Consider the following 54,094-nt stretch of genomic DNA (forward strand, 5'->3'; position numbering starts at 1 on the left):
AACGGCGGATGCCCCAGGTCGTGCGCCAGGCAGGCGGTCTCCACGAGGTCGGGGTCGACCCCCAGGGTGGCGCCCATCTCCCGGCCGACCTGGGCGCACTCCAGCGAATGCGTCAGCCGGGTACGCGGGATGTGCTGGCCGAGGCCCAGCGTCTCACCGGGGCCGACGACCTGGGTCTTGGCCGCGAGCCGGCGCAGGGCGGCGCTGTGGAGCACGCGGGCCCGGTCCCGCCCGAACGGGCTGCGCTCGGGGTTGCCGGGTGGTTCCGGCACCCAGCGCTCCTGGTCATGCTGGTCATAGCGGGACATAAGAACGGTGAGTCTACTCCTGTCCACCCAACCCCTCCTGTGCTGGGAGTACTGCCCCGGTGACCACCTCCCTACGCGTGGGTGAAGCGCCAGGCCGCCCGGCCTGGCGCCTGTGCCGTCAGCGGGTGTCGGAGTCGTTGTGCGTCAGTACGGCCCGGCCGGCCTCCAGGCGGGCGACCGGGATGCGGAAGGGCGAGCAGGAGACGTAGTCGAGCCCGGCCTCGTGGCAGAAGTGGACCGAGTCGGGGTCGCCGCCGTGTTCGCCGCAGATGCCGAGCTTGAGGCCGGGCCGGGTGGCCCTGCCCTCCTCGACGGCGATGCGGACCAGGCGGCCGACGCCGTCGCGGTCGAGGGTCTCGAACGGGGAGACGCCGAAGATGCCGAGCTCCAGGTAGCGGGAGAAGAAGGCGGCTTCGACGTCGTCGCGGGAGAAGCCCCAGGTCATCTGGGTGAGGTCGTTGGTTCCGAAGGAGAAGAACTCGGCGGCCTCGGCGACCTGGCCGGCGGTGAGCGCGGCGCGCGGGGTCTCGATCATGGTGCCGACGAGGGCGTCCACGCCGGTCGCCCGGAGGATCTTGACGGCTTCCTCGCGGACCGCCTCCAGCTCCTGGACGGCGGCCACGAGCGGGATCATGATCTCCGGGCGGGCGCCGGGCACCTCGCGGGCGGCTTCGGCGATGGCCCGGACCTGCATGGCGAACAGGCCGGGGATGACCAGGCCGAGCCGTACCCCTCGCAGACCCAGCATGGGGTTCTGCTCGTGCAGTCTCTTGACGGCGGCCAGCAGCGCGCGGTCCTTGTCCGTGGCCTCGCCCGTGGCGGCCTTGACCGAGAGGGCGACGAGGTCGGGCAGGAACTCGTGCAGGGGCGGGTCGATGAGGCGAATGGTGACAGGAAGACCCTCCATAGCCCGAAAAATGCCGATGAAGTCGGATTTCTGGTGTGGCTCCAACGCGTCCAGCGCCGCCTGCCGTTCCTGCTTGGAGGCGGCGAGGACGAGGTCCTCGACGAGCTGACGGCGCTCGCCCAGAAACATGTGCTCGGTACGGCACAGCCCGATCCCCTGGGCGCCGAAGCGCCGCGCCCTGGCCGAGTCCTCGGCGTTGTCGGCGTTGGCCCGCACTCCGAGCCGGCGTACCGAGTCGGCGTGCGCCATGATCCGGTCCACCGCCTTGACCAGCTCGTCATCGGGTTGGGCGCCCTCGAAGTACTCCACGACCACGGAGTCGACCACCGGCACCTCGCCGAGGAACACCTCACCGGTGCTGCCGTCGATCGAGATGACGTCGCCCTCGCGCACCTCGATCCCGCCCGGGGCGGTGAAGCGCTTCTGCGAGGAGGAGACCTCCAGCTCCTCAGCGCCGCAGACACAGGTCTTGCCCATGCCACGGGCGACCACGGCGGCGTGGGAGGTCTTGCCGCCGCGCGAGGTGAGCACGCCGCGGGCGGCGATCATCCCGGACAGGTCGTCGGGGTTGGTCTCGCGGCGGACGAGGATGACGTCCTCGCCCTGTCCGGCCAGTTCGACCGCGCGCTCGGAGGTGAAGACGACCTTGCCGACAGCGGCGCCGGGCGAGGCGTTCATGCCCTTGGTGATCGTCTTGCGGTCACCCTCCTGGGAGAAGCGGGGGAACATCAGCTGCGCGAGCTGGTCGCCGCTCACCCGGGTAACGGCCTCGTCGAGCGTGATGAGGCCCTGGTCGACGAGCTGGACGGCGATGCGGAAGGCGGCGGCCGCCGTACGCTTGCCGACCCGGGTCTGCAGCATCCACAGCTTGCCGCGCTCGATCGTGAACTCGATGTCGCACAGGTCGCGGTAGTGGGTCTCCAGCGTCTCCATGATCGACAGGAGCTCGTCGTAGGAGCCCTTGTCGATGCGCTCCAGGTCTTGCAGCGGGACCGTGTTGCGGATGCCGGCGACGACGTCCTCGCCCTGGGCGTTCTGAAGGTAGTCGCCGTAGATGCCCTGGCGGCCGGAGCCGGGGTCGCGGGTGAAGGCGACGCCGGTGCCGGAGTCGTCGCCGAGGTTGCCGAAGACCATGGCGACGATGTTCACCGCGGTGCCGAGGTCGGCGGGGATGCGTTCCTGGCGGCGGTAGAGGATGGCTCGGGGCGCGTTCCATGAGTCGAAGACGGCCATGACGGCCAGGCGCAGCTGGTCGCGGGGGTCGGCGGGGAAGTCCTTGCCGGTCTGCTCGCGCACGATGCCCTTGTAGGTCTCGACGAGCCCCTGGAGCTCCTGCGCGGTGAGGTCGGTGTCCTGGCGGCCGTTCTTGAGCTTCTCCAGAGCGTGCTCGAACAGCTCGCCGTCGATGTCCTGGACGGTCTTGCCGAACATCTGGATGAGCCTGCGGTAGGAGTCCCAGGCGAAGCGGTCGTTGCCGCCCGCCTGCTTGGCCAGGCCGTGGACGGACTCGTCGTTGAGTCCGATGTTGAGGACGGTCTCCATCATGCCGGGCATGGAGAACTTGGCGCCCGAGCGCACGCTGACGAGCAGCGGGTCGTCGGCCTGGCCGAGCTTCTTGCCCATGGCGCTCTCAAGCGCGCTCAGGTGGTCGGCGATCTCCCGCTCCAGTCCCTCGGGGACGGAGCCTTCCGCCAGGTAGTGGCGGCACGCCTCGCTGGTGATCGTGAACCCGGGGGGAACCGGCAGCCCGAGGTTGGTCATCTCGGCGAGGTTGGCTCCCTTGCCGCCGAGCAGGTCCTTGAGATCCCTGTTGCCCTCGGTGAAATCGTAAACGAACTTGGCCACCACAGCTCCAATCAACGCCTCTGCCTTGGACTGTACCGGCGAAAAAGATGATGAAACTGCACACGTCGGTTAAGTCGATGTTTTCCCAGGTCAATGGCCTTCATGAGGTCTAATCCAATTAAAACTCTAGTCTCCTGGAAATTGGTTTATACCAATTGGTTTAAACCAATTCTTGAGAAAGCTGTGGGGTAGGAGGAGAATGAGGGGCGACCCCCTGACCGGGAGGCGCCGATGGCCACCCCCACCACCAAGCCGACGCGCCGCGCGCGCCTGACCGCCGGATCGGCGCGGGCGGCGACAGGCAGCGCCCGCTACCTCGACGACCGGCTCGGCACCGGCCGCTGGCTGGCACCCAACCTGCGCAAACTCTTCCCCACCCACTGGTCGTTCCTGCTGGGCGAGTTCGCGCTCTACTCCTTCGTCCTGCTCGTGCTGACCGGCACGTTCCTCACGCTCTTCTACAAGCCGGAGGCGGGCGCGGCGTTCGAGTCGGTGCGCGAGCTCAGCGTGGACGTGCGCGGCGGGCTGCTCATCCGGCAGATGCACCACTGGTCGGCGACGATCTTCGTGCTGGCGATCGTGGCCCACATGTTCCGTGTCTTCTTCACCGGGGCGTTCAGGAAGCCGCGTGAGCTGACGTGGGTGCTGGGGGCGCTGCTGTTCGGGCTCGCGCTGTTCGAGGCGTTCCTCGGGGTGACGCTGCCGGCCAACCAGCTCGGGATGTCGGGGCTGCGCGAGACCCAGGGCCTGCTGCTGTCGATCCCGCTGGCCGGCACGTACCTGTCGTCCTTCGTCTTCGACGGCCCCTTCCCCGGCCAAGTGATCCCGCGCGCGTTCGTCGCCCACGTTCTGCTGGTGCCCGGCCTCCTGCTGGCGCTGGTGCCGCTGCACGCGCTGGTGCTGACCTGGCGGCAGAAGCACACCGAGCACCACGGCGAGGGCCGCCGGGTCACCGGGGTGCCATTCTTCCCCGCCTTCTCCCTCAAGCAGGGCATCACCTCACTGGGCACGTTCACGGTCATCACCGCGCTGGCCACGTTCGTCATCGTCAACCCCGTCTGGACCGCCGCGCAGGCCTACCGGGCCGGCGCCGTGCCGCCGTCGGCGCAGCCGTTCTGGTACTTCGGCGTGCTCGAAGGCATGCTGCGCCTGCTGCCGCCGTGGGAGTTCACGATCGCGGGCTTCACCTTCGCCGCCGGTCTCTGGATCCCGATGCTCGTCCTCGGCGGCTTCTTCACGGCCCTGCTGTTCTGGCCGTTCATCGAACGCCGCTTCACCGGCGACCGCGCCCACCACCAGGTCGTGCAGCGCCCCGCCGCCGCGCCCGTGCGGACCGCGCTGGGTGTCGCGGTCGTCGTCTTCTTCACGGTCATCTGGTCGGCGACCTGGTTCACCACCGACCTCACCGCCGGCCCGCCCCTGCTCGCCGTCCCCGCCGAGCTCTATCCGGCCCTCCTGTACGGCTTACGCGCCGCCGTCATCGTCCTGCCCGGAGTGGCGTACGCGCTCACGTTATGGCTGTGCAAAAGGCGATATCGCGATGTGATCTCCGAATGACACGCTGCCCTGCGTGCGATCCCTGTTAGCCGCCGCGGCACTGCTGGCGGCCACCTCCTGCTCCGCCTCCTCCGGCGCGGCCGCACCCTCGGCGGCACCGTCGGCCACCCCGGAGACCTACCACGCCACCGATCTGCGTCCCGGTGACTGCTTCGACGACATCTCCCCTGACGGCTTCGCGACGCTGGTGACGTGTGAGAAGCCGCACGTCTACGAGTTCGCCGGGATCTGGGTCCTGCCCGATGAGCCGTGGCCGGGTGACGACAAGGTGATCGAGCGGTCCACGAAGGGTTGCGAGGAGAAGGTCAGGATCAAGAAGGCGCTCCGTGACACGGTGACCTGGACGGCCTTCGCGCCGGTGCTGGCCACCTGGCCGAAGCATCGGACCGCCTACTGCGTCGCCCTGTCGGTCGAGGAGGGCGTCAAACTCACCGGCCACGTGCTCGGCTAGGAGAACGGGTTCCCGGCGGGGACCGCGGTGCCCGCGCCGCCCAGCGGCGGGAACCACAGCACGAACGTCGCCCCGGCGCCGAGCCGGGAGAAGACCGCGACCCTGCCCCCGTGCGATTCCACGATCTGCCGGACGATGGCCAGGCCCAGGCCCGTGTGCCGGTCGCGGCGGCTGCTCTCGCCCCGCCAGAACCGGTCGAAGACCCTCGGCTGGTCCTCCTCCGCCAGGCCGGGGCCGTCGTCGGCGACCGCGGTCCAGAGCCAGCCGTCCTCCCGGCCCGCCGCCACCCGGACGCGGCCGTCGGGGGGCGAGAGCCGTACCGCGTTGGACAGGAGGTTGGCCACGGCGCGGCGCAGCGCGTCGTGGTCGCCGCTCATCGCGAGGTCCTGTTCCAGCCGGCGGGTCAGCGTGAGGCCGCGGGCGGCGGCCAGCGCGGCGTACTCCTCGCTGGCCTCCTGCACCACGCGGCCCAGGTCGAGGTCGGCGTCGGCGAAGGCGGCGCCCTGGCGTCTCGCGCTGGCCAGCAGGTCCTCGACCAGGCGGGTCATGCGGGTCGTGGCGCGGTCGACGACGGCGACCGCGCGGGTGCGCTCCTCGTCGCTGGCGTCGGGGGTGGCGAGGACGGCGTCCACGTTGGCCCGGATGATCGTGAGCGGGCTGCGCAGCTCGTGCGAGGCGTCGTCGATGAGCCTTCGCTGGGCGCTGAAGGCGGACTCCAGGCGGTCCAGCATGGTGTCCACGGTGTCGGCCAGGTCGCGCAGTTCGTCGCGCGGGCCGTTCAGCCGGATGCGCCGGGTCAGGTCGGTGGCCTGGATCTCCTCGGTCGTGCGCGTGATGGCCCGCACCGGGCGCAGCACGCGGCCGGACAACACCCAGCCGATGCCGAGGCTGGCCAGGAACAACGCGCCGAGCGTCACCAGCGAGTAGTCGCGCAGCGTGGCCAGGGTCCTGACGTTGATCGCGTTCTCAACCTCCTCCACGAACACGACCTCCTCCTTGCCCACGTACTCGCCGCCACGGTAGGCCTTGGCGTACTCGGTGGTGTAGGGGCGCTGGTCGGTGGTCTTGGAGATGCCCCAGTAGATGCCGCCCAGCACCAGCGCGGCCAGCACGAACAGCAGCCCCGAGTACAGCACCGTCAGCCGGAACCGGATCGTGTGGATCATGCCGGCTCCTTCAGCCGGTAGCCCCTGCTGATGACGGTCTCGATGAGGCCGTCCTCCTGGAGCTTGCGCCGCAGGTTGCCGACCGTGACCCGGACGGTGTTCGTGAACGGGTCGGCGTGCTCGTCCCAGACGTGCTCCAGCAGTTCCTCTGAGGAGACGACGTGCCCGGGTCTGGTCATGAGGTAGTGGAGCACCCCGTACTCCTTCGGGGTGAGCGCGAGCGCGCGGCCGCCCAGCGACACCTCCATCCTGGCTGTGTCGATCCGCAGCTGCCCGACTTCCAGGACGGAGGTGCCGCCGGTGTCTCTGCGCAGGAGCGCGCGCACCCTGGCCAGCAGTTCGGGGAAGGCGAACGGTTTGACCAGGTAGTCGTCGGCGCCTTCGTCGAGCCCGCGGACCCGGTCGTCGAGCCGGTCGCGGGCGGTCACCATGATGACCCGCACGCCCTTGCCGGCCGCCCGGATCTCCCTGCACACCTGGAAGCCGTCGCCGCCGGGCAGGTTCAGGTCGAGCAGCACCAGGTCGTACGTGTTGACCTGGAGCTTCTCGTGCGCGACGGGCGCGTCCAGAGCCACGTCCACGGCATATCCGGCGCGGGCCAGGCCGACGCGCAGCGCGTCGACCAGGTCCTCTTCGTCTTCGACGACCAACAGGCGCATATTTCCTAGTCTCTGATGATTTGTTCGGCTATGGGAGCAGCACGATCGATCGGGATCGCGAAGCCTATGCCGATGTTGCCGCCGCCCCGGCTCGACGCGATCGCCGTGTTCACCCCGACGACCTCGCCACGGGCGTTGACCAGCGGGCCGCCGGAATTGCCGGGATTGATCGAGGCGTCGGTCTGCACCGCGCTGCGGGAGGTGCCGCCCAGCCGTACCCGGCGGTCGAGGGCGCTGACGATGCCCGAGGTCACCGTGCCCGACAGGCCCAGCGGCGAACCGATCGCCAGCACCTGGTCACCGACCGCCAGGTCGGCCGAACGGCCCAAGGTGGCGGGCGCGAGCCCAGTAACGCCCGCCACCTCCAGCACCGCCAGATCCTCATCCTGATCAGCACCCAGGACTCTGGCGGAGAATCTGCGACCGTCGTTCAGCACCACGTTCACCGTGCTCGCCTCGCCGACGACGTGCGCGTTGGTGATGATGTGGCCGGCCCCGTCCACGATGAAGCCGGAACCGCCGCCCCGGCCCACGTCGATCGAGACCACGCTCGGCAGCAGCCGCGCCGCCGTACCGGACAGTCCGGTCGTGTTGGGCGCGGCGGGGGCCGCGCGGGGCAGCGTGACCGGCGCCGGGCCCGTCGCCAGCCCCGCGCCGGCGAACCCGGCCACCGCCCCGGTCAGCCCGGCGACGAGTACCGCGCCGAGCAACAGCGCCCCTCCGCGAGGACCCCGCCCAGCCGGTACGGCTCCCGCCGACTCGGCTCCCGCCCCCTCGGCCGCCGTCTCCCCCGATGTCAGGTGACCCGGCGACGGCGAGACGAAGTCGGGCCCACGCGGCGTCCCCAGCCCTCTGCGCATCCCGGTCATGGCAGCCTCGAGAACCAGATCATGGACCCGACCGCCGCGAGCAGCGCCGCCACCAGGCCCGCTGCCACGAACCACATCCAGATCTCCTGCCGTTCCGTCCGGTAGCCGACCGAGGTGCCGATGTCCTCGTACACGGCCTGCAGTTCGTCGCCGCTGGCCGCCTCGTAGAAGCCGCCGCCCGCGGCCCCCGCCAGCTCACGCAGCGCCGGGCCGTCCACGGGCACCGGTACCCGGCTGCCCTGCAGCTCGACGGTGCCGCCCGGCGTGCCGTACGCGATGGCCGTGACCGGGACGCCGCGCGCCGCGGCCTGCTCGGCGGCCTCGCGGATCCCGCGGCCGGTGGTGTTGGAGCCGTCCGACAGCAGGACGATGTGCGCGGGCGGCGGTTCCGCCTCGCCGTCCACGCCGGCGATGGCCTCCAGCGAGGAGTGGACGGCGTCGCCGATCGCGGTGCCGGAGGAGGTGGTCAGGCGCTCCAGCGCGGTGAAGACGGCCTGCCGGTCCGTGGTCGGCGGCACCGCCACCGACGCCTCCGACGAGAACGTCACCAGCCCGAGGTTGAAGCGCTCCGGCAGCCCGCGCACGAACTGCGTCGCCGCCGCCCGTGCCGCCGTGAACCGGTCGGGGGCGACGTCCGTGGCGCCCATCGAGGCCGACACGTCGAACGCCACCATGATCGTGGCCCGTTCCCTGGGCACCTGCACCTCCGCCGTGGGCCGGGCGAAGCCGACCACGAGCAGCGCGAACATCCCCAGCAGCGCGCCCGCCGGAACGTGCCGCCGCCAGCGCGGGCGCCTCGGGGCCACCTTGTCCAGCAGGTCGAGGTTGGTGAAACGGACCGCGTAGGCACTGCGCCGTACCGACATCAGGACGTAGGCGAGCGCGAGCAGCGCGACCGGCACTAGCAGCCACAGCCAGACCGGAGAGATCAGCGTCATGCGGCGCCGCCCCCTCCCTGCCACGACCCGCGCGCGCCCAGCCGCGCCAGCCGGCGTTGGCGCAGCACGTGCTCCACCAGGTCGCGCACCCAGTCGCCGTCGGTGCGCAGCCGCAGGTGCGCGGCGCGGGCCCGGCGCAGCGCCGTCTCGATCCCGGCCCGCTGCCCGGCGGCGGCCTCGGCGTAGCGGCGGCGCAGCCGGGCGCTGGCCGTCGCGTACTCGCGCCGCCGGCCCGTCTCCGGGTCCATCAGCGTGAGCAGCCCCACGTCGGGCAGCACGAGCTCGCGCGGGTCCAGCACCTCGACCGCGAGCACCTGATGGCGTACGGCCAGCCGCCGCAGCTCCGGCTCCCACGTCTCCGGCGGATCCAGGAAGTCGGAGACCACCACGACCAGCCCGCGGCGCACCACGGTCCGGCCCAGCCGATGCGCCGCCGCGCCCAGGGCGGCGGCCTTCGTCCCCGGCCTGGCCCGCGGCAGCGTGAAGATCTCCTGCAGCAGCGCCATCAGGTGCGGCCGGCCGGTCCTGGCCGGCAGCGCCCTGAGACCGGAGCCGTGCAGGAGGTGGGCGCCGATCCGGTTGCCGGTCCGCTGGGTCAGGAACCCGATCGCGGCCGTCGCGGCCAGGGCCAGGTCCCGCTTCTCCATGGCGGCGGTGCCGAAGTCCATGCTGGCGCTGGCGTCCAGCAGCACCCACAGCTCCAGCTCGCGGTCGGCGACCACGTCGCGTACGTGCGGCTCGGCGGTGCGCGCGGTGACGTTCCAGTCGATCCGCCGCACGTCGTCACCCGCCTGGTACGGCCGCGCCTCGGCGAGCTCACTTCCCGGACCGGGCAGCAGACCGAGATGGTCGCCCTGCAGCAGGCCGTCGAGCCGCCGGGTGATCGTCAGCTCCAGACGGCGCAGCGCGGGCCCGGCCCGCTCGTAACCGTGAAGGTTCATGCCGCCGACTCCCCCAGCCCGACCGCCGCCAGGGCGGTCTGCGGGGCGATCACCGGCGTCGGGACGGCCGCCAGGACGCGGTCGACCAGCTGCCGGGGCGTGACCCCCTCGGCCAGCGCGTCGAACGACAGCACCAGCCGGTGCGCCATCACGTCCTGCGCCACGTCCCTGACGTCCTCCGGCAGGACGTACTCCCTGCCGCGCATCAGGGCCAGCGCGCGACCGGCCGCCAGCAGGCCCAGCGTGGCGCGCGGGCTGGCGCCGAAGGCCAGCATCCGCTCCACGTCGGGTACGGCGTAGCGGGCCGGGGCCCGGGTGGCGTAGACGAGCCGGACCGCGTACTCGGCGACCGCGTGGTGCACGAACACCCGGTCGGCACGCCGCTGCAGCGCGATCACCCGGGCCGGGTCCAGGATCGCCCGCGCCCGCGGCGGGTCCACGCTCATGCGGTAGACGATCGCCAGCTCCTCCGATTCGCTGGGATAGCCCACGTCGATCTTCATGAGGAAGCGGTCCCGCTGCGCCTCGGGCAGGTGGTAGACGCCTTCCGACTCGATGGGGTTCTGGGTGGCCAGCACCAGGAACGGCGCGGGAACCGGGTGCGTGACGCCGCCGATGCTCACCTGCCGCTCGGCCATGATCTCCAGCAGGGCCGACTGCACCTTGGCCGGGGCGCGGTTGATCTCGTCGGCCAGCAGCAGGTTGGCCATGACCGGGCCGAGTTCGATGTCGAAGCTCTCGGTGGAGGGCCGGTAGATCCGGGTGCCGACGATGTCCGACGGGACCAGGTCGGGCGTGAACTGGATCCTGGCGAACGTACCGCCCACCACCCTGGCCATCGTCTCGGCGGCGAGCGTCTTGGCGATGCCGGGGACGCCTTCGAGCAGGCAGTGGCCACGCGCCAGCACCGCCACCAGCAGGCGCTCGACCATGTGGTCCTGGCCGACGATCACCCGCTTGACGGCGAAGAGCGCGCTCTCCAGCAGAGCGGTGTCCTCTCGGGCATCGTCCGGCCCCTGGGTCACGGCTCGACCTTGTCGTCGGGGCAGTCGTTCAGCACGAGCCTGAGCTCGATCGGCTCGGGTGCGGGGGCGGCGGCGTGGGCGGCGCCCGCGGTGGCCAGGACCGCCCCACCGGCCAGCGCCAGCGCCGCCAGGCGTGGCAGGCGTGCCCGCCGGGCCCCGGAACCCTTGGCCGGACGCGATATGCGAAGCGACATGCTGTTCCTTTCGCGGGATGAGCATCAGGACGACTCCCGATGTCATCGCCCATGTCACCAAGCACCCGCGAAAGCTGTCGTAACGCACGCCTTTATACGATTTTTCGCCCGACAGGTCCCATAGGGGCCATGCCACCCGCATCGACCTCGACCCGCTCCACGCACCCTGCTCGGAAAAGGCGGGTCCGTCACCGGACCAGCGGCCTTACCCAAGCGTTGAGGCTTGCCCGAGCCCTGAGGCTTGCCCGAGCTCTGAGGCTTGCCCCCAGGTTTTTGAGCCTTGTCCCGAGCTCGGATGGCTTGCCCGAGTTCGGATGGCTTGCCCGAGCTCGGATGACTTGCCCGAGTTCGGATGGCTTGCTCCGAGCTGGGGAGGCTTGTCCCCAAGCTCTGGGGCTTATCCCGTGCTTTGAGGCTTGTCCCGAGCTTTGAGGGTGCGCGGTGCGGCCTTTATCTGAGCTTTCGGTGGCCCGGCGTACGGTCCGGTCATGATGTCACCCTTCAAGCGGTATCTCGCGGAAGAGGTGGCCCTCGACCACGCCGAGGGACTCATCCCACGCCGCGAGGCCCTGAGGCGGCTGGGCCTGCTCGGGCTCACCCTGCCCGCCGCCGGCGCGCTGCTGACCGCCTGCGGCGCCGACCCGCCCACCGCCACACCGGCCACCGGCATGACCCCGGCTCCGACGAGCGCGCAGCCGAGTCCCTCGGGGACACCCGTCGGCCCTTCTCCCCTGCCGACCGAGGCCATCACGTTCCCCGGCCCGCAGGGCGCGGCGCTCCAGGGTGCCTGGGCCGCGGCCGCGAGCCCCAAGGGCGCGGTCCTGGTCATCCACGAGAACCGCGGCCTCAACGACCACACCCGATCCGTCGCCGGGCGCCTGGCCGCGAGCGGCTACTCCGCGCTCGCCCTCGACCTGCTCTCCCGCGACGGCGGCACCGCCTCCTTCACCGACACCGCGCAGGCCACCGCCAAGCTGGGCGAGATCGCGCCGGAGCGGTTCGTCGCCGACATGAAGGCCGCGCTGGGCGAGCTGCAGAACCGGGCGCAGGGCGCCAAGCTGGGCATGGTCGGCTTCTGCTTCGGCGGCGGCATGACCTGGCTGCTGCTGTCGTCGGCCGAGCCGCGCCTGGCCGCCGCGATCCCGTTCTACGGCCCCCTGCCCGCGGGCGCCGACATGGCCGGCACGAAGGCCGCCGTCCTCGGCGTCTACGCCGAGCAGGACGACCGGGTCAACGCCACCCGCGACGCCGCGCGGGCGGCCCTGGAGAAGGCCGGTCTCACGCACGAGATCGCCACGTTCGAGGGCGCCGGGCACGCGTTCTTCAACGACACCGGCCAGCGTTTCAACCCCGCGGCCGCGGCGCGGGCGTGGGATCGGCTGCTCGACTGGTTCGGCAGCCACCTCAGCTGAGGGAACGTCACCCGGCCCGGTCGAGTAGCCGCCGCCTCCCGCGGCCGGGTGACCCACACCCCGCCACCTCCCGCGTGCCAGGTGACCCACACCCCGCCACCTCCCGCACGCCGGGTGACCCACACCCCGCCACCCCCGCACGCCGGGTGACCAGCACGAAGTCCGAAAACCGCGCCTCATTTCCGCCCTCGCCGGTGTTCTACTCAACATGAGCATCTACACCACCATCGACAGCCCGATCGGCGAGATCGTCCTCACCGGCACCGGCGAGGCGCTGACCTCCGTCAAGGTGGGCATGTCCGCGCCGAGCGGGGCCACCAGGGACGACGCGGCCTTCGCCGAGGCCGTGCGGCAGTTCGCCGAGTACTTCGCCGGCGACCGCACCGCCTTCGACCTCGACCTGCGGCCGTCCGGGACCGCGTTCCAGCACCGCGTCTGGGCGGAGGTCGCGGCCGTGCCGTACGGGAAGACGACCACCTACGGCGAGATCGCCGCGCGCATCGGCGCGCCGCGCGACCGCATCCGCGCGGTCGGCGCGGCGGTGGGGGCCAACCCCCTGCTGATCGTACGGCCGTGCCACCGCGTCATCGGCGCGGGCGGCGCGCTGACCGGCTACGCGGCCGGGATCGAGCGCAAGCGGTTCCTGCTCACCCACGAGGGCGCCCTCCAGCCGGCGCTCATCTGAAGGACGATCATGACCGACATCCAGGACAGAACATACGACGCCGCGATCCGGGACCGGGTCGCGGCGACCGACTGGCCCGCGGTCGCCCGCGAGGTCGACGCCCACGGCTGCGGCCTCACCGGCCCGCTGCTGACGGGGGCGGAATGCCGGGAGATCGCCGGTCTGTACGACGACGTGGCCCGCTTCCGCTCGACGATCGACATGGCGCGCTACCGCTTCGGTTCAGGGCAGTACCGGTACTTCCGGGAGCCGTTCCCCGAGGTGGTGGCGGCGCTGCGGGAGACGCTCTACCCCCGGCTGCTGCCCATCGCCCGCGAGTGGGCGGCCCGGCTCGGATGGGCATCCAGGTGGCCGGACGAGTTCGGCGAGTGGCTGGAACGCTGCCACGCCGCCGGTCAGGTCAAATCCACACCGATCCTGCTCAAGTACGGCGAGGGCGACTGGAACGCCCTGCACCGGGACCTCTACGGCGACCTGGTCTTCCCGCTCCAGGTGGTCGTCGGCCTGGACGTGCCCGGCGCCGACTACACCGGCGGCGAGTTCCTGCTGGTCGAGCAGCGGCCCCGGGCCCAGTCGCGTGGCACGGTCACCATGCTGCCGCAGGGCCACGGCCTGGTGTTCACCACCCGCGACCGCCCGGTGAGATCGGCCCGCGGCTGGTCGGCCGCCCCGGTACGGCACGGCGTGAGCACGGTCCGCTCGGGCCTGCGGCACACCCTGGGCCTGGTCTTCCACGACGCCACATGACAGCGGCCGGGCGCGCGTACGTGCTGACCGGGGCCGACGGCCGCTCGTACCTCGGCATGGCGCCCGGGACGCTCGGCGGCTACCGGCGACGGCGCATCTATGGGCGGCTGGACTGCCCGTCCGCGCTGCGGGCCATCGCCGCGGGCGGGTACGTCCGGCACCGGGTCTTCTTCGCCGACGAGCCGGCCGCGCTGGCGGCGGGCTATCGGCCGTGCGCGGTGTGCCTGCCCGAGAAGTACCGGAAGTGGAGGAAGAGTGGTTGAGCCAGGACGGGTCAGGGACGTGGCGGAGCTCGCCGGGCTGTTGAAGTGGCAGGTTCCCGGGGTGGTACGCGTCACCGTGGGGCATGGCCGCGACCCCGGCTCCGTGGCGGCGGCCGGACGGTTCGTCAAGGAGTGGGAGGCCGGGGGCGGGGTGGTGGGCGAGATCGTGAGCTGGCCGGAGGAGGCGGCCTCGTGGCTGCGGCAGGCCCGCCGGTTCGCCTCGGGTGAGCCGGACGCGTGGGTGGTGATCGCCGGGCCGGCCGGGTGGGCGGGCATGCGGTCGCGCCTCCTGCGGCACACCACCTGGGACCCGGCCCGCACCTTGATCGCCCCCGCGACCCCATGACCGCCCACGACAGCCCGTGACCCCGGACACCCGCGAGCCTGTGACCGCCGGGACCACGGAGGCTCTGGCGCCGCGGCCCGCCGTACCGGACAGGCAGGGGAGGCGTTTGCCGTACCGGAAAAGCGCGGGAGGGCGTCCGGCGGGAAGCCGGACGCCCTCGTATGTCTGGCGGGACCTCAGTCGTTGAGGTGCTGGCGCAGGTAGGAGTCGACCTGGTCGAGCGCGATGCGCTGCTGCGCCATCGAGTCACGCTCGCGGATCGTCACCGCCTGGTCCTCCAGGGTGTCGAAGTCGACCGTGATGCAGAACGGCGTGCCGATCTCGTCCTGGCGGCGGTAGCGGCGGCCGATCGCCCCGGCGTCGTCGAACTCGACGTTCCAGCGGCGGCGCAGCTGGGCGGCGAGGTCGCGGGCCTTCGGCGACAGGTCGGCGTTGCGCGACAGCGGCAGCACCGCGGCCTTGACCGGCGCGAGGCGGTGGTCGAGGCGCATGACCGTGCGCTTCTCCATGACGCCCTTGGCGTTGGGCGCCTCGTCCTCGGTGTAGGCGTCGAGCAGGAACGTCAGCGTGGCCCGGTCGACACCGGCCGCGGGCTCGATGACGTAGGGAACGTAGCGCTCGCCGGTGTCCTGCTCGAAGAAGGACAGGTCGACGCCGGAGGCCTTGCCGTGGGCGGTGAGGTCGAAGTCGGTGCGGTTGGCGACGCCCTCGAGCTCACCCCACTCGGAGCCGGTGAAGTTGAAGCGGTACTCGATGTCGACGGTGCGCTTGGAGTAGTGGGACAGCTTGTCCTTGGGGTGCTCGTACAGGCGCAGGTTGTCCTTGTTGATGCCCAGGTCGGAGTACCAGCGGTAGCGCTCGTCGATCCAGTACTGGTGCCACTCCTCGTCGCTGCCGGGCTTGACGAAGAACTCCATCTCCATCTGCTCGAACTCGCGGGTGCGGAAGATGAAGTTGCCCGGCGTGATCTCGTTGCGGAACGACTTGCCGATCTGGCCGATGCCGAACGGGATCTTCTTGCGCGCCGACTGCTGCACGTTGAGGTAGTTGATGAAGATGCCCTGCGCGGTCTCGGGGCGCAGGAAGGCCAGGCCGGACTCGTCCTCGACCGGGCCGAGATAGGTCTTCAGCAGGCCGCTGAACTGCCGCGGCTCGGTGAAGGCGCCCTTGTTGCCGCAGTTGGGGCAGGTGATGTCGGCCAGGCCGTTCTCGGGGGCCTTGCCGTTCTTCTCCTCGTAGGACTCGATGAGGTGGTCGGCCCGGAAACGCTTGTGGCACGACTGGCACTCGGTCAGCGGGTCGGTGAACGTCTCCACGTGGCCGGAGGCCTGCCACACCTCGCGGGCCAGGATGACGCACGAGTCGAGGCCCACCACGTCGTCGCGGGCCTGCACCATGGACTGCCACCACTGCCGCTTGACGTTGTTCTTCAGCTCCACGCCCAGCGGACCGTAGTCCCATGACGCACGGAGGCCTCCGTAGATCTCGCTCGACGGGTAGACGAGCCCGCGGCGCTTGGCGAGGCTGACGATGGTGTCCATGACGTCTGTACGGCGTGCCATGAGGATGGGTCTCTTTCCGGCTGGAGGTCGGCGAGGGGAAACGGATGAGGTCCCAGCTTAGGGGACGTCCGGTCGCCCTCGCGCGCGACTATTCCTCTTGTCCGGATACGTAGATGTCCTCGAAGGCACTCGGCTCGTTGACCATGAGGATCATCAACGGATACATCGCCATCTTCGCGGCCGAAAGGGCGCGGCGGTAGTAGCCCGCGCCCTCCCATTCGCTCACCAGCGCCCACAGGTTCGGCTCGTCGACGGAACGCGCCAGCCTCCCGCGGAGGAATCCCGGCTGGGCGCGCAGGGTGTCGACGATGTTCTGACCTTGCTTGAGGAACTCTTGGGACTGAGCTTCCGGAACCATGTAGCGAATGACGGCGAGCACCTTCTAAGAATGTCAGACGATCTCCCGCAGCCGCGCGATCGCGGCGGACTCCGCCGCATGGATCGCGCTCACCCGTTCGGCGATTGCGGAGAAATCCACCTTTCTCGGCGTGCGATCGGCTTCCGCCCGCAGCCGCCACAGCTCCTCCGCGTCCTCCTCGCGCGCGGCGCCGTCCGCCAGCACCGCCTCACGGACCGCCACCGTCAGCTCCCGGATCCGCCCGAACTCCTCGTACGGCACCGCCGTCTCCGCCATCTCATGCCACATCCCGTGAATCCGCCGGAACTCGGTCGCCGACTCCCCCAGTTCCTCCCTCTGGAGCAGCCCGGCCGCCGCGTCGAGCCCGTCGGCGAACAGATCGCGCAGGTTACCGCCGTCGATGCCCACCGGCTCGACGCACTCCCAGATCGACAGCAGCGCCCCGGCCAGCCGCGTGCCGTCCCCGAACACCTTCGGCCACCCCTTGGCGTTGCGCTCGTCGGTGAGCAGGCGGCTCCACTTGCGCCAGGCGGGCAGCGAGAACGAGTCGGACGCCGACGACAGGTGCTCCACGCAGTCCCTGAGCCCCTCAAGCACCGCCCCCGCCACGTCGACCCGCGCCGGAGGCTCGCCCAGTACATAAAGACTGTTCTTGTACGAGGTGACCCGCCCCCTGGCCGCCTCCATCCGCTCCTCCGGCACCAGGATCGGCCCGCTGCCCCGGTCGTCGACGTGCACGTACCCGCCGAACCTGCGGTAGGCGATGACGGGGTGCCCGCCGTACCCGTCGAGCTCCTTCGGCAGCCGCCAGTACCCGATGTGATAGCGGTCGGGCAGCACCACGCACGGCCGCCCCGCGTCGAGCTCCTCCGCCATCCGCCGCGCCGCCCCCTTGGCGCCGCCCGTCGTGTGGTGCGTGTACGGCACGCCGAGCCGGTCGAGCGTCTTGGTCATCCAGCGGTCGTAGTACTGCCACTGGTTGAGGAAGGCCATGACCAGGGCGGCGCTGTTGTGCCGCTTGAACTCCCAGAGGATGTATCCGGCCCCGATCCCGCCACCGGCCAGGAGAACCAGCGGCTCGGGAACCCCGGTGAGCCGTGACACGACCGCCGTGCTGGGATGCTGCCCGCCCCTGAACTCCCACCCGTGATCGTCGGGCGTCGCCTGGGTGCCGAGCGTGTGCCGTCTGGCGGTGGTGTAGCTCTCGCCGGTCTTCGCCATGCGGGCCCTGATGCGAGCCTTGAGCTGCTTCTTGTCGGTCATAACCGGTGTCCGTGTCCGCGGTCGCGCAGGGGCCCGGTCCACGCCCGCCGGCCCCGGCCGCCGCGATGCTCTGGGCTATGCCGAAGATTCGTTCCCCCGAGGCGCCTGCGTCCCCTTTGCCTCCGTGGTGCTCGGCGGGCAGCGTGGATGCTCGCTTTCAGGAGGTGCGGCGCTGGGAGTCGCCGTGCCGCCCATCCTAGGGACCCCATGGGCTCCTGTCACGCGCCCCCACGCCCTGACCTCGTCACCCCGTGGACCCGGCACGCCTCGTCGCTGTGCGGTCGACCTTCCCAACGCCCGGCTCCTCGCGTGCCATCGGCCCCGGGTGGGAGGCAGGACGGCCGGTTCCGGGGCATGTGCTACGGCGGGTGGCCGGGGAGTTGGGGTTGGTGGGGGCGGGGTTGGGGGGTGGCGGGTTAGGCTCGGGCCGTGGCCCAAGACAATGACCGCAGGCATCCGCTGGCCCAGCCCAGGGCGGCGGCCAAGGCCAAGCGCCCGTTGCCGCCCGGTGAGCGGTTCTTCACGCCCGGCGCGACCGGCCTGCGCAAGGCCGTGGAGCGACGCAGCGCCACCCCCATGGCCTATCTGTTCACGCAGGTCCCGCGCTGGATCACGCCGGTGGTCATGGTCGTGTTGCTGCTGGCGGGGTTCGCCGTGCAGAACTGGCTGGGCGGGGTCGCGGTGCTGCCGGTGGTCGCCTTCGTGGGGCTCCTGGCGTACCTGTCGTGGCCGTCGCTCAGTACGGGCGGCAAGCTGCTGCGGGTGGCCATGCTGACGTTCCTGCTGCTGGTCGTGGCCAGCCGCTTCGGCGCCTTCTGACCGCCCACGTCCCGGCCGCGGGTGTCACGGCCGGGAGCGGCGCGGGGTCAGCTGGCGAGCAGGGTGTAGGTGGGGAAGTTGCCGGGGAGGCGTTCGCCTTCCGGGCCTGTGGTCACGGCTCGGACCAGGAGGTCGCCGCCGACGAAGGCGCCGCGCCACGAGGCCCCCAGGCCGCCGAACAGCTCGTCCCGGTCCCCGCGCGAACGCGGCTTGTTGTGGCCGACCTTGAAGGCACGCACCTCGGGCGAGATCCGGGCGAAGGTCTCCTCGTCGTCACAGGACAGAGTGGCGACCAGGGCGCCGTTGCTGGCGTTCATGGCGGCCAGGAGCTCTGCCTCGGTGTCCACGAGCATCATGGTGTCGACGGGCCCGAACGGCTCGGCGTGGTGCAGGGGTGAGGAGCGGGGCGGGTTGAGGATCGCCGTCGGCGCGAAGTAGGCGGACATATCCTGGTTCGGCAGGAAATGTCCGTCGGACAACCTCGCCCGGTACAACGGCACGCCGCCCCTCGCGATCGCCTGGTCCACCTGGCCGGCCAGTTCCGCCGCCTTCGCCGCGTTGATGAGCGGGCCGAAGTCGAGCTGCGGCAACGGGTCCTCCGGCGACTCCACCGCCAGCGGATGCCCGAAGCGCAACGATCCCACCGCTTCCATGTAAGCGGCCAGGAAGTCCGGAAAGAGCTCACGCTGCACCACGAACCGCGGATAAGCGGTACACCGCTGCTTGGCGTAGTCGAAGGACGCGCGGATCTGCCGCGTGAGCAGTTCCCACCCCGAGTACTCCCAGACGCCCCAGCAGTTGAGACCCTCCTGCTCCAGTACGTGCCGCCGCTCGACGTCGGCCAGCGAGGTCGCCACCTGGGCCCCCGCGTCCCTGCCGCCCACGAACGACACGCACCCCAGCGCGCGCCCGCCCACCAGCACCGGCGACAGCGCCGCCCCGCCCCCGCTGACCAGCGTGAACGGCAGCCCCTCCCGTACGGCCAGCGCACAGGCGAGCGTGAGGCAGGCCAGCCCGCCGTCGGTGGGCGTCTTGGCGATCACCGCGTTCCCGGCCAGCGCCTGCACCAGCATCGCGTGCATGAGCACGCTCATCGGGTAGTTCCAGCTGGCGATGTTGCTGACCGGCCCGGGCAGCGGGGCGCGCCCGGCGGTCATGCGGTCGATCTCCCCGACGTACCAGCGCACGCCGTCCAGGCAGCGGTCCACGTCGGCGCAGGCCGTCTTCCACGGCTTGCCGATCTCCCACACGAGCAGCATCGCGAGCAGGTCGCGATGCTCGGCCATCGCCTCGACCGCGGCCGTGACGCGGGCCTTGCGCTCGGCCAAGGGCACGTGCCGCCACTGCCGGTGCTCGGACTCGGCGCCGGCCACCGCGCGGCCCGCGCCCGACCGGTCCAGCCTGGGCGGGACGGCGATGGCGGTGCCGTCGATCGGCGAGAAGACCGGGGTGTCGGGGCGGCCGTCGCGGTGCCAGAAGCCGCCCCAGTGATTGAGCACCCGGTCGTCGTGGAACGCCTCCGGCGCCGCCGTAGAGCATCTGTCGTAAGTGTCCTGCCAGGCTGTGCCCGGTTTGATGCGCATCTGGCCTCCTAGTCCGACCAGTCGACGGTGACGAGCTCGGGCAGGGGCTCGAACTCCTTGATCGCGTCGAGCGCGGGGCCCATGGCCGCTTTGGCCTCCCGCTCGACCATGACCTCCACCAGCACGGGCAGCCGCTTGTGCGCCGCCTCGGCGGACGCCCAGGCCAGGGCGTCCCGGATGTCGCCCGGCCGTTCGACCCGGCGGGCCGGGCAGCCGAAGGACTCCATCGCCTTGACGTGGTCGACGCCGCCTTCGCCGTGGGGGAGGTCCACGGCGTCGTTCAGGTCGTACGGGAGCTCCGCCTGCCCGATCAGCCCGAGGCACTCGTTGTCGATCATCACGATGACGAACGGGATCCGGTACCGCGCCGCCACCGCGACCTCCTCCATCACGGACGGGAATGAGTGGTCGCCGACGACCGCGACGACCTGTCGTTCGGGATGGGCGCACGTGACGCCGATCGCGGCGGGCACCTCCCAGCCCGGCGGCCCCGCCTGCCCGCACACGAGGTAGCGGCGGGGCAGGTAGGTGGTCTGGAACTGACCCGACCAGATCTGGTGGAGCCCGATCGCGGTGACGAACGTGGTGTCGCGCGGGTAGAAGTCGTTCATCTCCCTGAACACGCGGGGCGGCTTGATCGGCACGTCGTCGAAGTCGTCGCGGCGTGTCATCGTGCGGCGCAGCTCGCCGACCCTGCGCACCCACTTGCCGGGTTGCAGGGCCGCCGTACGGCTGCGCGCCTCCGCCACCATCTCAGCCAATACGGGCCTGGCATGCCCGGACACCCCTAAGTCCGGCTCGAAGACCCTGCCGAACTGGGTGGGATCGATGTCGACGTGGATGAAGCGCCGGCCCTTGCGGTAGACGTCCAGGTCGCCGGTGTGCCGGTCGCCGAAGCGGGCGCCGACGGCGAGCACCAGGTCGCCGGCCAGGAACGCGGCGTTGCCCCAGCGGGTCTGCGTCTGGGTCCCGGCCATGCCGGCGAACAGGGGGTGGTCCTCAGGGAAGGCGCCCTTGCCCATGAGCGTGACCTGGACGGGGATCTGGAGGTGTTCGGCGAGTTCGAGCAGTTCGCCGCAGGCCCCGGCGGCGACGACCCCGCCTCCGGCCAGGATGAGGGGCCGCTTGGCCGTACACACCATGTCGACGGCCGCGCGCACGACCTGCGGCAGCGGGCGCGGGACCGCGACCGGCAGCGGCGCGTCCAGCGCGCGGTCGTGGCGGCACGTGCCGCGCTGCACGTCGATGGGCAGTTCGATGAGGACCGGGCCGGGCCGCCCGGAACGGGCGACCCTGAACGCCTCGCGGAAGACCCACGGCGCCTGGGCGGGCTCCTTGACCTGGACGGCCCATTTGGTGACGGGCCTGGCGACCTCCAGGGTGTCGGCCGCCTGGAATACCTCCCGGTGGGGCTTGGTGGTGGCGGCCCGGCCGGTGACGCAGATCATCGGGACGGAGTCGGCCAGCGCGGCGTGGAGACCCGCGGCCATCGTGGTGCCCGAGGTGCCGGCGCAGACGCCGGCGTCGCCCGTCGCCCTGGCCCAGCCGTCGGCGGCGTGGGTGCCGCCCACCTCGTGGCGTACCGCGACGTGCCGGATGGAGCTTTGGCGGAGGGCGGCGTACAGGGGCAGGACGGCGGCGCCCGGGGCGCCGAAGACGGTGTTCACGCCCTCCGACTCCAGCACCGCGACCACCGCCTCCGCACAGGGGACGCGCTTCATGTCACGGCCGGCGCCGACCGCAGGAGCCGCGCGGTCTCCGACGGGGTACGCCCGACCCGCACGCCGGCCGCCTCCAGCGCCTCCTTCTTGGCCTGCGCGGTACCCGACGAACCGGAGACGATCGCGCCGGCGTGGCCCATCGTCCTGCCCTCCGGGGCGGTGAAGCCGGCGACGTAGGCGACGACCGGTTTGGTGATGTTCGCGGAGATGTAGGCGGCGGCCCGCTCCTCGGCGTCGCCGCCGATCTCGCCGATCATGACGATCGCGTCGGTGCCGGGATCGTCCTGGAACGCCTGGAGGCAGTCGATGTGCGTCGTGCCGATGACCGGGTCGCCGCCGATCCCGACCGCGGTGGAGAAGCCCAGGTCGCGCAGCTCGTACATGAGCTGGTAGGTGAGCGTGCCCGACTTGGAGACCAGGCCGATGCGCCCGGCGGCGGTGATGTCGGCGGGAATGATCCCGGCCGACGACTGGCCGGGGCTGATCAGGCCGGGGCAGTTGGGGCCGATGACGCGGGTACCGCCGCCGCGGGCCAGGGCGCGGAACCTGATCGCGTCGTGCACGGGCACGCCCTCGGTGATCACCACGCACAGCGGCACCGCCGCCGCCACCGTCTCCTCCACCGCCGCGCCGGTGAAGCGCGGCGGCACGAAGACGACCGACACGTCGGCGCCGGTCTCGCCCACGGCCTCGGCGACCGAGCCGAAGACCGGGACCGTACGCTCGCCGAAGTCGACCGTGCGCCCGCCCTTGCCGGGCGTCACCCCGGCCACCACGTTGGTTCCCGCGGCCAGCATGCGCGAGGTGTGCCGGGCGCCTTCGGAACCGGTCATGCCCTGGACCAGCACGCGGCTGTCCTTGGTCAGGAAGATCGCCATCACGCACCTGCCGCGAGTCTGGCCGCCAGCTGGGCGGCGCCGTCCATGGTGGGCACCTGCCGGACCGCCGGGTGCCGGGCGTCGCTGAGGATGCGCCGGCCGACCTCGGCGTTGTTGCCGTCCAGCCGGACCACGATGGGCCGGGCCCGGCCGCGTTCGCCCAGCAGTTCCAGCGCGGTGACGATGCCCGTGGCCACCGCGTCGCAGGTGGTGATGCCGCCGAAGACGTTGACCAGCACCGAGCGCACGTCCGGGTCGGACAGGATGATCTCCAGTCCGTCGGCCATGACCTGGGCGGAGGCGCCGCCGCCGATGTCGAGGAAGTTCGCCGGGTCGGCGCCGGCCCCGGCGACGACGTCGAGCGTGCTCATGACCAGCCCGGCTCCGTTGCCGATCACGCCCACGCGGCCGTCCAGCTTGACGTAGTTGAGCCCTTTCTCGCGGGCGCGGTCCTCCAGGCTGCCGGTCAGCTCCTCGGGGACGCGCTCGTGCCGGAACGCGGCGTTGTCGTCCAGGGTGACCTTGCCGTCGAGCGCCACGATCCGCTGGTCGGTGGTGAGGATGAGCGGGTTGACCTCGACCAGCAGGGCGTCCTCCGTCACCATGACGTCCCAGAGCCGCTGCAGCGTGGCCGCGGCCGCCTCGGGCAGGCCCGCCTTGGCCACGAGCTGCTGGGCGACACCGGCGTCCACGCCCACGGCCGGGTCGATCGCCAGCCTGACCAGCGCGCCGGGGTCGCGCTCCGCCAGCTCTTCGATCTCCATGCCGCCCTGCGCCGACACCATCGCCAGGAACGACCCGGCCGCCCGGTCGACGAGGAAGGCGGCGTAGTACTCCTCGAAGGGCACCGTGGCCACCTCCACGAGCACGGCGCGGGTGAGGTGTCCCTTGATGTCCATCCCGAGGACGCGCCCGGCCTCCTCCTCGGCGGCCCGCGGCCCCGGCGCGGCCCTGATGCCGCCCGCCTTGCCTCTGCCGCCCGTCTTCACCTGGGCCTTGATGACGACGGGAGCGCCGATCTCGGCTGCTATCGCGCGGGCCTCGGCGGGGGTGCGGGCCACGTCGCCGAGGGGGACCGGGATGCCGTGGCGGCCGAAGAGTTCCTTCGCCTGGTACTCGTACAGGTCCATGCGAGCCTCCTTTGTAGACGGTATACCGTATGGAATATTCCTCGTCCAGAGGCTCGACAAGTATCCGATTGTGTGGATATTCCATACAGTATGGAGAATGCAATTCGCGACTGGCGCGGCCGCGCGTACCGGCCCGGCCCCGTACCCGCCGACCGTCCGCGCACGTTCTGGCTCGCCTGGGCCTCGATGGCGGCCATAGCCCCGCTCCAGTACGGCTACGCCGCCCTGCTCACCCGCGACCAGGCCGCGCTCATCCCGCTGGGCGTGTGGATCGTCTGCCAGGCGGCCGGAGCCCTGCTGCGCCGCCGCCTGCCGCTCGCCGCGGGCGCCGTCCTCACCACCTCCGGCCTCCTCGCCCTCGGCCTCGGCGGCTCCTGGCCCTTCCTCACCGTGTACGCCGTGCTCGGCGGCCTGGGCGCCGGAATCGTCTACGGCGTGTGCGGCGAGACCGTCGCCGCCTGGCACCCGGAACGCCCCGCCATGCGTGTCGGCCTGGTGACCGGCGCCTTCGGCTACGGGGCGCTGCCGATGCTGCTGTGGGCCGGCCTGTTCCCCGGCACGCTCCCCCAGGCGTTCCTGGCCTCCGGGATCGTCGCGGCGCTGGTCATCGGCACCGCCGCCCGGTACCTGCGCATGCCGCCTCCCCTGTGGTGGCCCGACACCGTCGACCCCCGCTCGTACGCGCTGGACGCCGCCGTCCTGCGCCGCACGCCCGGGGCGCTCCGCGAGTTCTCGCTGGCCCAGGCGCTGCGCACCAGGGCGTTGCCGGTGCTGGCGGCCATCCTGGTGGGCGCGGGCGCGGTCTCGATCGCCGACGTGGTCATCGTGGCCGCGTCGGGCGCCTGGGGCGCGGTCGCGATCCTGGTGGGGCTCAACGGGGCGGGCAGGGCGCTGGCCATGCGGTGCTCGGAGGCGCTGGGCCGTACGGCGGTGCTGGCTGTCGTGCTCACCCTGCTCGCGCTGGGCCAGCTTCTCCTGGCCGCCCACGCGGGCACCGGCACCTCAGTCGGGCTCTGGGCGGGCGCCGTGGCGGCGGGCCTGGGCGGCGGGGCCTTCTACCCGCTGGTCGCCAGCCTGGTCCGCGACTACTTCGGCGAGGCCGGCACCGGCACGATCCATCCCGTCGTCTACAGCGCCAAGGCCGCGGCCGGGCTGGTGGCGGTGGCGCTGAGCTGGCTCGCGCTATCCGGGTCCGCCGCGCCCGCGCTCCTGCTCGCCGCCGCGTGCGCGGGGCTGCCCGCGCTGGCCGCCCGGCGGTTGCGCGCGCCCGGCAGGCCGGTCACGATCCCCGTGTGATGAGGCTCACCGGAAAGGTGAGAAGCGCAAACTGTATGCTGTAGGCAGTCGACGACAAACCGTTAGTGGAGCCGCGAACATGTTGCTGTCGGATCAGGCCGGTCAGACCGCGGCCAAGATTCCCCGCCCCGCCACGCTCCGCGAGAGCGTCATCGAGGCCATTCAGGAGCTCATCGTCTCCGGTCAGCTCAAGCCCGGTCAGCACCTGGTCGAGAGCGAGCTGGCCGAGCTGCTCGGCGTCTCCAGGCAACCGGTGCGCGAGGCGCTCCAGCAGCTCAGCGGCGAAGGCTGGGTCGACCTCTTCCCCGGCCAGGGCGCCTTCGTGCACGTGCCGACCCTCGAAGAGGCCGACCAGCTGCTCGCCGTACGCACGCTGCTGGAGACCGAGTCGGCGCGGCTGGCCGCGCAGAACGCCGGCGAGGACGGCGTGAGGCGACTGCGCGCCCTGTGCGCGCGCGGCGTGGCGGCGGTGCGGTCGGACGACGTCGACGGCGCGGTCGCCACCAACTCCGAGCTCCACGCGCTCGTGACCGCGCTGTCGGGCAACAAGGTGCTGGCCGAGCTGGCCGCCCAGGTGGCCAGGCGGGTGCGCTGGTACCACACGCCCGTGGCCAGGCGGCGCGGCATGACCTCGTGGGAGGAGCACACCGCGCTCATCGACGCCATCGAGGCCCGCGACGAGGCGACCGCCGCGCAGATCATGCGCGAGCACACCGAGCACACCCGCGCCTCCTACCTGGAGTCGCGCGCCGGCCAGCCCGTCGAACCCACCCCCAAGCCGGTACGGCGCCGCCGCCGCACCGGCTGACCCGCCGATTACCAGACCCCTCCTCGGGCAGAGGATGACACCGGACAGGAGGTGACGTGACGATGAAGGCGTTGATGAGCTTTCTCCGCGGTGATCCCATGGGCCAGAGCGGAGACGGACGCTCCTTCGGCGTGGGCCTGAGCGCCGCGCTCAGGAAGCAGTACTCGGCCGAGCAGGCCGACCGCTACCTGCGCCTGTGGACAGCCGAGAGCGACATCCACAGATCCCCTCGACCGTGACAGCCCCGCCGGTACCCTTGTTTCCATGCCGTACCTCGAACAACGCATGGACAGCGTTGAAACCGACATCAAGGAGATGCGAAGCGACATCTCCGACCTGAAGGCCGACGTCTCGGTCCTGAAGGCTGACATGACGGTCGTCAAGGCCGACATATCCGAGATGAAGGGCGACATCGGCGTTCTTCAACGCTCGGTTGGCAACATCGAGAAGACACTCGGCGTCATGAAGGATCAACAAGCCCAGACGCAAGCGACAATGATCGAACTCAGTAACATGGTGGCCAGACTGCTGGCCAAGTCTGAATGCCTGTAGCCGCAGGCGAACCGGCCGCGCCCGCCCGCGGCCGTGTCAGCGCTCAGCCGGCTCCTTGTCCCGGACGGCACGGGACTTCAGCAGGCTGAGCACGGTGGTGATGGCGAGCGTCCCGAGGATGACGCCAAGAGAGACCAGGATCGGAATCTCCGGCGCCCAGGACACCCCGTCGTGGTGCAGCGCCTCCAGGATGAGCTTCACCCCGATGAACGCCAGCACCACCGACAGCCCCTTGCTCAGGTAGACGAGCCGGTCCAGCAGTCCGCCGATCAGGAAGAACAGCTGCCGCAGCCCCATGAGCGCGAAGGCGTTGGCGGTGAACACGAGGTAGGGCTCCTTGGTCAGGCCGAAGATGGCCGGGATGGAGTCCAGGGCGAACAACAGGTCGGTGGTCCCGATGGCGACCATGACGATGAGCATCGGGGTCACCATGCGGCGGCCGTGGTGCACGGTCAGGCGGGCGCCGTGGTAGGTGTCGGTGGCCGGCAGCACGCGGCGTACCGTCCGCAGCGCGATGTTCTCGGAGAACTCCGCTTCCTCCTCCTCGTGTCCGATCAGCTTCCACGCGGTGTAGACGAGGAAGGCGCCGAAGACGTAGAAGAGCCAGTCGAAGCGGGTCACCGCCTCGGCTCCGGCCGCGATGAAGGCGCCGCGCATGACCAGCGCCAGGACGATGCCGATGAGCAGCACCTTCTGCCGGTATTGCCGCGGCACCCGGAACCTGCTCATGATCAGCAGGAAGACGAAGAGGTTGTCGACGCTGAGTGAGTACTCGGTGATCCAGCCGGCGAAGAACTCCCCGCCGTGCGCGGGCCCCGAGAACATCAGCAGCCCGAGGCCGAACAGCACGGCGAGGGCGACGTAGAAGGAGACCCAGCCGACGCACTCCTTGAAGGAGGGCTCGCGCGGGTTGCGGGCGACGAGGTAGAAGTCGAGGGCGAGGATGAGGCCGAAGCCGCCGATCGTGGCGAGCCAGACCCACATGGGCAGGTTCATCGTCTCCTCACGGTCAGGCGTTCGTGCAGCCACACGAAGCCGATGGCGAAGCCGACGCTCACCATCGCCTGGTAGGCAAGGAACGACAGGACACCGTCCCGCATCCCCACCCCGGCCAGGCTCTCCTGGATGAGTCTGGACATCGGAAACGCGACCATCCAGAACAGGGCGACAGGTGCGAAGGCCCCGGGCCGGAAGAGCCAGCGTCCGATGAGCAGGCCGTACGCGCCGCCGCACAGCGCCAGGGGTACGGCCAGCGCGAGCGCCGACAGCGCGGCCCGTCCGAGAGGCTGCCCCGCGAGCAGGGTCAGCCCCCCGGCGGCCACGCCGGCGACGGCTCCGATCGCCGCCCCGGGCAGGGCGGGTTCGAGGCTGTGCCGGATCGCCATCAGTCCACGACCACGCCGAACGCGAACAGGCTGTAGAAGAGCATGCCCAGGTAGAACACCGCGCCGAAGCCGACGATCACGTTGGTCCACCACTTCGGCCGGATCGGCTTGGGCAGCATGCGGTTGTTGACCAGCAGCAGCGTCACGCAGTAGGCGCCCATGGCGAACGTCGACAGGAACGCCAGCGTGTCCAGGATCCCGCTGGGCCCGTCGGCCGGGCCGAAGAGCAGGATCAGGATGCCGAAGATGATCACGCCCCAGAGGAAGCCCGCGTACAGGTGGGACATCTTCCGCTTACGGGCGCCGGGCACGAAGTTGTAGGTCATGTCGGCCTGCCCGCGCGAGAACGAGTCGAACAGCCCGAGCGTGGCGTTGAGGCCGATCAGCGCGATGAAGCCGAGGAAGACCACCCCGAGCACCGAGCTGCCGGCCGAGGAGACGGCGTTCGACATGGCGGTCAGCGCCACCTCGCGGTCGTCGCCGGAGATGACCGCGCGCACTCCGGGGTTCTGCCGGACGGCGGCCTGGGCGATGACCGTGAAGGAGATCGTGACCAGCATGGTCACGCCCCAGAACAACAGCAGCGCGTCGAAGGTGACCCAGCGCCGCCAGCCCTTCCACTTGGCCATCTCGGCGGGGTCGTCGGTGTCGAACATGAAACCGCGCGCCGGCATCGCCTCTTCCTCGCCGGCGTGGCGCAGGCCGCGGATGCGCGGGATGTGCGCGCCCATGCCGGCGCCGGAGTCGCGCAGGTGCAGCGTGTACCACATCTGCTGCATCCCGGACGGCCCGGCGAAGGCGCACGCCCCGACGATGACCGGGAACCACGCGGCCGACAGCGCCTCGGGCGGCAGGTAGCCGAAGGAGAACATGCCGGTGATCGTGGAGACCACGTCGCTCCAGGAGCCGACCATCGCCGCGACGACCGCGGTGCTGAGCACGAGCACGCCGATGAGCACCGACAGCAGGTTCTCCAGCACGTTGTAGATCACCTTGGCCAGGGAGAAGACCACCCCGACCAGGATGAGCCCGATGACCGCGGTGACCACCCAGGGGATGCCGGTGATCTCCTCGAAGGCCGCCGCGCCCGCCGACAGGTGGCCGGGCCAGATGTAGACGGCGATGGCCGTCACGAAGAAGAACCACATGATCGGTTTGAACACGCGGGCGGCGCCGGAGAAGATGCTCTCCCCCGTCGCCATCGCGTACCGCGCCATCTCCAGCATCACGACGGCCTGCAGGGTGACGCCGATCAGGAACAACCACCTGATCTCCGGCCCGAACAGCAGGACGAGCCTGGGCCACATGTAGGACTCGCCCATCCCCACGCCCAGGGCGACCAGGAAGACGGTCGGCCCGAGAATGTGCACCGACGGGGGCGCGTCGGGCAGTTTTCTGATGGGCATCGGCTCCAGCCGGCCCGCTTTCCATACGCGTTCGTCCTCAACCGGTGGCGCTGCGGCCGCCGATGGTTTGGATGTGTCCACCTAAGGACCTCCTGGGGGGAAAGGTTGGTTCCTGTGGGCTGCCCCGACGTGCCCCCTCGCCTGCCGCGTCCGGCTCTTAACGCAGCAGTCCGGCCGCTCTGGCCCAGCGATACTTCGCGCCGAGCACGGCCACCGGCTTCTCAGTCGTGTACGGGTAGGCGATGACTCCGTGGTCGAACAGGTACGCGCAGGCTTCCTCCACTTCGGTGTCTCCGGCCAGGGACGCGACGACCGGCTTGACGTTGCCCTTCTCCCGCTCCTCCGCCACCACGCGGGCGAGGAGTTCGGCGAAGACCATGGGCGGGGTCACGATCGTGTGCCAGTACCCGAGGACCAGCGCGTGCACGCGCTCGTCGGACAGCCCGAGCCTGACCGTGTTCTCGTAGGTCGACGGCGGTTCGCCGCCGGTGATGTCGATGGGGTTGCCCGCGGCCCCGAAGGGCGGGATGTGGGCGCGGAAGGCCTCGTCCAGGTCGGCCGGGATGTCCATCAGCGTGAGCCCGGCGTCCACGCACGCGTCGGACAGCAGCACGCCGGATCCGCCCGCGCCGGTGATGATGACGACGTTCTCCCCCTGCGGGGCGGGCATCAGCGGCAGCGCCCTGGCGTACTCCAGCATGTCGTTGAGGCCGGGGGCGCGCACGACTCCGGCCTGGCGCAGGATGTCGTCGTAGACCTTGTCGTCGCCGGCCAGCGCTCCGGTGTGCGAGCCGGCCGCCCGCGCGCCCATCGCCGTACGCCCGGCCTTGAGCACGATGACGGGCTTGTTCCTGACGACCCTGCGCGCGGCGTCGACGAAGCCCCGCCCGTCCTTGAGGTCCTCCAGGTGCATGGCGACCGCGCGGGTGTTGTCGTCCTGCTCGAAGAAGGTGAGCAGGTCGTCCTCGTCCACGTCGGCCTTGTTGCCGACGCCGACGATCGCCGAGACGCCCATCTTGGTGGTACGGCTGAAGCCCAGGATGGCCATGCCGATGCCGCCGCTCTGCGAGGTCAGCGCGACACTGCCCTTCACGTCGTACGGCGTGCAGAACGTGGCGCAGAGGTTCTCCGGCGTGTAGTAGTAGCCGTAGATGTTGGGCCCGAGCATCCGCACTCCGTGCCGGCGCGCGATCTCGACGATCTCCCGCTGCCCGTCGAGGTTGCCGGTCTCGGCGAACCCGGACGGGATCATGATCGCTCCCGCGACCCCCTTCTTGCCCGTCTCCTCCAGCGCGGGGGCCACGAAGGCGGCGGGGATGGCGAAGACGGCCACGTCCACGTCGTAGGGGACGTCGGCGATGCTCTTGTAGGCGGGCAGCCCCATGATCTCGGTGGCCTTGGGGTTGATCGGGAAGATCTGGCCCTGGTAGCCGCCGTTGATGAGGTTGCGCATGACCGAGTTGCCGATCTTGCCCTGCTCGGCGGAGGCGCCGATGACGGCGATGGCGCGCGGCTTGAAGATGCGGGTCATCTGGGCGAGGATGCGCTCCCTCGGCAGGCGTTCGACCGGCGGGGGCGCGGCGCCGACGAGGATGCGCACGTCGGCGGCGACGGCTCCGGAGGCACTGGCGAAGACGGGGTTGAGGTCGATCTCCACGATCTCGGGGTGTTCGTCGACCAGCCTGCCGACGCGCTCGATGAGCTGGGCGAGGGCGGCGCGGTCGGCGGGCTCGGCACCGCGCGCCCCACGCAGCACCTCCGCCGCTTTGATGTCGTCGAGCATCGTCAGGGCATCATCACCCGAGACGGGGGCCAGGCGGAAGGTCACGTCCTTGAGCACTTCGACCAGCACTCCGCCCAGGCCGAAGGCGACGACCTTGCCGAAGGTGGGGTCGGTGACGGCGCCGACGATGACCTCGTGACCGCCGCCGACCAGTTGCTGGACCTGGACACCGTCGATCTGGGCGTCCGGGTTGTAGGCGAGTGCGCCGGCGACGATCTTCCGGTGGCCCTCACGGACCTCTTCGGGGGTCCTGAGTCCCACGAGCACGCCGCCGGCCTCGGTCTTGTGCAGGATGTCCGGCGAGACGATCTTCAAGACCACGGGGAAGCCGATTTTTGCTGATATTTCGACCGCTTCCTCGGCCGTGGCGGCCAGGCCCTCGCCGGGGGTGGCGATGCCGTACTCCTCGCAGATCATCCTCCCCTCGGGGGCGGTCAGGGCCGTGCGGCCCTCGGCCAGCGCCTTCTCGATGACTTCCCTCGCGGACATCAGATGACTCCGTTCGTCTTCAGCTCGGCCAGCTCGCCCGCGCTCACGCCGAGGGCACCGTAGATCTCCTGGTTGTGCTCACCGAGAAGGGGCGGCGTGCGCACGTCCACCGGCGAGTCGGAAAGCTGCAGCGGGCTGCCCACGGTGACGAACTCGCCCCGCTCCGGGTGCTCCACCGCGACGACGATGCCCTCCTCGCGCAGGCTCTCGTCCTGCGCGAGCTCCCTGGTCGACAGGATCGGGCCGCACGGGACGTTCTCGGCGTTGAGCCGGTCGAGCACCGACCACTTGTCGTGGCGGATGGTCCACTCCTCGATGAGCTGGAACATCTTGTCGAGCTTGCCCAGCCGGGCCTCCGGAGTGGCCCACTCGGGGTCGTCGGCCAGCTCGGGACGGCCGATGATGCCGGCGATCGGCCGCCAGCCGACCGGCTGGACGATCACGTAGATGTAGTCGTTGGGGCCGCCGGGCGCGCAGCGCACCGCCCATCCGGGCTGGCCGCCGCCGCTGGCGTTGCCCGACCGTGGCACCTCGTCGCCGAAGTTCTTGTTCGGGTACTCGCGCAGCGGCCCGTGCGCCAGGCGCTGCTGGTCACGCAGCTTCACCCGGCACAGATTCAGTACGGCGTGCTGCATCGCCACCTGCACCCGCTGCCCCCGCCCCGTGCCCTCCCGCTGGTACAGGGCGGCGAGGATGCCCGCCACCACGTGCACGCCGGTGCCCGAGTCGCCGATCTGCGCGCCCGTGGCCAGCGGCGGCCCCTCCTCGAAGCCCGTCGTGGTCATCGAGCCGCCCATGGCCTGGGCGATCACCTCGTACGCCTTGAACTTGGCGTACTTCCCGGCGCCGAAGCCCTTGATCGAGGCGTAGATGAGGCGCGGGTTGAGCTCGCTCAGGCGCTCCCAGGTGAAGCCCATCCGGTCGACCGCGCCGGGCCCGAAGTTCTCGACCAGGATGTCGGCGCCCTTCACCAGTTCGGCGAACAGCTCCTTGCCGCGCTCGGACTTCATGTTGAGGGTGATGCTGCGCTTGTTGCAGTTGAGCATCGTGAAGTAGAGGCTGTCGACGCCGGGTTTGTCGCGCAACTGCTGACGGGTGATGTCGCCCGTGGGCGCCTCCAGCTTGACCACGTCGGCGCCGAGCCAGGCGAGCAGCTGGGTGGCCGACGGCCCGGACTGGACGTGGGTCATGTCGAGGACGCGGACGCCTTCCAGAGCCTTCATCTGAGCCTCACTTGTACATCGTCTGGTTCATGGTTCCGGGGGCGTAGACCTCGGGGTCGACCCACACGTTGATCAGCGAGGGCTTGCCGGACTCGCGGGCCCTGCGCAGGGCGGGGGCGATCTCGTCCGGGTCGCGGACCTCCTCGCCGTGGCCGCCGAGCAGCTTGGCGAAATCGCCGTAACGGATGTCGCCCAGCGTGTTGCCGACGCGGGCGCGGTCCTCGCCGTACTTGGCGGCCTGGCCGTACCTGATCTGGTTCATCGAGGAGTTGTTGCCGATGACGCCGATGAACGGCAGGTCGAAGCGGATCATCGTCTCGAAGTCCCAGCCGGTCAGGGAGAAGGCGCCGTCGCCGAACAGGCAGAGCACCTCCTTGTCGCGGCGGGCCTGCTTGGCGGCCATCGCGAACGCCATGCCGACGCCGAGCGTGCCCAGCGGGCCCGGGTCCATCCAGTGGCCGGGTGACTTGGGCTGCACGACCTGGCCGGAGAAGGTGACGATGTCGCCGCCGTCCCCGATGTAGATGGTGTCCTCGGTCAGGAACTCGTTGATCTCGTGGACGAGGCGGTAGGGGTCGATGGGCGTGCTCGCCGACAGCTGCCTGGGCAGGCGCTTGTCGTAGGACTGGGTCTCGACCGCGCGCAGTTCCTCGATCCACTCCTTGCGCCTGGCGGCGGCGTCGCTGATCCGGCCACTGGCCGCCTGGACCGCCGCCGACAGGATGAGCCCGGCGTCGCCGACGATGCCCAGGTCGATGTCGCGGTTCTTGCCGACCGTGCGGTAGTCGAGGTCGATCTGGACCACGGTGGCGGTCGGGGACAGGCGCTTGCCGTACCCCATCCTGAAGTCGAACGGCGTGCCGACGATGATGATGAGGTCGGCCTCGGTGAAGGCGTACCTTCTCGACAGCTGGAAGTGGTGCGGGTCGCCGGGCGGGAGCGTGCCGCGGCCGGAGCCGTTCATGTAGGCGGGCACGTTCAGGCTTCTGACGAAGTCGATCGCGGCGTCGGTGGCCCGGCAGGTCCAGACCTGGCTGCCGAGCAGGATGCACGGCTTCTCGGCGTGGGCGAGCATGTCGGCCAGGCGCTCGATCGCCTCCGGGTCGCCGGCCTGCCGCGTGGAGGCCCGGTAGTTCTTGGGGATGCGCGCCTTCTCCAGCGGGATCTTCGCGTCCAGGACGTCACGCGGGATCTCCAGGAACGACGGGCCCGGGGCGCCGTGGTAGCACTCGCGGAAGGCCATCGACACGATGTCGGCCACGCGTTCGGTGCTCGGCACCGTGGCGGCGAACTTCGTGATCGGCGTCATCATGTCCACGTGCGGCAGGTCCTGGAGTGAGCCCATCTTGTGCTGGCTCAGCGCGCCCTGGCCGCCGATGAGCAGCATCGGGCTCTCCGCGCGGAAGGCGTTGGCCACGCCGGTGACCGCGTCGGTCGTGCCCGGTCCCGCGGTGACCACCGCGCAGCCGGGTTTGCCGGTGATGCGCGCGTAGCCGTCAGCGGCGTGCGCGGCCACCTGCTCGTGACGAACGTCGATCACCTCGATGCCCTCATCGACGCAACCGTCGTAGATGTCGATGATGTGCCCGCCGCACAGCGTGTAGATCACATCCACGCCCTCGGCCTTGAGCGCTTTGGCTACCAGATGACCGCCAGAGATCGTTTCCGACATCGTGCACCCTTCTCGGCGACTGTCTCCCGCATACTGCATACCGTATGACGCCAATGGTTACTCCCTTGTGAACGGCCTGTCCAGACCTCTACGGCAACTCGATCAACTCCACGGGCCCGCCGCACCACCCCGGCGGCACCGCCGCCAGGGCCTCGGCCAGCGCCGCTCCCCACAACGAACCCGGCCGGTCATGCCCCACGGGAACCGCGCCCTTCGCCGAGCGCCGGACCGGCACCAGGCGGGTGTCGCGCGGATGCGCCCGCACCGGCCCCGCCGGCGCGCTCATCTCTCCCCGGTACGGCCGGCCGAGCAACGGCACCAGCAGCGTGAGGGCCGCCCCGAGCGCGGCGAAGGGATTGCCGGGCAGGCCCACGAGCATGGCCCCCGACGCCGGCCTGGCCAGGATCTGCGGATGCCCGGGGCGCACGGCCACCCCGTCGACCAGCACCTCCGCGCCTCGTAGCACGGCACGCAGATGGTCGGCAGGGCCCTTGGAGGAGGCCCCGCAGACCACGACCACGTCGGCGTCCTGGCTCGCGAGCGCCTCGCGCAGGGCCCGCTCACCGTCGGGCAGCCTGGCGACACCGGCCAGGCGGCCGCCCGCCCATTCGACCAGGCCGGGCAGCATCGGGCCGATGGCGTCGCGTACCCGGCCCGGCCCCGGCACGCCCGCGAAGACCACCTCGTCACCGGTCACCAGCACCGACACGGCCGGCTTGGGCACCACGCGCAGCCGGTCGTGCCCCAGCCCGGCGGCCAGCCCCAGCACGGACGGGGTCACCACGGTTCCGGCGCCGAGCACCACGGCGTCCTCGGGGATGTCCTCGCCCCTGCGCCTGATGTGCCGGCCCGCCTCGGCCGGGCCCTTGACCCACCGGCCGTCGGCGTCGGCGGCCTCGTAGGGCAGCACCGCCGCCGAGCCCGCGGGCACCGGGGCTCCGGTGGCGATCTCGACGGCCTCGCCGTCCGCCAGCGACGGGTACGCCGCTCCCCCGGCCAGCACCCTGCCCACCAGGCGCCAGGGCGGCGGGCCGCAGACCGCGTAGCCGTCCATGGCCGACACGTCCGTGCCCGGTACCGGGACCAGGGCGCGGAGGGGTTCGGCCAGGCGGCAGCCGTACGCCTCGGCGAGGGGGAGATCGGCCGGTGCGGGCGGGCAGGCGAGGGCGGCGGCGAGGGCGCGCGCCCGCTCCCAGGACAGCGTGCTCATGGGCGGCTCCTTGACCGGCATTTTTCCATACTGTATACCGAATGCAGATTCCGACGCGAGAACGGAGCGCAGCATGAAAGTCGCTGTTCTTGGCGCCGGCGCCATCGGCGCGTACGTGGGAGCCGCCCTGCACAGGGCGGGAGTCGAGGTGCATCTGATCGCGAGAGGCGAGCACCTTGCGGCCATCCGCCGCGAGGGAGTACGGGTGCTCAGCCCCCGGGGCGATTTCGTCGCCCACCCCCATGCCACCGACGATCCGACCCACGTCGGCCAGGTGGACCACGTCTTCCTGGGCCTCAAGGCGAACAGCTACGCCGCCGCGGGCCCCATGATCAAGCCGTTGCTGCACGAGGCCACGAGCATCATCGCCGCGCAGAACGGCATCCCGTGGTGGTACTTCCACGGGCTCAACGGCCCCTACCGGGGCTACCGCATCGAGAGCGTCGATCCGGACGGGGCCGTCACCGCGGCGTTGCCGCTGGAGCGCGCGATCGGCTGCGTCGTCTACGCCGCCACCGAGATCGAGGCGCCGGGCGTCATCCGGCACCTGGAGGGAACCCGGTTCTCCATCGGCGAGCCGGGCGGGCAACTGAGCGCCCGGTGCGCCGCCTTCAGCCGGGCCGCGGTCGAGGGCGGGCTCAAGTGCCCGGTCGAGGCCGACGTCCGGCGCGATGTGTGGATCAAGCTGATGGGCAACATCGCCTTCAACCCGATCAGCGCCCTGGCCCGCGCCACCATGGCCGGCATCGCCCGCCACCAGGGCACCCGCGAACTGGTCATGGCCATGATGCGGGAGACCGTCGAGGTGGCCGGAAGGGTCGGGTGCGATCCGGGTGTGTCGATCGAACGGCGGCTGCGCGGCGCGGAGAAGGCGGGCGAGCACAAGACCTCCACGCTGCAGGACCTGGAGAAGGGCAAGCCGCTCGAACTGGACGTCCTGCTGGCGGCGGTGGTCGAACTGGCCGACCTGACCGGCGCCGAGGTGCCGGTGCTGCGTGCGATCCACGCGGTGAGCGACCTGCTGAACGAGAACGTTGCTCCTACGGCCTAGTGAGGCATACCGTAGGCTGTATACAGAATGGAGGGATCATGAGCTACGACCGCCTGACCCATCCACTGGTGCGCGAGGACGGCGTGCTGCGCGAGGCCACTTGGGACGAGGCGCTCGACCGCGCCGCCGAAGGCTTCAGGCGCGCCGTCGGCCGGCACGGCCCCGACACCTTCGCGATGTTGTCGTGCGCCCGCTCCACCAACGAGATGAACTACATAGGCCAGAAGTTCACCCGTGTGGTCATGGGCACCAACAACGTGGACTCCTGCAACCGCACCTGCCACGCGCCCAGCGTGGCGGGGTTGTCGGCGGTGTTCGGCAGCGGTGGCGGCACCTCCTCCTACCAGGAGGTCGAGGACACCGACGTCATCGTGATGTGGGGCTCGGCCGCCAGGAACGCCCACCCCATCTTCTTCCACCACGTGCTCAAGGGCATCCACAAGGGCGCCCGCATGTTCGCCGTCGACCCCAGGCGCACCGGCACCGCGCAGTGGGCCGACCGCTGGCTCGGCCTGAACGTGGGCACCGACATCCCCCTCGCCCACGCGGTGGCCCGCGAGATCATTCACGCCGGCCTGCACAACAGGGCGTTCATCGAGCGGGCGACGGCAGGCTTCGCGGAGTTCGCCGCCTCGGTCGAGCCGTGGACGCTGACCGCCGCCGAGCAGGTGACCGGCGTGCCGGCCGAGGCGATCAAAGAACTGGCCCACGCCTATGCCCGCGCCGACCGCGCCCAGTTGTGCTGGACGCTCGGCATCACCGAGCACCACAACGCCACCGACAACGTGCGCGCGCTGATCAACCTGGCGCTGCTCACCGGCCACGTCGGCCGCTACGGCTCCGGCCTGTCCCCCCTGCGCGGCCAGAACAACGTGCAGGGTGGCGGCGACATGGGCGCCATCCCCAACCGCCTGCCCGGCTTCCAGGACATCCTCGACCCGGCCGTACGGCGGCGCTTCGAGTCAGCCTGGAACATCGGGATTCAGCCGAAATATGGTCTTAATCTCACCCAGATGCTGGAGGCGATGGCCGAGGGCGAGGTCACCACCTGCTACCTCATCGGCGAGAACCCCGTCCAGTCCGAGGCCGACTCGCTGGCCTGCGTCAAGCGCCTGTCCATGCTCGACCACCTGGTCGTCCAGGACATCTTCCTCACCAAGACCGCCCAGATGGCCGACGTCGTCCTGCCCGCCAGCGCCGCCTGGTGCGAGAGCGACGGCACGTTCACCAACAGCGAGCGCCGCGTCCAGCGCGTCCGCAAGGCGCTCGACCCGCCGGGCGAGGCCCGCGACGACATCTGGATCATGTGCGAGCTGGCGCGCAGGCTCGGCCACGACTGGCACTACGACGGCGCCGAAGAGGTCTGGAACGAACTGCGCGCCCTCTCCCCCGCCCACGCCGGCATGACCTACCAGCGGCTGGCCGACCTGCAGGGCATCCAGTGGCCCTGCCCCTCCGAGGACTCCGTCGAACCGCCCTACCTGCACGGGCGGCTCTGGGAGAGCGACCCGGCCAGGCGCGGCACGCCGGCGCCGTTCGCCGTGCTGCGTCACTCGCCGCCGGTGGACCTGCTCGACGAGGAGTACCCGCTCCGGCTCACCACCGGGCGGCGGCTCGACTCCTACAACACCGGCGTCCAGTCCTCCGGGTTCGCCTCGCCGCTGCGCCGCGGCGAGACCATCGAACTGTGCCCGGAGGACGCGCTGCGCCTCGGGCTCACCGCCGGCGAGGAGGTGCGGATCACCTCCAGGCGCGGCTCGGTCGTCGCGCCCGTCTTCATCGACCCCGCGCTGCGGCCGGGGCTGGTCTTCATGACGATGCACTTCCCGGACGAGGTCGACACCAACGCCCTCACCATCGAGGCGACCTGTCCCATCGCGGGGACGGCCGAGTTCAAGGCGGCAGCCGTACGCGTCGAGAAGCTTGTGGCGGTGGGCTGATGGACCTGCGCTTCCGCGACGCCGAGCCCACCGCGGAGGAGCGCGCCGCCGTCGACGCGCTGCTCGGACCGCCCGCCACCGCGTGGGACGGCGGCGACAGAACCGCCGCCGGCCTGCGCTCGGCCATCCGCGCGGAACCGGCGCGGGACCTGCTGCTGCCCGCGCTGCACGCGGTCAACGACCGGGTGGGCTGGATCAGCGAGGGCGCGCTCGACTACATCTGCCGCCGGCTGACCGTTCCGCCCGCCGAGGCCTTCGGGGTGGCGTCGTTCTACTCGCTGTTCTCCCTGTCCGAGCGGCCCGCCTCCGTGCTGCACGTCTGCACGGACCTGGCCTGTCACGCTCAGGGCGCTTCCGAGGTACGGCAGGCCGTCGCCGACCGGCTCGGACCGCCCGGGAAGTCCTGGCAGGAGAGCCCGTGTCTCGGGTTGTGCGAGCGGGCACCGGCCTGCCTGACGCTGACGGCGGGCGAGCCGCCCTCCGCCACGGTGGACGCCCCCTATTCCGCGGGTCAGGCCGGTGAGCCGCCCGTGGCGGCGGCGGTGCCGCAGGCCGGGCAGGACGGGCTTGTGCTGCTGCGGCGGGTCGGGGTCGTCGATCCGCTGAGCCTGGACGACTACCGGGCGCAGGGCGGCTACCAGGCACTGCGCCGGGCCTTCCAGCTCGGCCCTGCCGGCGTGATCAGGGAGGTCACCGACTCCGGGCTGGTCGGCAGGGGCGGCGCCGCGTTCCCGACCGGCCGCAAGTGGGAGGCCACGGCCCGCCAGCCCGACCATCCGCACTACCTGGTCTGCAACGCCGACGAGAGCGAGCCGGGCACCTTCAAGGACCGCGTGATCATGGAGGGCGACCCGTACGCGCTGATCGAGGCCATGACGATCGCCGCGTACGCCACCGGGTGCGCCAAGGGCTACCTGTACATCAGGGGCGAATATCCGCGGGCGCGGCACGCGCTGGAGAACGCCATGGCCACGGCCCGCGCCCGGGGTCTGCTCGGCGCGGACATCCTGGGCCAGGGGTTCTCCTTCGACATCGAGCTCCGGCGGGGCGCGGGGGCGTACATCTGCGGGGAGGAGACGGCGATCTTCAACTCCATCGAGGGGCAGCGCGGGGAGCCGCGCAGCAAGCCGCCGTTCCCGGTGGAGAAGGGCCTGTTCGGCAAGCCGACCGTGGTCAACAACGTGGAGACGCTGGTCAACGTGCTGCCGATTCTGGAGAGGGGGCCGTCGGCTTATCGGGGCGCGGAGCCCAAGTTGTTCTGCGTATCCGGAAATATCGTGAAACCGGGGGTCTATGAGCTGCCCTTCGGCGCCACGCTCAGAGAGCTTCTCGACCTGGCCGTGCCCACCGGCACGGTCAGGGCGGTGCTGCTGGGCGGCGCGGCCGGAGCGTTCGTCACCGACCTGGACATCCCGCTGACCTTCGAGGGCACCCGGCAGGCCGGTGCCACCCTGGGCTCCGGCGTCGTGCTGGTGCTCGGCGACGACGTCGACCTCAAGGCCATCCTGCTGCGCATCGCCGAGTTCTTCCGCGACGAGTCGTGCGGGCAGTGCGTGCCGTGCCGGGTCGGGACCGTGCGGCAGGAGGAGGCACTGCATCGCCTCTCGCGCCGCGTCGACCAGTCCGACCTGGTCCTGCTGCGCGAAGTCGGCCAGACCATGCGCGACGCCTCCATCTGCGGGCTCGGCCAGACCGCCTGGAACGCGGTCGAATCCGCCATCGACCGGTTGGGAGTCTTCAAGTGATCCCGTTGCAGCCCCCTCGGCGCCTGATCGACGTCGAGATCGACGGCGAAGCCGTACGCGTGCCCGAAGGAGCGACGCTCCTCGACGCCTGCGCGACGGCGGGAAAGGACATCCCGACGCTCTGCCACGGCGACACCCTCACCCCGAAGAACGCCTGCCGCGTCTGCGTCGTCGAGGTCGAGGGCGCGCGCACGCTGGCCCCCGCCTGCTCGCGCAAGGCCGAGGCCGGAATGAAGGTCGCCACCGGCACCGAGCGCGCCCGCCACAGCCGCAAGGTCGTCCTCGAACTGCTGGCCTCCTCCACCGACCTGTCCACGACCCCGCGGGCCAAGGAATGGATGGCCGAGTACGGGGCCGACCCGGCCAGGTTCGGCGAGGACGCGGCCACCGTCGAGCAGCCCGCCAAGGTGGACAACGACCTCTACGTGCGCGACTACGGCAAGTGCATCCTGTGCTACAAGTGCGTGGACGCCTGCGGCGAGCAGTGGCAGAACTCCTTCGCCATCTCCGTGGCCGGGCGCGGCTTCGACGCGACCATCTCCACCGAATGGGACGCGGCGCTCACCGACTCGGCCTGCGTCTACTGCGGCAACTGCGTGGAGGTCTGCCCGACCGGGGCGCTGTCGTTCAAGACCGAGTTCGACATGCGCGCCGACGGCACCTGGGACGAGGACCGCCAGAGCGAGACCACCACCATCTGCAGCTACTGCGGCGTCGGCTGCAACCTCACCCTCCACGTCCAGGACAACAAGATCGTCAAGGTGACGTCGCCCCACGACAACCCCGTCACCCACGGCAACCTCTGTGTGAAGGGACGCTTCGGATACGGCTATGTCTAGAGTGACGATCAAGCGCCCCATCCTGCGCGTCCGCGACACCACCACCCGCCGCTTCGACTCCCTGGCCGCCGAGGAACCCCTGGAGATCCGCCTCGACGGCACCCCGCTGACCCTCACCATGCGTACCCCCGGGGACGACTTCGACCTGGCCGCCGGATTCCTCGTCAGCGAGGGCGCCGTGGGCCGCGCCGCCGACGTCGCCGCCATCCGCTACTGCGCGGGCGCCCTGGCCGACGGGACACAGACGTACAACGTCCTGGATGTACGGCTGGCGCCGGGCGTACCCCACCCTGAGCCCCGCAACTTCTACACCACCTCCTCCTGCGGCGTGTGCGGAAAGGCGTCGCTGGAGGCGGTACGCACCGTCGCCCGCTGGACACCGCGCGAGGACCCGATCAGGCTGAGCCGCCAGACGATCACCGCCTTGCCGGATCGCCTGCGCTCGGCCCAGCGCGTCTTCGACCGGACCGGCGGGTTGCACGCGGCCGGCCTGTTCTCGCCGGCCGGCGAGGCGATGTGCGTACGTGAGGACGTGGGCCGCCACAACGCCGTGGACAAACTCCTCGGCTGGGCCCTGCGCGGCGACCTGCTGCCGCTGCGCGAAACCGTCCTGATGGTCTCCGGCCGCGCCTCCTTCGAACTGGTGCAGAAGGCGGTCATGGCCGGGATACCGGTGCTGGCCGCGGTCTCGGCACCCTCCTCCCTGGCCGTGGAACTGGCCGCGGAGGAGGGGATGACGCTGATCGGCTTCCTGCGGGGGGAGTCGATGAACGTCTATGCCGGCGAGCACCGCCTCGACGTCACCCCGGCCACCGGCCTCGGCTCGGCCGGTGGACGCAGTCCGGGATGATGACGGGATGCCGCACGGTGTCCGGTGCCCCCGACACCGTCCGGCATCCCACCAGCGCCTCCCGCCAAGGAGCCTCGACCGAAGAATCGCCCCCAACCTTCGCGAACCGGTTGCCAGGGCTCGCTGACAGCGCGCCCCCGCCCTTCGAAGGCTCGGGGCCTGCTCCGCTCTTGTGCGGGGCGCGGCGTCCACGTCTATCCGGCCGGACGCGGCGCCAAGCTCCTGGTATCCGCGAGGGTCAGCTCGTGATCATTAGGGCTGCCTCCACTGGTCCGACGGGGAGACGCCCGGTAGTGGCTTGCCGATGAGGGCCAGGGGGAGGAAGAAGCAGACCTGGCCGATCGCCATGATGAGTGTGGCGAGTGCCTTCTCGTCATAGTGAAGCGAGGCCCGTGCGTACAGTTCGCCGGGGACGCGTTCGCCCGACGGGCTCGGGGTCAGGACGGATTCGACCAGTTCCAGTGCGACCCGTTCGGCGTCGGTGAAGTAGGGCGCGTCTCGCCAGGAGGCGACGGCGGTGATGTTCTCCTCGCTCACGCCTGATCTGCGGAGACCGCCGGTGTGCAGGACGGTCAGGTACGTGCTGCCGGCGAGTTGCCCGGCGCGGAGCTGGACCAGGCCGATGGTGGTCTGCGGGATCGTGCCGTTGCCCGTCGCCTTGTACAGGGCGCCGCCGATGTCCTTGAGCTCGGGGATGAGCGCGAGGGGGTTGGACAGGCGCGACTGCTGCTCGATGGCGGTCATGGTGGTGGGTTCCTTTCCGAACGGTGGTTGCGCCGCTATGACGGATCGCCCGCGGCAAAGGTGACGGCGCGGTGCAGGGCGGCGGCGAGGCGGTCGTGTTCGGGGTAGGACCAGCCGAAGCCGAAGCGGCGCCAGGTGTAGCCGAGGACGATGCCGGTGCGGGGGTCGGCGAAGGCTTCGGAGCCGGCCGAGCCGTCGTGGCCGAACGCGTTCGCGCTGAGAAACGGGTAGCGCAGCCCCTTGACCTGGAATCCGAGCGCGGCGCGGGCCAGAGGTGACCGGTCACCTTTCATGGCTTCGACCCGTCATGGGGATGAAGGAGCCGAAGGAGAGGTACGCGACCGTGACGACCCATGACGCGCTGGCTGTCCAGTTCGAGGGGCACCGCCCCCACCTGAGAGCGGTCGCCTACCGCATGCTCGGCTCGCTGAGCGAGGCCGAGGACGCGGTGCAGGAGTCCTGGCTACGGCTGGCGCGCTCGGACTCCGGTGACATCGACAACCTGGGCGGCTGGCTGACCACCGTGGTCGGCCGGATCTGCCTGGACATGCTCCGCGCCCGCGGGTCCCGGCGGGAGGAGTCTCTCGAGGACCGCCTGCCGGAGCCGTTGATCAGCCGGGAGGACGCCGCGGGCCCGGAACAGGAGGCGCTGCTGGCCGACTCGGTGGGCCTGGCGCTGCTGGTGGTGCTGGAGTCGCTGACCCCGGCGGAACGGCTGGCGTTCGTGCTGCACGACATGTTCGGCCTGCCGTTCGAGCAGATAGCGCCCATCGTGGACCGTTCTTCGGCGACGGCCAAGAAGCTCGCCAGCCGCGCGCGTCAGCGGGTGCGCGGCGTGACCCCGAATCCCGACCCCGACCGGGCGGATCAGCGCCGGGTGGTGGACGCGTTCCTGAGCGCCGCGCGCGGCGGCGACTTCGCCGCGTTGGTCTCCATCCTCGACCCTGACGTCGTCCTGCGCGCCGACGGCGGCGTGCTCGCCGGTGGCCTCAAGGTCATCCGCGGCGCCGCGGCCGTGGCCGGGCAGGCCGCCACCTTCCGGCGGATGGCCAGTGGCACCATCACCCGCCCGGCCCTCGTCAACGGCCTCGCCGGCCTGGTCAACACCATCGACGACCGGCTGATCTCCATCATGAGCTTCACCGTCTGCGGCGGCAGGATCGCCGCGATCGACATCCTGTCCGACCGCGACCGGCTGGCCCGCCTCGACCTCGCCCATCTGGAGCCGTGATCGGTCAGGGGGCCAGGAGGTCGTTCAGTTCGGCCTCGAAGAGCAGGGCGGTGTCGATGCGCATGCCGCTGAAGTGGCCGGCGAGTTCGAGGGACAGGACGCCGTGCACGCGGGTCCAGAAGCTCAGGGCCCGGTGCAGCGCCTCGGGTGGGGCAGGGTGGCCGGCGGCCCAGTCGCGGTGATCGGCCAGGTGGGCGTCGAGCGGGGTCGCGGGGGCGTGCGCGGGTAGCTTGACGGCGGCGTCGAGCAGAGCCGTCATGATCTCGGAGGAGATGAGCGTGATGTCGTCGGGCGCCCGGTAGCCGGGGACGGGCGTGCCGTAGATCAGCAGGTACCGCTGGGGGTCCGCCAATGCCCAGGCGCGCATCGCGCGTGCCAGCCCGGCCAGGTCGGCACCGGCCGCGGCGGCTTCCTGGACGGTGTCGGCGAGGCTTCGGTAGGCGTCCCTGATGAGCTCGGTGATCAGGTCGTCGCGGCTGGCGTAGTAGCGGTAGAGGGCGGGGCCGCTCATGCCCATCTGTTTGGCGATCGCGTTGAGGGAGAGCGCGGAGGCGCCTGTCGTGGCGATCTGTTCCCACGCGTGTTCCTTGATCTCCCCCCGTACCTGCGCCCGGTAGCGCTCGCGGGGGGTCATCGTCTCCGCCATCTCCAGCCGCCTTACATCTTGAAGATTGAGTTAGAAGGTATCACGAAACCTATTGACGCCTTCTTCTGTTTGCAGTTATAACTTCTAACGTAAGCACGAGGCCCTAACGGAACCGAGGAAACGCCATGACCACCGCCGCTCTCGCCACCAACAGCCGCCGCACTCCGCTCGCTGTGACCATCTCCGCCTGGGCGGTTCCCGTCATGGTGATCGGCCAGTTCGCCATGCTCGCGATCATCCCGGTCGTCATCGCCCTGGTCGGGGCGCTCCGCGGCACCCACGACCGGCTGGTCCGGTGGACGGCCGCGGCGGTCGCCGCCACGTGGGCGATCCCGTTCATCATCTGGCAGGCGCGACCCGACGGCGCGCCGAGCATGTCCAAGGACATCCACCCCGGCTTCGTCGCCTTGATCGTCGTCGCGTCCGCCGCGCTCATCCTCGCCATCTTCCGCGCCCGCCGCGGCTGACCGCTCCCCTCCAGAGACCCCCGAAGGAAACACCATGTCCAAGAACCGCGCCCGCCTCGCGGCCGTCACCGTCTCCGTCGCCACCGCCGCCATCCTCGCGGGCAACCTCCCGGCCGCCCAGGCCACCATCGCGCAGCAGCCCAGCCCCACGCGGCAGACCACCGGGCTGACGTGCCGCGGCGCGGGCGTGGACCCCGGCGCTAAGGTCCGCTACCGGAGCGAGATCCTGATCAAGGCGCCGCTGCGCACCATCTGGAACCTGCAGACCGACGTGGAGCGCTGGCCCCGGTGGCAGAAGCCCGTCGCCACCATGAAGCGCCTGGACCAGGGCCCGTTCCGCGAGCACTCGCGGTTCCGCTGGACCACCCCGGTGCCCGCCACCCCGGTCAGCCCGCCCACCACGCTCGTCATCACCTCCACGGTCAAGCAGCTGAAGAAGGACCGGTGCGTCCGCTGGACCGGGCCCGCCATCGGCAAGGGTCTGCGCATCGACCAGGGCGTCCACGTCTGGACGTTCGAAAAGGTCAAGGGCGGTGTCCTCGTACGCACCGAGGAGACCCACGCCGGCGAGCAGATCGAATCCAACGTCCCCCTCGCCACCCGGTTCCTCGGCCAGGGTCTGGAGGCCTGGCTGGGTGCCCTGAAGACCACCGCCGAGGCGAAGCACCGGCGATAGAACCGGAACCAACGCCATCCACGAGGCCCGCACCGGCGCGAACAGCGCCGATGCGGGCCTCGGCGTCGTATGGGCCGGTGCGGCGGTCAGCGCCGGTGCGCCCAGGCCGGTGTCCAGACCTCGCCGTCCGGGCCGCCGGGCGGCCCGGAACCGAAGTGGTCGCGAAGGGCGGCGAGTGCCGGATGCGGGTTGTCGCGGTGCCAGGTCAGCGCGTGCGGATAGACCGGAATGGGATCACGTACGGCGATGCGCCGCAGCCCATGGTCGGCGGGCCAGACGAGCCGGGTCTGCTCCCCCACGAACGTCGCCAGCGACCGGGAGTCGGCGATCGTGTCCAGCAGAGGATCGGTCCCGAAGTCGGGCCCGGTGGTCTCGATGGTGAGCCCGAACGTGGCGGCGAGGTCGGCGTAGTAGGCGGCCCACTCGGTCCCGGGGACGATGCCGGGCATCCAGATCCGGTGTCCGGCCAGGCCGGCGGGCGTGACCGCGCGGGCGGCGGCGAGGTCGTGGGCGGGGCCGGTGAGGAGCTGGATGGGTTCGTCGTGGACCCGGGCGGCCTCGATGTCGTCGGGAAGCCGCCGGCCGGGCATGGTGACGGCGCGGAAGGACGCGTCGATCGTGCCGGAGGTGAGGGCGGCGACGGCCGCGTCGGCGTCGAAGAGGGTCACGACGTCGAGTTCTATCTCGGGATGCGCGCGGTGGAAGGCGCCCAGCAGAGCGGCGGGGGCGAGCCGCCGGCCGATCACGTCGACGCGCAGCGCGCGGCTGCCGGGGCGGACGCTGGCGGCCGCGCGCTCCGCCGCCCGCAGGAGATCGCGGGCATGCGGCAGGAACGCCTGCCCGTCGATGCTGAGCTGGGTTCCGCGCGCGGCACGCGTGAACAGCCGCACACCGAGGTCGCGCTCCAGCGCGGCGACGCGCTTGGACACGGCCTGCTGGGTGATCGACAACTCGTCGGCGGCGTCCTGGAAACGCCGCGCGTCCGCGGCGGCCACGAAGGTGCGCACAGCATCGAGATCCACGCCGCCCGATGGTAGCCGCACAACGTCTGGTTGTGACCGAAGGGTTCGGGCGGCGAAGGATCATGCTCCCGCCAGGGGGCACGTCGGGGCCGGCCGGGAACGGGGCCCGGCGTTTTCGCCGCGCCTGGCCCCGTCCGGCCTGCCGTACCGGAAAAATCAGCCCTTGTCGGCTTCGCCGGTGGCGGCTTCCTGAGCCTCTTCCGGGGAGGCCTCCAGGTCCTGCTCGGCGTCGGCGCCCGCCTGGGCGGAGGCCTTGTCCAGGCGCACCCACGAGGTGACGCTCTCCACCGCGAACAGGACGAACAGGTACGCGGTGAGCACCGCCAGCACCGGCAGCAGGATGTTCAGGGCGGCGCCGGCGCCGATGATCAGCAGCCGCACCTCCCAGCCGAGGCCCGCGTGGAAGACCCAGGCGGGCGGCCAGATGCTCTGGCGGGTGCGGTAGACGGTGTCGTAGGTGTGGTAGCCGACCACGTACACCAGCACGAACAGCAGCCACTTCGGCGCGTCGGCGGCCAGTCCCACCAGGATCACGGTCAGGAACTCGGTGCCGCGCAGCAGCGGCGGCGTGAGCCAGTCGAAGCGGCCCAGGTGGTCGCGCGGGGCGGTGGGCAGCACCAGCAGGACCACGACCAGCGGCGCCACGAAGAGCATCGGGCCCGGCTTCAGCAGCCCGGCCACGCCGAGGGCGATGACGACCAGCAGCGCGGCGAGCGTGGCGGGGACCGGCGGGAGGCCCTTGCCGATCTTGCCGGCGACGGCGTGGACGAGAAGCCCGTCGTCGCGGTAGGCGAGCAGACGGGCCGTCTGGATACGGCGCCGCTCCTCGTCGGGGTCGGGTGTGGGGGTGGCGGCGGCCTGCGGCTGAGTGATCATGCGAGCGACCTCATGAGGCGTCCGGTGAGGGTGTAGGCGGCGGCGACGGTGCCCCAGGCCACCAGGGTGATGAAGGTGACGCGGGCGTCGAAGAGGGCGGCGGTGATCGCGATGGCCGCGAACCGCTCGCCGATGGGGAACACGACCATCTTGCGGGCCCAGTGGACGGCCCGGTAGCGCCCGGCCTTGGTCCACATCTTCAGCAGGCCGCGGATGCCCTGGCTGCGCTCGATCTTGCGCTTCTCCAGGTCCTTGCGGAGTTTGCGGTCGTCGGGGGCGTCCAGCGCCAGCGTGGGCAGTTGCGCCGGGGGCTTGCGGCGGTTGGAGATGCCGAAGGAGAAGTCGAGCAGGTGACGCACCGACTGCAGGCCGAGCGCGGCCAGCGCGAGGATCCAGATGTCGTCGCCGTTGCCGGAGACCACCCAGCCGACGGCCAGGCCCGCGAAGACCACGTACTCCTTGAACCGGTCGAACGTGGCGTCCAGCCACGCGCCCAGCACGCCGAACTTGCGGGCGTAGCGGGCCACCTGGCCGTCGACGCAGTCGAAGACGAAGGCGAAGTAGATGAGCACGCCACCGGCGACCATCCACGGCCGCTGGCCGGTGGCGAAACAGGCCGCCGCCGCCACGCCGAGCAGGATGGAGATCAGCGTCACCTGGTTGGGAGTCAGGCCGCGGCGGGCCGCCCAGCGGGCGATGAAACGCGAGTACGTCGAGACGAAGTAGGTGGTGAAGAAGCCGTCGGCGCCCTTGACCGCGTTGTCGAGCCTGGCGCGGTCCTCGTTCATGCCGGCCATCTCGGAGCCGGCCTCGTTGGCCTCCTCCTGGGTGGAGACCCGGCGGAAGAACAGGTCGCGGCGTCCGCGGATGCCGACCGAGACACCCTTGCGCACCAGCCCGAACGCGACCAGTTGCACCAGGTCGTCGTCGGGGCCGAAACCACCGGCCAGGTCGGCCAGCTCGCGGCAGGTCTCGGCGAGCACCGGCATGTGCTGCACCTTGATGTGCAGCGGGCCGAGCAGCACCGTGTTGGGCCGGGTCACCGCGATGGTGGCGGTGCCGACGGAGACGATGCGGGACTTGCCGGCGCGGGCCCGGACGGGCAGGCCCTCCAGGGTGCGGTCGCCGATCTCGGGCTCGGCCTCGTCGATCGGGACGGTGTCGGCGGCGCTGTCCTCCTGCGTGTCCTCACCGTTGTCCGGCCGCGGCTCCTTGGCCACGAGCGCGAGGGCACCCCGCTTGGCCTTGGTGATCTGGTAGATCAGCTCGTCGTGGATGACGGAGTTGGCCGGGAGGATGAGGAGGTTGTCCGTTGCGGATTCTGCGACGTCGGCAAGGGCACGCAAAGCGGCGGCCACGTCGTGGGGCTCGATCGTGGCCGGCTGCGGATCCAGGGAGAGGATCTGACCGCGCAGTCTCTCGCCAACCGTGGGGTTGCCGGGCAGCGCGGCCAGCCGAAGGCCGGTCGGAGCGGTGTCGGGGCCGGGCGAAGAGCCCAGCAGGACCACGCGGGTCATGACTCCCTTTCGAGGCAGTTGCGGGGGGTTGAACAACGGGTAATGCGGGGACAGACGTCAAAGTCTAGTGAGCCTTGGGTAAAGCCGGTCCACCCGTGTGCCCCAATAGGATGTCCTCGTGAGTCTCTATCGTGACGAGGGCGTAGTCCTGCGCACGCAGAAACTGGGCGAGGCCGATCGCATCATCACGGTGCTCACCAAGCGCACGGGCAAGGTCAGGGCGGTCGCCAAGGGTGTGCGCCGCACCACGAGCAAGTTCGGGGCGCGCCTCGAACCTTTCACTCACGTAGATCTTCAACTGCACGTCGGGCGCTCGCTCGACGTCGTCACACAGGCCGAGACGCTCAGGCCGTACGGCGAGGCGCTGGCGATCGACTACCCGAAGTACACCGCGGGCAGCGCGATGCTGGAGACCGCCGACCGGCTCACCCACGGCGAGAAGGAGCCCGCGCTGCGGCAGTTCCTGCTCCTGGTGGGCGGGCTGCGCACGCTGGCCGACGGCGAACACGAAGCCAGGCTGGTCCTTGACGCGTATTTCCTGCGCTCGCTGGCCGTCGCCGGGTACGCTCCGGCGCTGGAGGCGTGCGCGAGGTGCCGTGCCCCGGCGATCAGGGCGTTCGCGATCGTGGCCGGTGGCGTGGTCTGCGGCGGCTGCAAACCGGCAGGCTCCGCCGTACCGTCGATCGAGACCATCGGGCTCATGACGGCGCTGCTGAAGGGCGACTGGGCGGCGGCCGACGCCTCGCTGCCGCGCCACCGCGGCGAGTGCAGCGGGCTGGTGGCCGCCTACCTGCAGTGGCACCTGGAGCACGGCATCCGCTCGCTCCGACACGTAGAAAGAGAACCGGTTTGAACGTCCGTCCCCCGACGCCCCACCCCTCCGGCGTGACACCGCCGCCGATCCCCCGTGAGCTGGTGCCCAGGCACGTGGCGATCGTCATGGACGGCAACGGCCGCTGGGCCAAGCAGCGCGGGCTGCCGCGCACCGAGGGGCACAAGGCGGGCGAGGCGTCGCTGTTCGACGTGATCGAGGGCGCGATCGAGCTGGGCATTCCCTATCTGTCGGCCTACGCCTTCTCCACGGAGAACTGGAAGCGTTCGCCGGACGAGGTGCGCTTCCTCATGGGTTTCAACCGCGACGTGATCCGCCGCCGCCGCGACGAGCTCAACGCCATGGGCGTGCGGGTGCGCTGGGCGGGCCGGCCGGGGCGGCTGTGGAAGAGCGTGATCTCCGAGCTGGAGACGGCGCAGGAGATGACCGAGCGCAACCGGACGCTGACGTTGCAGTTCTGCGTCAATTACGGCGGCCAGGCCGAAATCGTCGACGCCGCGGTGAAACTGGCCGCCGACATCGCCGCGGGCCGGGTGAAACCGGGCAAGGTCAACGAGAAGGTCTTCGCCCGCTACCTGGACGAACCGGACGTGCCCGAGGTCGACCTGTTCGTGCGCTCATCGGGCGAGCAGCGCTTCTCCAACTTCCTGCTGTGGCAGTCGGCCTACGCGGAGATGGTCTTCCTCAACCGCCTCTGGCCGGACTTCGACCGGCGCGATCTGTGGGAGGCCTGCGAGATCTACGCCAAGCGCGACAGAAGGTACGGCGGAGCCGTACCCAACGAAGTCGCCCGCTGAGACGGGAGGGGGCCCGCACCACGCGGACCCCCGGAGTCCGTCAGGCGCGGCGGCGGGCGCGGTAGGCGGCGACGTGCATGCGGTTTCCGCAGGTACGGCTGTCGCAGTAGACCCGCGAGCGGTTGCGGGACTCATCCACGAACACCCGGTCGCAGTCGGGCGCCGAGCAGGTGCGCAACCGCTCCCACTCGCCCTCGACCAGCAGATGGGCCAGCGCCACCCCGCAGTCGGCGGCCACGTGCTCGGACAGCACGGCGTCCTGCGCGAAGTAGTGCATGTGCAGCGGATGCCCGTCGTGCTCGGCCAGCCGGGGTGTGATACGCGTGTCGGCCAGCAGCGAGTTGAGCAGCCGGACCGCGACGGCCTGGTCGGTGGCCAGGAACACCCGGTGGAAGGCCTCCCGCAGCATGCGCACCTGGCCGAGGTCGCGGGGAGTGAGCACGCCGATGCCGCTGACCTGCCGCGACTCGACGAAGGCCTGCAGGTCGCTCAGATCCGCCAGCCCGTCGTCGCCCCCGGTGGAGGGCGAGGTGTTCACAAGCTCGACGACGGTGGCCAGCGAGTGCACCATGTCATGGCCAAACGGCATATTGACTCCTGTCTACGCCTGCTCATAGCGTGGACGAAGCGTATCTCTACAACGGGCGGGCGGGGGTCCTCGGTGAGTGCACATCGCCGTATCGTGCTGATCGCGGTGGTGGGCGCACTGGTCATCTCCATGTCGGGGCCGCTCGTACGCCTGTCCGGCGTGTCACCGGCCACCTCGGCGTTCTGGCGGCTCGCCTACGCGGTGCCGCCCTTACTCCTGCTGGCCTGGCTGGAGCGACGCCGGCTCGGCCCCCTTCCGGCCAAGGGCCGCTACCTGTCCTGGGCCGCGGGCTTCGTCTTCGCCCTCGACCTGCTGTTCTGGCACACCGCGATCGAGTACGTCGGTGCCGGGCTGGCCACCGTACTCGGCAACCTGCAGGTCTTCCTGGTGGCGTTCGCCGCCTGGGCGATCTTCCGGGAACGCCCCTCCACCCGGCTCATGATCGGCACCCCGGTGGTGTTCACCGGCGTCGTCCTGATCTCCGGCCTCTTCGACAGCGCCGCCTATGGCGCCGACCCCGGGCTCGGCGTCGTGTTCGGCCTCGCCACCTCGGTCGCCTACGCCGCGTACCTGCTGCTGATGAAGGCCGCCGGCCCGCACACCATGACCCCCCTCGCGCACACCGCCGTGGTCGCCACGCTCTCGGTGGCCGTCCTCGGCCCGGTCTTCGGCGGCGCCGACTTCGTACCGGACTGGCCCGCCCACGGCTGGCTGCTCGCCCTCGCCCTGGGGCCTCAGGTCGTCGGCTGGGCGCTCATCACCTGGGCACTCCCCCGCCAGCCCGCCGCCCTCACCGCGCTGCTGCTCCTCATCCAGCCGATGACGACGGTCGCGCTGTCGGCGCTCCTGCTGGACGAACGGCCGTCGCCGTGGCAGTTCGCCGGCTGCGTGGTGATCATCATCGGTGTCCTGTACGGCTCCCGCGGCTCCCCACCCCCGCCACCCGGCCCCCCGGAACCGGCCCAGGCACTCGGCACCTCGTCCCGCCGGACCTGAGGCGCCCGGCGGGAGCACTATGGTGCTGAGCGACGTCAGGAGGCTTCTCGACGACCCGCAGGTCAACAGCATCCACCTCGCCGACGTCGCCCACGACATCAGCGGGACCCGTTAATGGCCGGGAATGCTGATCGGCACCGAGATGTGTTCGTGCGTGATCAGCCACTTGCCGGCCGACCGACGGCAGCAGACGGTCGATCGCACCCAGACGTCACCTTCGGGGCCGCTCGTCCGCGCCCCCGAGTCCAAGTGCAGCATGTGCGCGAACGCCACGTCCCCGCTCACCGCGACGGTCAGCTCGTGCGTTTCCAGGCCGATGGGACCGTCGTAGCTGTCGAACCACCGCACGAAATTGCGGCGGACGTCCTCGGTGCCCGCGAACTGGAGCGGCGGCACGACATCGAAATAGACGATGTCGTCGGCGTAGTGCGACATCAGCCGGTCGATGTCCTTCTTCTGGGCGGCGTCCACGCGGCCCTCCAGAAATGCCCTGAACCCGGACTCACTCGTAGTCATCGCGTCCTCCGTTCCAAACAACGTGTTGTCAGTACTCCGACGACACAACCGTCCGGAACGTCAGGCCGGCGCCAGTAGTTCGACCGATGCGGCCCGATCGTCCGCGCTTCTAGCGTTCACGGTGAGCCACAGAACGGAGAACGCACGATGGGACACCTGATCGTCCACAACTCCATCAGCGCCAACGGCGCCTTCGAGGCGCCCTCGCCCGAGGACTGGCTGGTGCTCGACGACGACAGCGCCAACGCCTCACTGGAGCAGTTGACGCTGGCCGACGCGATGATCCTCGGCCGCAAGACCTACGAAGGGCTGGCCGCCGCCTGGCCGCACCTGGCCGGCGATCCGGCGATGGGGCGCTTCGCCGGCCGTATCAACGCCATGCCGAAGTACGTCGCGTCGCGCACGCTGACCGGGCCGCTGGAGTGGAACGCCGTCCTGATCGAAGGCGAGCTCGGCCAGGCGGTGCCCGAGCTGAAGAAGGCGCACGGCGGCAACCTGATCGTCTCCGGGGCCGGCGAGTTCGCGCACGCCCTCACCCGGCAGGGACTGGTCGACGAGTTCTGGATCTGGATCCACCCGGCCCTGTGGGCGACGGGCCCGCGCTTCTTCGACGGCGTCGGCCCCGTCCGCCTGCAACTGGTGGCGGCCACGCCGTACCGGTCGGGCGTCGTGTGGCTGCGCTACCGGCCCGCGAGCGGCTGAACCCACGACCCGCCCGCCTTCGTGGCGATCCCGCTCACGTACGCGTCATGGGCCCACGGCGGTCACCGCGGCTGCCGTTCCGCGATGACCGCCCAGTCGTCGGCCCCGCGGCCGTCGGCGATGGCCTGATCGAAGACGGTCCGCAGGAGTTCACCGACCGGGAGCGGGATGTCGTGGTCGTGCGCCGCGTCGAGCGCGAGGTGGAGGTCCTTGCGGCCCAGCACGGTAGTGAATCCGGGCGGCTGGTAGCGCCGTTCGGCGATCATCGATCCGTAGCCGGTGTAGACGGCTCCCGGGAAGAGTGTTGAGGTCAGCAGCTCGACGAACCGCCGCGAGTCGATACCGGCGCCTTCCGCGAGGCTGACAGCCTCGCCCAGCGATTGGATCGCGCAGGCGATCAGGTAGTTCCCGAGGATCTTCACGATGTTGGCCTGCTCCGGACGATCGCCGAGTCGCCAGGTCCGCGAGCCGATCACGTCGAAGAGCGGCTGCACGCGGTCGATCAGCTCCTGCTCGCCCGCCGCGAGGATGTTGAGTGCTCCGGCTTCGGCGACCGGGACACGGCCGAAGACCGGCGCCGCGACGTACCCGACGCCATGCTCGGCGT

At 70.8% G+C, this 54,094-nt stretch carries 56 protein-coding genes (2 of these 56 only partly in view); 24 read left to right on the plus strand and 32 right to left on the minus strand.

Annotation, left to right across the window (positions count from 1 at the left end):
• Nucleotides 1-308, minus strand: partial view of a deoxyguanosinetriphosphate triphosphohydrolase gene (locus ACIBKY_RS18315; protein WP_397097836.1) — the 5' portion only. Its footprint begins 910 nt before the window's first position; 308 of the gene's 1,218 nt are visible here — the first part of the coding sequence; the start codon lies at nt 306-308; its stop codon lies beyond the left edge, outside the window.
• Between the two features lie 118 nt (nt 309-426).
• Nucleotides 427-3,060: a pyruvate, phosphate dikinase gene (gene ppdK / locus ACIBKY_RS18320; protein ID WP_397097837.1), complete on the minus strand. Its 2,634-nt coding sequence runs from the start codon at nt 3,058-3,060 to the stop codon at nt 427-429.
• 231 nt (nt 3,061-3,291) lie between these two features.
• On the opposite strand from ppdK, the gene ACIBKY_RS18325 reads away from it, so the two are divergent.
• Entirely contained in the window at nt 3,292-4,617 is a 1,326-nt protein-coding gene (locus ACIBKY_RS18325; RefSeq protein ID WP_397097838.1) for a cytochrome bc complex cytochrome b subunit, read from the plus strand.
• Between the two features lie 13 nt (nt 4,618-4,630).
• Entirely contained in the window at nt 4,631-5,068 is a 438-nt protein-coding gene (locus ACIBKY_RS18330) for a septum formation family protein (protein WP_397097839.1), read from the plus strand.
• Here the strand turns inward: ACIBKY_RS18330 and ACIBKY_RS18335 are convergent.
• Genes ACIBKY_RS18335 through ACIBKY_RS18365 form a run of 7 tightly spaced genes read right to left on the minus strand, consistent with a single transcriptional unit; the run spans nt 5,065 to nt 10,860 of the window.
• Entirely contained in the window at nt 5,065-6,234 is a 1,170-nt protein-coding gene (locus ACIBKY_RS18335; protein ID WP_397097840.1) for a sensor histidine kinase, read from the minus strand. The genes ACIBKY_RS18330 and ACIBKY_RS18335 overlap by 4 nt on opposite strands.
• On the minus strand, nt 6,231-6,893 hold the full coding sequence (locus tag ACIBKY_RS18340; RefSeq protein ID WP_379622096.1) for a response regulator transcription factor: 663 nt from the start codon (nt 6,891-6,893) through the stop codon (nt 6,231-6,233). The genes ACIBKY_RS18335 and ACIBKY_RS18340 overlap by 4 nt, the downstream gene beginning before the upstream one ends.
• Before the next feature lie 5 nt (nt 6,894-6,898).
• The gene (locus ACIBKY_RS18345; protein ID WP_397097841.1) at nt 6,899-7,753 is read right to left on the minus strand and encodes a S1C family serine protease; all 855 of its coding nucleotides are present in this window, start codon (nt 7,751-7,753) and stop codon (nt 6,899-6,901) included.
• Nucleotides 7,754-7,758: 5 nt separating this feature from the next.
• Nucleotides 7,759-8,700 (minus strand): VWA domain-containing protein, encoded by a 942-nt coding sequence (locus tag ACIBKY_RS18350; protein ID WP_397097842.1) that lies wholly within the window; start codon nt 8,698-8,700, stop codon nt 7,759-7,761.
• Nucleotides 8,697-9,641, minus strand: a complete 945-nt coding sequence (locus tag ACIBKY_RS18355; RefSeq protein ID WP_397097843.1) for a DUF58 domain-containing protein — start codon at nt 9,639-9,641, stop codon at nt 8,697-8,699. Before ACIBKY_RS18355 ends, ACIBKY_RS18350 begins: the two co-directional genes overlap by 4 nt.
• Nucleotides 9,638-10,666, minus strand: coding sequence for an AAA family ATPase (locus ACIBKY_RS18360; RefSeq protein ID WP_397097844.1), 1,029 nt, complete (start codon nt 10,664-10,666; stop codon nt 9,638-9,640). The genes ACIBKY_RS18355 and ACIBKY_RS18360 overlap by 4 nt, the downstream gene beginning before the upstream one ends.
• Nucleotides 10,663-10,860 (minus strand): hypothetical protein, encoded by a 198-nt coding sequence (locus tag ACIBKY_RS18365; RefSeq protein WP_397097845.1) that lies wholly within the window; start codon nt 10,858-10,860, stop codon nt 10,663-10,665. The genes ACIBKY_RS18360 and ACIBKY_RS18365 overlap by 4 nt, the downstream gene beginning before the upstream one ends.
• A gap of 488 nt (nt 10,861-11,348) precedes the next feature.
• On the opposite strand from ACIBKY_RS18365, the gene ACIBKY_RS18370 reads away from it, so the two are divergent.
• The 5 genes from ACIBKY_RS18370 (at nt 11,349) to ACIBKY_RS18390 (ending at nt 14,313) form a co-directional block, all read left to right on the plus strand.
• Complete coding sequence (locus tag ACIBKY_RS18370; RefSeq protein WP_397097846.1) at nt 11,349-12,272, plus strand: dienelactone hydrolase family protein; 924 nt, start codon at nt 11,349-11,351, stop codon at nt 12,270-12,272.
• A gap of 208 nt (nt 12,273-12,480) precedes the next feature.
• Entirely contained in the window at nt 12,481-12,957 is a 477-nt protein-coding gene (locus ACIBKY_RS18375) for a methylated-DNA--[protein]-cysteine S-methyltransferase (RefSeq protein WP_397097847.1), read from the plus strand.
• Nucleotides 12,958-12,966: 9 nt separating this feature from the next.
• On the plus strand, nt 12,967-13,704 hold the full coding sequence (locus ACIBKY_RS18380; RefSeq protein ID WP_397097848.1) for a 2OG-Fe(II) oxygenase: 738 nt from the start codon (nt 12,967-12,969) through the stop codon (nt 13,702-13,704).
• The gene (locus ACIBKY_RS18385) at nt 13,701-13,967 is read left to right on the plus strand and encodes an Ada metal-binding domain-containing protein (protein WP_397097849.1); all 267 of its coding nucleotides are present in this window, start codon (nt 13,701-13,703) and stop codon (nt 13,965-13,967) included. The genes ACIBKY_RS18380 and ACIBKY_RS18385 overlap by 4 nt, the downstream gene beginning before the upstream one ends.
• Nucleotides 13,960-14,313 carry a hypothetical protein gene (locus tag ACIBKY_RS18390; protein ID WP_397097850.1) on the plus strand — a complete coding sequence of 118 codons (354 nt, stop codon included), beginning with the start codon at nt 13,960-13,962 and terminating at the stop codon, nt 14,311-14,313. The genes ACIBKY_RS18385 and ACIBKY_RS18390 overlap by 8 nt, the downstream gene beginning before the upstream one ends.
• Before the next feature lie 176 nt (nt 14,314-14,489).
• On the opposite strand, the gene ACIBKY_RS18395 is transcribed toward ACIBKY_RS18390, so the two are convergent.
• The 3 genes from ACIBKY_RS18395 to ACIBKY_RS18405 form a co-directional block, all read right to left on the minus strand.
• Nucleotides 14,490-15,875, minus strand: a complete 1,386-nt coding sequence (locus tag ACIBKY_RS18395; protein WP_397097851.1) for a glycine--tRNA ligase — start codon at nt 15,873-15,875, stop codon at nt 14,490-14,492.
• Nucleotides 15,876-15,963: 88 nt separating this feature from the next.
• Entirely contained in the window at nt 15,964-16,254 is a 291-nt protein-coding gene (locus ACIBKY_RS18400; protein ID WP_184966420.1) for an antibiotic biosynthesis monooxygenase family protein, read from the minus strand.
• Between the two features lie 12 nt (nt 16,255-16,266).
• On the minus strand, nt 16,267-17,496 hold the full coding sequence (locus ACIBKY_RS18405) for a BtrH N-terminal domain-containing protein (protein WP_397097852.1): 1,230 nt from the start codon (nt 17,494-17,496) through the stop codon (nt 16,267-16,269).
• Between the two features lie 429 nt (nt 17,497-17,925).
• On the opposite strand from ACIBKY_RS18405, the gene ACIBKY_RS18410 reads away from it, so the two are divergent.
• Entirely contained in the window at nt 17,926-18,315 is a 390-nt protein-coding gene (locus ACIBKY_RS18410) for a DUF6703 family protein (protein ID WP_397097853.1), read from the plus strand.
• A gap of 47 nt (nt 18,316-18,362) precedes the next feature.
• Here ACIBKY_RS18410 and ACIBKY_RS18415 read toward each other — a convergent pair whose 3' ends face one another.
• From ACIBKY_RS18415 to sucC, 4 genes are read right to left on the minus strand one after another with little or no spacing between them, the layout of a single operon-like run.
• Nucleotides 18,363-19,898, minus strand: coding sequence for an aldehyde dehydrogenase family protein (locus ACIBKY_RS18415; RefSeq protein WP_397097854.1), 1,536 nt, complete (start codon nt 19,896-19,898; stop codon nt 18,363-18,365).
• Between the two features lie 8 nt (nt 19,899-19,906).
• Nucleotides 19,907-21,619, minus strand: coding sequence for a thiamine pyrophosphate-dependent enzyme (locus ACIBKY_RS18420; RefSeq protein ID WP_397097855.1), 1,713 nt, complete (start codon nt 21,617-21,619; stop codon nt 19,907-19,909).
• On the minus strand, nt 21,616-22,497 hold the full coding sequence (sucD, locus tag ACIBKY_RS18425) for a succinate--CoA ligase subunit alpha (protein WP_397097856.1): 882 nt from the start codon (nt 22,495-22,497) through the stop codon (nt 21,616-21,618). The genes ACIBKY_RS18420 and sucD overlap by 4 nt, the downstream gene beginning before the upstream one ends.
• Nucleotides 22,497-23,627, minus strand: a complete 1,131-nt coding sequence (sucC, locus tag ACIBKY_RS18430) for an ADP-forming succinate--CoA ligase subunit beta (protein WP_397097857.1) — start codon at nt 23,625-23,627, stop codon at nt 22,497-22,499. Before sucC ends, sucD begins: the two co-directional genes overlap by 1 nt.
• Nucleotides 23,628-23,717: 90 nt before the next feature.
• Here sucC and ACIBKY_RS18435 point away from each other — a divergent pair, with 90 nt between their 5' ends.
• From ACIBKY_RS18435 to ACIBKY_RS18450, 4 genes are all read left to right on the plus strand, one after another.
• The gene (locus ACIBKY_RS18435; RefSeq protein WP_397097858.1) at nt 23,718-24,923 is read left to right on the plus strand and encodes an MFS transporter; all 1,206 of its coding nucleotides are present in this window, start codon (nt 23,718-23,720) and stop codon (nt 24,921-24,923) included.
• A 79-nt stretch (nt 24,924-25,002) separates the two neighbouring features.
• The gene (locus tag ACIBKY_RS18440; protein WP_397097859.1) at nt 25,003-25,731 is read left to right on the plus strand and encodes a GntR family transcriptional regulator; all 729 of its coding nucleotides are present in this window, start codon (nt 25,003-25,005) and stop codon (nt 25,729-25,731) included.
• Nucleotides 25,732-25,805: 74 nt separating this feature from the next.
• Nucleotides 25,806-25,970, plus strand: a complete 165-nt coding sequence (locus ACIBKY_RS18445; RefSeq protein WP_397097860.1) for a hypothetical protein — start codon at nt 25,806-25,808, stop codon at nt 25,968-25,970.
• 25 nt (nt 25,971-25,995) lie between these two features.
• Nucleotides 25,996-26,283 carry a hypothetical protein gene (locus ACIBKY_RS18450; protein WP_397097861.1) on the plus strand — a complete coding sequence of 96 codons (288 nt, stop codon included), beginning with the start codon at nt 25,996-25,998 and terminating at the stop codon, nt 26,281-26,283.
• A 36-nt stretch (nt 26,284-26,319) separates the two neighbouring features.
• On the opposite strand, the gene ACIBKY_RS18455 is transcribed toward ACIBKY_RS18450, so the two are convergent.
• The 7 genes from ACIBKY_RS18455 to ACIBKY_RS18485 all read right to left on the minus strand — a co-directional run bounded on the left by ACIBKY_RS18455 (nt 26,320) and on the right by ACIBKY_RS18485 (nt 35,451).
• Entirely contained in the window at nt 26,320-27,279 is a 960-nt protein-coding gene (locus ACIBKY_RS18455; protein WP_397097862.1) for a TerC family protein, read from the minus strand.
• Nucleotides 27,276-27,668, minus strand: coding sequence for a hypothetical protein (locus ACIBKY_RS18460; RefSeq protein WP_397097863.1), 393 nt, complete (start codon nt 27,666-27,668; stop codon nt 27,276-27,278). Before ACIBKY_RS18460 ends, ACIBKY_RS18455 begins: the two co-directional genes overlap by 4 nt.
• Complete coding sequence (locus tag ACIBKY_RS18465) at nt 27,668-29,074, minus strand: Nramp family divalent metal transporter (RefSeq protein WP_397097864.1); 1,407 nt, start codon at nt 29,072-29,074, stop codon at nt 27,668-27,670. Before ACIBKY_RS18465 ends, ACIBKY_RS18460 begins: the two co-directional genes overlap by 1 nt.
• A gap of 157 nt (nt 29,075-29,231) precedes the next feature.
• Complete coding sequence (locus ACIBKY_RS18470) at nt 29,232-31,346, minus strand: acetate--CoA ligase family protein (protein ID WP_397097865.1); 2,115 nt, start codon at nt 31,344-31,346, stop codon at nt 29,232-29,234.
• Nucleotides 31,346-32,569 carry a formyl-CoA transferase gene (gene frc, locus ACIBKY_RS18475; RefSeq protein ID WP_397097866.1) on the minus strand — a complete coding sequence of 408 codons (1,224 nt, stop codon included), beginning with the start codon at nt 32,567-32,569 and terminating at the stop codon, nt 31,346-31,348. Before frc ends, ACIBKY_RS18470 begins: the two co-directional genes overlap by 1 nt.
• A gap of 7 nt (nt 32,570-32,576) precedes the next feature.
• A complete protein-coding gene (locus ACIBKY_RS18480; RefSeq protein WP_397097867.1) occupies nt 32,577-34,241 on the minus strand; it encodes a thiamine pyrophosphate-binding protein in 1,665 nt (554 codons plus the stop codon).
• Nucleotides 34,242-34,329: 88 nt separating this feature from the next.
• Complete coding sequence (locus tag ACIBKY_RS18485) at nt 34,330-35,451, minus strand: molybdopterin molybdotransferase MoeA (protein ID WP_397097868.1); 1,122 nt, start codon at nt 35,449-35,451, stop codon at nt 34,330-34,332.
• Between the two features lie 73 nt (nt 35,452-35,524).
• Between ACIBKY_RS18485 and ACIBKY_RS18490 the strand changes: the two genes are divergently transcribed.
• From ACIBKY_RS18490 to fdhD, 5 genes are read left to right on the plus strand one after another with little or no spacing between them, the layout of a single operon-like run.
• Nucleotides 35,525-36,502, plus strand: a complete 978-nt coding sequence (locus tag ACIBKY_RS18490) for a 2-dehydropantoate 2-reductase (RefSeq protein ID WP_379622038.1) — start codon at nt 35,525-35,527, stop codon at nt 36,500-36,502.
• A 38-nt stretch (nt 36,503-36,540) separates the two neighbouring features.
• Nucleotides 36,541-38,442, plus strand: coding sequence for a molybdopterin oxidoreductase family protein (locus ACIBKY_RS18495; RefSeq protein ID WP_397097869.1), 1,902 nt, complete (start codon nt 36,541-36,543; stop codon nt 38,440-38,442).
• A complete protein-coding gene (locus tag ACIBKY_RS18500) occupies nt 38,442-40,187 on the plus strand; it encodes an NAD(P)H-dependent oxidoreductase subunit E (RefSeq protein ID WP_397097870.1) in 1,746 nt (581 codons plus the stop codon). The genes ACIBKY_RS18495 and ACIBKY_RS18500 overlap by 1 nt, the downstream gene beginning before the upstream one ends.
• Entirely contained in the window at nt 40,187-41,026 is an 840-nt protein-coding gene (locus ACIBKY_RS18505) for a 2Fe-2S iron-sulfur cluster-binding protein (RefSeq protein WP_397098408.1), read from the plus strand. Before ACIBKY_RS18500 ends, ACIBKY_RS18505 begins: the two co-directional genes overlap by 1 nt.
• On the plus strand, nt 41,019-41,876 hold the full coding sequence (gene fdhD, locus ACIBKY_RS18510) for a formate dehydrogenase accessory sulfurtransferase FdhD (RefSeq protein ID WP_397097871.1): 858 nt from the start codon (nt 41,019-41,021) through the stop codon (nt 41,874-41,876). Before ACIBKY_RS18505 ends, fdhD begins: the two co-directional genes overlap by 8 nt.
• Nucleotides 41,877-42,128: 252 nt before the next feature.
• On the opposite strand, the gene ACIBKY_RS18515 is transcribed toward fdhD, so the two are convergent.
• On the minus strand, nt 42,129-42,620 hold the full coding sequence (locus ACIBKY_RS18515) for a carboxymuconolactone decarboxylase family protein (RefSeq protein WP_397097872.1): 492 nt from the start codon (nt 42,618-42,620) through the stop codon (nt 42,129-42,131).
• Nucleotides 42,621-42,655: 35 nt separating this feature from the next.
• Nucleotides 42,656-42,913 (minus strand): hypothetical protein, encoded by a 258-nt coding sequence (locus ACIBKY_RS18520; RefSeq protein ID WP_397097873.1) that lies wholly within the window; start codon nt 42,911-42,913, stop codon nt 42,656-42,658.
• Nucleotides 42,914-42,963: 50 nt separating this feature from the next.
• Between ACIBKY_RS18520 and ACIBKY_RS18525 the strand changes: the two genes are divergently transcribed.
• On the plus strand, nt 42,964-43,851 hold the full coding sequence (locus tag ACIBKY_RS18525) for a sigma-70 family RNA polymerase sigma factor (protein WP_397097874.1): 888 nt from the start codon (nt 42,964-42,966) through the stop codon (nt 43,849-43,851).
• 4 nt (nt 43,852-43,855) lie between these two features.
• Here ACIBKY_RS18525 and ACIBKY_RS18530 read toward each other — a convergent pair whose 3' ends face one another.
• Nucleotides 43,856-44,497 (minus strand): TetR/AcrR family transcriptional regulator, encoded by a 642-nt coding sequence (locus tag ACIBKY_RS18530; protein ID WP_397097875.1) that lies wholly within the window; start codon nt 44,495-44,497, stop codon nt 43,856-43,858.
• Between the two features lie 125 nt (nt 44,498-44,622).
• Between ACIBKY_RS18530 and ACIBKY_RS18535 the strand changes: the two genes are divergently transcribed.
• On the plus strand, nt 44,623-44,964 hold the full coding sequence (locus ACIBKY_RS18535; protein WP_397097876.1) for a hypothetical protein: 342 nt from the start codon (nt 44,623-44,625) through the stop codon (nt 44,962-44,964).
• A 34-nt stretch (nt 44,965-44,998) separates the two neighbouring features.
• Nucleotides 44,999-45,640 (plus strand): SRPBCC family protein, encoded by a 642-nt coding sequence (locus tag ACIBKY_RS18540; RefSeq protein ID WP_397097877.1) that lies wholly within the window; start codon nt 44,999-45,001, stop codon nt 45,638-45,640.
• 86 nt (nt 45,641-45,726) lie between these two features.
• Here ACIBKY_RS18540 and ACIBKY_RS18545 read toward each other — a convergent pair whose 3' ends face one another.
• The 3 genes from ACIBKY_RS18545 to ACIBKY_RS18555 form a co-directional block, all read right to left on the minus strand.
• Nucleotides 45,727-46,662, minus strand: coding sequence for a LysR family transcriptional regulator (locus ACIBKY_RS18545; protein ID WP_397097878.1), 936 nt, complete (start codon nt 46,660-46,662; stop codon nt 45,727-45,729).
• Nucleotides 46,663-46,818: 156 nt separating this feature from the next.
• Nucleotides 46,819-47,538 carry a DUF5941 domain-containing protein gene (locus ACIBKY_RS18550; protein ID WP_397097879.1) on the minus strand — a complete coding sequence of 240 codons (720 nt, stop codon included), beginning with the start codon at nt 47,536-47,538 and terminating at the stop codon, nt 46,819-46,821.
• Nucleotides 47,535-49,055, minus strand: a complete 1,521-nt coding sequence (locus ACIBKY_RS18555; RefSeq protein WP_397097880.1) for a CDP-alcohol phosphatidyltransferase family protein — start codon at nt 49,053-49,055, stop codon at nt 47,535-47,537. Before ACIBKY_RS18555 ends, ACIBKY_RS18550 begins: the two co-directional genes overlap by 4 nt.
• A gap of 118 nt (nt 49,056-49,173) precedes the next feature.
• Here ACIBKY_RS18555 and recO point away from each other — a divergent pair, with 118 nt between their 5' ends.
• Nucleotides 49,174-49,908 (plus strand): DNA repair protein RecO, encoded by a 735-nt coding sequence (gene recO / locus ACIBKY_RS18560; protein WP_184966475.1) that lies wholly within the window; start codon nt 49,174-49,176, stop codon nt 49,906-49,908.
• Nucleotides 49,905-50,684, plus strand: coding sequence for an isoprenyl transferase (locus ACIBKY_RS18565; protein ID WP_379621998.1), 780 nt, complete (start codon nt 49,905-49,907; stop codon nt 50,682-50,684). Before recO ends, ACIBKY_RS18565 begins: the two co-directional genes overlap by 4 nt.
• 40 nt (nt 50,685-50,724) lie before the next feature.
• Here the strand turns inward: ACIBKY_RS18565 and ACIBKY_RS18570 are convergent, their stop codons facing one another.
• Entirely contained in the window at nt 50,725-51,273 is a 549-nt protein-coding gene (locus tag ACIBKY_RS18570; protein ID WP_397097881.1) for a CGNR zinc finger domain-containing protein, read from the minus strand.
• Nucleotides 51,274-51,345: 72 nt separating this feature from the next.
• Here ACIBKY_RS18570 and ACIBKY_RS18575 point away from each other — a divergent pair, with 72 nt between their 5' ends.
• The gene (locus tag ACIBKY_RS18575) at nt 51,346-52,269 is read left to right on the plus strand and encodes a DMT family transporter (RefSeq protein WP_397097882.1); all 924 of its coding nucleotides are present in this window, start codon (nt 51,346-51,348) and stop codon (nt 52,267-52,269) included.
• A gap of 111 nt (nt 52,270-52,380) precedes the next feature.
• On the opposite strand, the gene ACIBKY_RS18580 is transcribed toward ACIBKY_RS18575, so the two are convergent.
• Entirely contained in the window at nt 52,381-52,785 is a 405-nt protein-coding gene (locus tag ACIBKY_RS18580) for a YybH family protein (RefSeq protein ID WP_397097883.1), read from the minus strand.
• A gap of 147 nt (nt 52,786-52,932) precedes the next feature.
• On the opposite strand from ACIBKY_RS18580, the gene ACIBKY_RS18585 reads away from it, so the two are divergent.
• Nucleotides 52,933-53,487: a dihydrofolate reductase family protein gene (locus ACIBKY_RS18585; protein WP_397097884.1), complete on the plus strand. Its 555-nt coding sequence runs from the start codon at nt 52,933-52,935 to the stop codon at nt 53,485-53,487.
• Nucleotides 53,488-53,549: 62 nt separating this feature from the next.
• Here the strand turns inward: ACIBKY_RS18585 and ACIBKY_RS18590 are convergent, their stop codons facing one another.
• Nucleotides 53,550-54,094 carry the 3' portion of an NAD(P)-dependent oxidoreductase gene (locus tag ACIBKY_RS18590; protein WP_397097885.1) on the minus strand. 319 nt of this gene lie beyond the right edge of the window, so the window shows 545 of its 864 coding nt (coding positions 320-864); the start codon falls outside the window, past its right edge; its stop codon occupies nt 53,550-53,552.

This window comes from Nonomuraea sp. NPDC050394 (genome assembly GCF_044459065.1).
In the GTDB taxonomy this organism is placed as follows: Bacteria; Actinomycetota; Actinomycetes; order Streptosporangiales; family Streptosporangiaceae; genus Nonomuraea.

Excerpts from the sequence above, each read along its gene's own strand:
- ACIBKY_RS18325 (WP_397097838.1), top strand. The coding sequence starts at position 3,292 with ATGGCCACCCCCACCACCAAGCCGACGCGCCGCGCGCGCCTGACCGCC.
- ACIBKY_RS18335 (WP_397097840.1), bottom strand. The coding sequence starts at position 6,234 with ATGATCCACACGATCCGGTTCCGGCTGACGGTGCTGTACTCGGGGCTG.
- ACIBKY_RS18340 (WP_379622096.1), bottom strand. The coding sequence starts at position 6,893 with ATGCGCCTGTTGGTCGTCGAAGACGAAGAGGACCTGGTCGACGCGCTG.
- ACIBKY_RS18345 (WP_397097841.1), bottom strand. The coding sequence starts at position 7,753 with ATGCGCAGAGGGCTGGGGACGCCGCGTGGGCCCGACTTCGTCTCGCCG.
- ACIBKY_RS18350 (WP_397097842.1), bottom strand. The coding sequence starts at position 8,700 with ATGACGCTGATCTCTCCGGTCTGGCTGTGGCTGCTAGTGCCGGTCGCG.
- ACIBKY_RS18355 (WP_397097843.1), bottom strand. The coding sequence starts at position 9,641 with ATGAACCTTCACGGTTACGAGCGGGCCGGGCCCGCGCTGCGCCGTCTG.
- ACIBKY_RS18365 (WP_397097845.1), bottom strand. The coding sequence starts at position 10,860 with ATGTCGCTTCGCATATCGCGTCCGGCCAAGGGTTCCGGGGCCCGGCGG.
- ACIBKY_RS18370 (WP_397097846.1), top strand. The coding sequence starts at position 11,349 with ATGATGTCACCCTTCAAGCGGTATCTCGCGGAAGAGGTGGCCCTCGAC.
- ACIBKY_RS18375 (WP_397097847.1), top strand. The coding sequence starts at position 12,481 with ATGAGCATCTACACCACCATCGACAGCCCGATCGGCGAGATCGTCCTC.
- ACIBKY_RS18380 (WP_397097848.1), top strand. The coding sequence starts at position 12,967 with ATGACCGACATCCAGGACAGAACATACGACGCCGCGATCCGGGACCGG.
- ACIBKY_RS18385 (WP_397097849.1), top strand. The coding sequence starts at position 13,701 with ATGACAGCGGCCGGGCGCGCGTACGTGCTGACCGGGGCCGACGGCCGC.
- ACIBKY_RS18395 (WP_397097851.1), bottom strand. The coding sequence starts at position 15,875 with ATGGCACGCCGTACAGACGTCATGGACACCATCGTCAGCCTCGCCAAG.
- ACIBKY_RS18405 (WP_397097852.1), bottom strand. The coding sequence starts at position 17,496 with ATGACCGACAAGAAGCAGCTCAAGGCTCGCATCAGGGCCCGCATGGCG.
- ACIBKY_RS18415 (WP_397097854.1), bottom strand. The coding sequence starts at position 19,898 with ATGCGCATCAAACCGGGCACAGCCTGGCAGGACACTTACGACAGATGC.
- ACIBKY_RS18420 (WP_397097855.1), bottom strand. The coding sequence starts at position 21,619 with ATGAAGCGCGTCCCCTGTGCGGAGGCGGTGGTCGCGGTGCTGGAGTCG.
- sucD (WP_397097856.1), bottom strand. The coding sequence starts at position 22,497 with ATGGCGATCTTCCTGACCAAGGACAGCCGCGTGCTGGTCCAGGGCATG.
- sucC (WP_397097857.1), bottom strand. The coding sequence starts at position 23,627 with ATGGACCTGTACGAGTACCAGGCGAAGGAACTCTTCGGCCGCCACGGC.
- ACIBKY_RS18435 (WP_397097858.1), top strand. The coding sequence starts at position 23,718 with ATGGAGAATGCAATTCGCGACTGGCGCGGCCGCGCGTACCGGCCCGGC.
- ACIBKY_RS18440 (WP_397097859.1), top strand. The coding sequence starts at position 25,003 with ATGTTGCTGTCGGATCAGGCCGGTCAGACCGCGGCCAAGATTCCCCGC.
- ACIBKY_RS18445 (WP_397097860.1), top strand. The coding sequence starts at position 25,806 with ATGAGCTTTCTCCGCGGTGATCCCATGGGCCAGAGCGGAGACGGACGC.
- ACIBKY_RS18450 (WP_397097861.1), top strand. The coding sequence starts at position 25,996 with ATGCCGTACCTCGAACAACGCATGGACAGCGTTGAAACCGACATCAAG.
- ACIBKY_RS18455 (WP_397097862.1), bottom strand. The coding sequence starts at position 27,279 with ATGAACCTGCCCATGTGGGTCTGGCTCGCCACGATCGGCGGCTTCGGC.
- ACIBKY_RS18460 (WP_397097863.1), bottom strand. The coding sequence starts at position 27,668 with ATGGCGATCCGGCACAGCCTCGAACCCGCCCTGCCCGGGGCGGCGATC.
- ACIBKY_RS18465 (WP_397097864.1), bottom strand. The coding sequence starts at position 29,074 with ATGCCCATCAGAAAACTGCCCGACGCGCCCCCGTCGGTGCACATTCTC.
- ACIBKY_RS18470 (WP_397097865.1), bottom strand. The coding sequence starts at position 31,346 with ATGTCCGCGAGGGAAGTCATCGAGAAGGCGCTGGCCGAGGGCCGCACG.
- frc (WP_397097866.1), bottom strand. The coding sequence starts at position 32,569 with ATGAAGGCTCTGGAAGGCGTCCGCGTCCTCGACATGACCCACGTCCAG.
- ACIBKY_RS18480 (WP_397097867.1), bottom strand. The coding sequence starts at position 34,241 with ATGTCGGAAACGATCTCTGGCGGTCATCTGGTAGCCAAAGCGCTCAAG.
- ACIBKY_RS18485 (WP_397097868.1), bottom strand. The coding sequence starts at position 35,451 with ATGAGCACGCTGTCCTGGGAGCGGGCGCGCGCCCTCGCCGCCGCCCTC.
- ACIBKY_RS18490 (WP_379622038.1), top strand. The coding sequence starts at position 35,525 with ATGAAAGTCGCTGTTCTTGGCGCCGGCGCCATCGGCGCGTACGTGGGA.
- ACIBKY_RS18495 (WP_397097869.1), top strand. The coding sequence starts at position 36,541 with ATGAGCTACGACCGCCTGACCCATCCACTGGTGCGCGAGGACGGCGTG.
- ACIBKY_RS18500 (WP_397097870.1), top strand. The coding sequence starts at position 38,442 with ATGGACCTGCGCTTCCGCGACGCCGAGCCCACCGCGGAGGAGCGCGCC.
- fdhD (WP_397097871.1), top strand. The coding sequence starts at position 41,019 with ATGTCTAGAGTGACGATCAAGCGCCCCATCCTGCGCGTCCGCGACACC.
- ACIBKY_RS18515 (WP_397097872.1), bottom strand. The coding sequence starts at position 42,620 with ATGACCGCCATCGAGCAGCAGTCGCGCCTGTCCAACCCCCTCGCGCTC.
- ACIBKY_RS18520 (WP_397097873.1), bottom strand. The coding sequence starts at position 42,913 with ATGAAAGGTGACCGGTCACCTCTGGCCCGCGCCGCGCTCGGATTCCAG.
- ACIBKY_RS18530 (WP_397097875.1), bottom strand. The coding sequence starts at position 44,497 with ATGGCGGAGACGATGACCCCCCGCGAGCGCTACCGGGCGCAGGTACGG.
- ACIBKY_RS18535 (WP_397097876.1), top strand. The coding sequence starts at position 44,623 with ATGACCACCGCCGCTCTCGCCACCAACAGCCGCCGCACTCCGCTCGCT.
- ACIBKY_RS18540 (WP_397097877.1), top strand. The coding sequence starts at position 44,999 with ATGTCCAAGAACCGCGCCCGCCTCGCGGCCGTCACCGTCTCCGTCGCC.
- ACIBKY_RS18550 (WP_397097879.1), bottom strand. The coding sequence starts at position 47,538 with ATGATCACTCAGCCGCAGGCCGCCGCCACCCCCACACCCGACCCCGAC.
- ACIBKY_RS18555 (WP_397097880.1), bottom strand. The coding sequence starts at position 49,055 with ATGACCCGCGTGGTCCTGCTGGGCTCTTCGCCCGGCCCCGACACCGCT.
- ACIBKY_RS18570 (WP_397097881.1), bottom strand. The coding sequence starts at position 51,273 with ATGCCGTTTGGCCATGACATGGTGCACTCGCTGGCCACCGTCGTCGAG.
- ACIBKY_RS18580 (WP_397097883.1), bottom strand. The coding sequence starts at position 52,785 with ATGACTACGAGTGAGTCCGGGTTCAGGGCATTTCTGGAGGGCCGCGTG.
- ACIBKY_RS18585 (WP_397097884.1), top strand. The coding sequence starts at position 52,933 with ATGGGACACCTGATCGTCCACAACTCCATCAGCGCCAACGGCGCCTTC.